Consider the following 45,072-nt stretch of genomic DNA (forward strand, 5'->3'; position numbering starts at 1 on the left):
AAATATACAACCCTTTTTTTCTTACAACCAAAACTTTTTTGCTCTTTTTTTTCCCCTTTTTAATATCACACAACTACAAACCCTTATTTACAGTACTTTACAACCTAAACTATAAAAAGAAATTCTTAATGACTCATTTTTACACTCTAAAAATCTTTCGTTTATATTATACATTAATATATATTGTATGTCATTATTTTAGATACTATCTTTGCCCCTTCAATTATTGATAACGATTATGATAGATATTACGTTGCCAGATGGCACCATAAAAACCTTTTCAGAAGGTACGACTCCAATGGAGGTCGCTAAAGATATCAGTGAGGGATTTGCTAGAAATGTGATTTCAGCAAATTTCAATGGTAAAACTATAGAAACAACTACACCATTGACAGAAAATGGATCACTCATTTTATATACATGGAACAACGAAGAAGGAAAAAAAGCGTTTTGGCATTCTTCTTCACACGTCCTAGCACAGGCCCTTGAAGAATTATATCCAGGTGTTAAATTATCAATTGGACCAGCCATAGAGAACGGCTTTTATTATGATGTTGATTTCAATGATCATACGATTTCCGAAAAGGATTTTAAAACCATTGAAAACAAAATGATTGAGATTGCCAGAGGAAAGCATGACTTCAATATGAGATCTGTTTCTAAGGCAGACGCACTTGCTTTGTATAAGGAACAAGATAACGAATATAAGGTTGAACTTATTGAAAATTTAGAAGATGGAAGCATCACATTTTGTGATCATTCTACCTTTACTGATTTGTGTAGGGGTGGCCATATTCCGAATACTGGAATCATAAAGGCCGTTAAAATTCTATCAGTCGCTGGTGCTTACTGGAGAGGTGATGAAAACAACAAACAATTAACGCGTGTTTATGGCATCTCATTTCCGAAACAAAAGGAATTAACTGAGTATCTTGAGCTTTTGGAAGAGGCTAAAAAGAGAGATCATAGAAAACTTGGTAAAGAATTGGAATTCTTTACTTTTTCACAGAAAGTTGGGCAAGGATTACCTCTGTGGCTTCCTAAGGGAGCTGCATTGCGTGAGCGCTTGGAGAATTTCTTAAAATCTGCACAGAAAAAAGCAGGATATGAAATGGTCGTAACGCCTCATATTGGTCAGAAAGAACTTTATGTTACTTCTGGTCATTATGCAAAATATGGCGAAGATAGTTTTCAACCTATCACAACACCAAAAGAAGACGAAGAGTTTTTGTTAAAACCTATGAATTGTCCACACCATTGCGAAATATATAACGCTAAACCTTTCTCATATAAAGAACTACCTAAGCGTTATGCTGAATTTGGAACTGTGTATAGGTATGAGCAAAGCGGAGAGTTACATGGCTTAACTCGTGTAAGAGGTTTCACCCAAGATGATGCTCACATTTTTTGTACACCGGATCAATTAGATGAAGAATTTAAAAATGTGATCGATTTGGTGCTTTACGTTTTTGGATCTTTAGGCTTCGAAAACTTTAAGGTTCAAGTATCCTTGAGAGATCCAGAACATCCTGAAAAATACATTGGTAGTGACGAAAATTGGAAAAAAGCTGAAGACGCTATCTTAAATGCCGCCATAGACAAAGGATTAGATTATGTGGTAGAAACTGGAGAAGCTGCCTTTTATGGCCCAAAATTGGATTTTATGGTAAAAGATGCCTTAGGCAGGAATTGGCAATTAGGTACCATTCAAGTGGATTATAACCTACCCGAACGCTTTGATCTTACTTACAAAGGCAGTGATAATGAGCTTCACCGACCAGTGATGATTCATAGAGCTCCTTTTGGAAGTATGGAACGTTTTGTAGCCGTATTATTAGAACACACTGGAGGAAATTTCCCTATCTGGCTCGTGCCAGAGCAAGCGATTGTACTATCATTAAGTGAGAAATATGAAAAATACGCCGAAAAAGTTTTAAATTTGCTAGAAAATCACGAAATTCGCGCCCTCGCTGATAATAGAAATGAGACCATTGGTAAAAAGATCCGTGAAGCGGAAATGAACAAGATACCATTCATGCTAATTATTGGAGAGAACGAAGAGCAAGAAAATAAAATTTCTGTGCGTCAACATGGTGGTCAAGATTTAGGCATGATTAGTGTAGAAGACTTTGCGAATATTGTTGAAACAGAAATAAACAAAACATTAAAAACATTTAAGTAAGAAATAAGTTTAACTAAAATTATATAAGCCATAGCAATACGTAGAAGACAAAACTCGAGAAGAGTTGTAAAAGAGGATCAACACAGAATTAACTCAAAAATTAGAGCCGAAAAGGTAAGACTTGTTGGTGATAATGTAGAAGTTGGTATTTATTCAATTAAGGATGCACTCTCCATTGCAGATGAGCAAGGATTGGATCTTGTTGAAATTTCACCAAAAGCTGATCCACCTGTATGCAAGGTTATGGATTATAAGAAGTTTCTTTATGAACAAAAGAAGCGTGAAAAGGCACTTAAAGCGAAGGCTTCTAAGGTGACTATTAAAGAGATTCGTTTCGGTCCTCAAACAGATGACCATGACTACGAATTTAAAAAGAAACACGCTGAAAAATTCTTAAAGGATGGTGCCAAACTTAAAGCCTTTGTGTTTTTTAAAGGACGTTCCATAATTTTCAAGGAACAAGGTCAAATCTTATTATTGAGATTAGCCCAAGACTTGGAAGAATTAGGAAAGGTTGAGCAAATGCCGAGACTGGAAGGAAAGCGAATGACCATGTTCATCGCACCTAAAAAAGCAAAATAAGCTGAATCGTTCAGCGTAAAAATAATAAGCGAAACGTAAATAAAACTAGGAGAAAATGCCTAAAATGAAAACAAAATCAAGTGCTAAGAAACGTTTTAAACTAACTGGCACTGGTAAGATTAAAAGAAAGCATGCTTTTAAGAGTCATATATTGACAAAAAAATCTAAAAAGCGTAAGCTAGCTTTAACTCATGACACTTTGGTACACAAAGCAGATGAGGACAATATTAAATTGATGTTACGTTTAAAGTAACCTCATTTTAATCGGTTAAAACAATTTATAAACCCTGGAGTTAGGCAAAATTATTTAGCAAGTGTCGATAAGACCGCCTACTACAAAAAACAAATTTAAGAAATGCCAAGATCAGTAAATTCAGTAGCGAAAAGAGCCAGAAGAAAAAAGGTTCTTAAGCAAGCAAAAGGTTACTTCGGAAGACGTAAAAACGTTTGGACAGTAGCGAAAAATGCGGTTGACAAAGCGATGCAATATTCGTATAGAGACCGTAGAAACAAAAAAAGAACATTCCGTTCACTTTGGATTATGCGTATAAACGCTGGTGCAAGACAACATGGAATGAGCTATTCAAAGTTTATGGGTAAATTAAAAGCTAACAATATCGAATTGAACCGTAAGGTACTTGCAGATTTAGCTATGAATAACCCAGCAGCTTTTGAAGCCATAGTAAACAAAGTAAAGTAAGGCATTTGCCTAAACAATAACAACAATTCGCTTATAAACCGACTCAGAAATGAGTCGGTTTTTTATTTTATGCCATCTTCTTACTTAAATCTGTCGGTATAGAAAGAATAAGAGTGTCATTTTTTATACCTAACTTAGGTGTCATCAAAACTCATTTAATGACACGTATTCACTTAATCGCAACCCTATTTCTACTCATTGTCTTTATTACCTTTAGTCAAGATAAAAAAAGTAAATGGGAGACTTTACGATAGAGAAATTATGAATGAAATTGGTAACCATCCCAAAGAACATTCTAAATTTTACTGGGAAAACTCAAAATATAACCAAGCCTTTCGTTGGCATGAAGAGACCCAAAGTTTTAGTCGTGCCAACTGTGGTTGTCATGTTGGAGCCCATTAGACCTATGATTTAGTAATTGCTAATATTTTAAGTGAATCTTGTTTGCCTTTTAGCAATAAATCGCCAATTGTTTGGAATTGGAATTTAGGTTTGACTTCGATGTCATTAAACAGTTCCTCTGAGATTAATAAAGACTCATCGTATTTATTACACTCATCTTGAATGCGAGCGGTAGTATTGATAACATCACCATGAAATGCTAGTTCCTTTTTGATAGTACCAACTTGTGTAATGATTAATTTTCCACCGTGAACACCTGCCTTAAAAAAAGGAATTAAGTCATAATTCTTGAGGTAATATTTAGAGCGTTTGTTTAGAAGTTTGGCATAAGCAAAGTAAAGTTCCAGGCAGTTATTATTTTTAATCCCTTTTTGATATTTCCAGCTAATAACCGCCTCATCACCTACGTATTGATAAATTTCACCATCGTAACGATTCACAATTTTGTTAAGGTCGAAGAAACAATCTTGTAATAACTGACTATATTTATAATGTCCGATATCTTCAGCAATAGCGGTTGAAGATTTTAAATCGATAAACATAAAAATCCGTTTTTCTTCAGTAGGCTTTCGGTATTTACCGATAAGCATATTAAACAAAATACCTTTTCCAAATTTTTCATTGGCCAGCTTCAGAAATAAGAAAATAAATGAACACATAAAGAAATATCCTGTTGCCAGCCAAAACAGTGGACTATCTTTCCACCATCGTCTTTCATTAGGTAAATCAATATCCATATCATGTTCAATCAGTCTCAAAATAAGGGTAAATGAAAAGATCAACACTACGATATATATTGAAATCTTCAGGATAATAGCGATGCCTAAATAAATATTTTTAGTAATGAGTTTATCAAAAACAAACTCTATAAAGGCATAAAATAAGCCAACAATCACGCCAAGAATGACCCCAAAGTGCATCCACTCTGTTACTGGAACCACATTTTTTGCTTGCACAAAAGTTTCTCCTTGCTCACTTCCGTGTGCCACGAATCGAATTAATATAAAAACAGAAAAAGCCACAATCCAAAATAGAATTGCGAAAATCAGCTGCTTAAAAAATTGTTTAATACTATACATTCATTTTTATTTGGAGCTATCTATAATTTCGTCTACCGCAAATTTGAATTCTTCCCAGCTGATTTGCTCATCGCCGTCTTTATCATAGCCTTCTATTAGTTTCGATGATACCATACCGCGAATGAATCCACTAATCTCGGCTTGTTTCAGAAGGGCTACAATTTCTGTTTTGGACAAAGTGAGATTCTCATCTTTATCAAAAAACTTGAAAGCAGCCTCAGGTGATTCAAAATGGTTGGTGATTAATATTTCTATTTTCTTGAGTATTTTCTCTTTGGTAGACATTTTAGATGATAGGATTAGTTCTCTAAATGTATAAAAAATGCCATTCAAATGGTGATTGGAATGGCATTATATTTAACGGATTTGAACTACTAGACAACAATTGACCCATGATATATGCCTCAAATGGTCTTTAGCTTAAACCTATCCATCGGATAAGATTGTACAGAATTATGTTTTCTGTTTCTTCTTCTTAGCAGCAGGAAAAAGGACATTGTTCAGAATCAATCGATATCCTGGTGATGTTGGATGCAAGTCCAATTCTGTTTTAGGATCGCCTACTTTATGGGTATAATCTTCAGGATCATGACCACCATAAAAGGTAAAAAATCCTTTTCCTTTAATACCGTGAATATATTTGGCTTCACCGTTAGTCTTGTTTTCACCCATCACTAAAACATTGGATTTTATTTCCTCCCTTGTGAACGAGGTGGTTTGTCCCATAAATCCTTTTACCAAAGCGGTATGATTTTGACATAGCATGGAAGGAATGGGATCCCATTTTGCTGAAAATTCCATAAGTGAAAAGTAATCGGTCATTTTTGGAATTCGTCGTTTTCGCGTCATATCTATGGACGAAAACTCATAGACATTAGGACTGGTTTCCAATAAAAAATCTTTAAACGCAAAAGTTCTTGAATAATCGATTTTGTTTTGATAGCCTGGATCACTACCGTCGCCATCGAACATAGGTTCGCAAATATCTACACCGTCTGCAGATAAAGCGATATCAAAACTATCTGTAGCACTACACATGGCAAACATAAAACCACCTCCAATAACATAATCCCTGATTTTTTGTGCTACCGCAAGTTTTTCCTCAGACACCTTATTATAACCAAGGCGTGCGGCTAATTCTTCTGCTTCTTTTTTTTCTTGAATATACCAAGAAGCTGAGCGATATGCTCTATAAAACTTTCCGTATTGTCCTGTAAAATCTTCATGATGCAAATGCAACCAATCATAAAGTAGTAATGCATCATTCAGTACCTCTTCATCATATACCGTTTCGTAGGGAATCTCGGCGTAAGTAAGAACCATGGTTACCGCATCGTCCCATGGTTGCAATCCTTTAGGCGTATAAACGGCTATTTTTGGTGCTTTTTCTAGAACAACCGCCTCCATGTTTTGGGACGGACTCGCAATCATATTGAGAATTTCCTCAGTCTTACTATCTGAAATCACTTCAAAACTCACCCCTCTAATTTGACATTCTCGCCTAATTTCTTCAGAATCTGGTAATAAAAAAGAACCTCCCTTATAATTTAGCAGCCATTTAACTTTTAGTTGCTTTTCAAGGGTCCAATAAGTCACTCCGTAAGCTTTGAGGTGATTATCCTGTCCTTCCGCATCCATCGGAATCAAAATATAGGAGGCATAAGATGGTAATGCTATGAGTAATAAAAACAATATAAGTAGTGGCTTTTTCATTCTAATTCAGTCATTTTTTACAATTGAAATATACTCAAAAATTATTCCTAAGCTAAAGGGTTTAATATAGTTTTATGTTTTTTTAAGTAAAATCTATTGTATTAAGTTAACGCCAATTCTTTCAAACGATTGTAATAAGGCTGACATTCCTTTAATAAGGGTTTTAGATGTTCAGGAAATGCTTCCGTCTTGGGTTGATACGTCTCGAAACCCGATGAATTATGCACACTCTGATACCAATATTTTGCCCAGACTCCGTCTTCTTCACGTTTAGATGGCTGCCATGTTAACATTCGTTTATCAAAAGTAATCCCTGTCTGCTCACATAATTGAGTTAAGACGCGTTCTGGGTTTAGCAGTACATTTTTAGCATCCAATACCACATAAGCTATCTTATGTTGTTCGAAATACTCTAACAAATCAATATGCATTTTATAACCCACGTCATACATGTTGGGATGACTTATGACTTTATCAAATGAAGGCAACATGTCTCTCGGGTCTCTTGTAAGAATAATATTGGTCATGTGTTTCATGAAACTTCTATCCAAATCTAGAAGATGATGGGTCATGTTTTTAAAAAATAAGACGGGTTTATCAGCTGTATTCATCATCAGCTCTACCACCTTTGAACCATCATTTTCCATAGTATTCAAAATAGTTTCTGCACCTGGATGATATGCTTTTGCCTCAGAATTTCTGAGATAATAGGCATACAAAGGTTCATCAAAAACCTTGGTGTCTAACCTTTGCGCAAAACTGTACATCAAAGCCGTAGAAATATTTCTAGGTCCAGACCAGAGTGCGATTCGATTGATGTTATTGTGTGGCATCTTGGATAGCTTCAGTAATTAAGTTTTGATATAGTTGGCTCAAGGTCTTAGTCATTTCTCCAAAAGTTCCAGATCCAATCGTTCTACCATCAATCTTCGTGACAGGCGTTAATCCGCCAAAAGTCCCAGTCACAAATGCTTCATCTGCGCCATACACATCAAATAGCGAAAAGTTCTTTTGATGACAAACAATTTGGTGCTTTTGACAAGCTTCAATGACTTTCGCCCTCGTGATTCCATTCATACAGTATTGACCTGTAGAAGTCCAAACTTCGCCATCTTTGACCATAAAGAAATTAGTAGCATTACAAGTAGACACAAACCCATTCACATCTAACATAAGTGCTTCATCGGCACCTGCTTCTATGGCTTGTATTAAGGCTTGAACTTCATGAAGTTTACTATGGCAATTAAGCTTAGGGTCCAAATAATCTGGAGACCCTCTTCGGATGCTGCTAGTAAATAAGGTAATTCCTTTATGCTTGCTTTCTTCGGAAGCTTTCTTATACTCAGGGATGATGACCAGATTCGGTCCTGAAATGGTCAATCTCGGATCTTGAGATGGTGTTTTCTTAATACCACGTGTGATCATAATTCTCACATGAACATGATCGTTCATTTGATTTTCCTTTAAGACGTTCCATATGGTCTGAGTGAGTTCTTTTTTTGAGAATGGTAATTGCATGCCGACAGTCGCAGCGGCAGTCCACATACGATTGAGATGTTCGTCCAAAAATACAAGAACACCTTTGTGCAAACGCAAGGCTTCCCAAATACCATCACCTACCAAATAACCGCTATCAAAAACAGAAATCTTCGCATCTTCACGATGATGGAAGCTGCCATTGATAAATATCTTTACGTGATTATTTCTATCATCAGCTTCCGCATTATGCGTTCCATGAACCATACCATATGTTTTAAATTTACATCGGTAAGATACTTAAAAAAGTGTAGGTTTAATAGCTTATTTGAGTGGTTTGACCTTCCGTTCAGGACCAGAGAGTAAGGACGCTAAAACTCTAGTATTCGGAAATTGTTCCAAGATAATTTTCACAAAAACCGTAATAGGTATCGCCATAATCAATCCTGGAATTCCCCAAATAAAACCCCAAAGCATCAACATGATGAGTACTGTAATGACATTGATGGAGAACGATTTTCCCATAAAAATAGGCTCCAATATAGCACCAAATAAAACTTGAACACCCGTAATGGATATGATAAAGAAGAGCAAAGTACTCGTTGGATCCAACTCTACAAACGCAAAAATTGACAGTAAGATGACGGAAATAAACGATCCTACCATTTGAACAAAATTGATCAGAAAGGCAAAAAGACCCCAGAAAATAGGGAAACTAACATCAAAAAAGACGCAAGCTAAACCCGTAAAAATTCCTGTAAGTAGACTGACTAGGAACTTTACTTTTATAAAAGTTATCAAGTCTTTTTCAATCTTCATAAATGCCTTTATAGACGTATGCTTCTGCTTCAAAATGGTATTGTTCAACACCTTATGCATATTGATTGATTCGGAAAGCCAAAGAATCGTAAAAAAGGTAATCATTAGGATATTCGTTAAAAACTTTCTTACAAAATCAAAGGTCGTCCCAATATTATCCCGCTCTAAAAATTGTCCGAGAAAATTTCCATCAGTATTGTACTCCACGCCAAACTTATTTTGCATATACAACATCAGGTCGTTAATCTTTACTTCAGCCTTTCCAAAGAATCCAGATTGGTTGGATAATATTTGCTTACTTGATAATTGTACCAATTCTATACCTATCAAAACACCCATAACTATCAGGGCAATAACAATTATAATACTAATTAATCTCGGCACATTTCGACGTCCTAACCAACGCATAAGCGGTAGAAACAACAATGCAATAAACATGGAAGAAATCAATGGAATAAAAATAAACGACAAAATCTTTAGTAGATAAAATACTAAAGGTACAACCATAAAAAGCAGTAGGATATTTGTGGTACGTCGTTGTTCTAACATGAGGCAATCGTTGTTTTAGCTGAAACGCAAATTTAAGTTATTAAGTTGTCTTAATATCTTAAAAAATCTTAAAATGGTACATCATTATCATCTTCTTCAGATGGACCGAAAGCATCATTAGCCGAAGGGAAGTTCTCCGGTTTAAACGTATCATCGTTGGCTGCAGCGTTCATTTTTGAATGGAATTCACCGAACGGTGTGTCAAAATCGTCAAGATTATCGAACTTACCAAGGTGTCCGATAAATTTCAATCGGATATTTTCCAAACCACCATTTCTGTGCTTTGCAACGATAAATTCACCCTGTCCTTCTGTTGGTGAACGCTCTTCGTCATCCCATTCTTCAATTTTATAATATTCTGGACGATAGATAAAACTCACGATATCCGCATCTTGCTCAATCGCACCCGATTCACGTAAATCAGATAACAGAGGACGTTTGCTTCCTCCACGAGTCTCTACGGCACGTGATAACTGTGATAATGCGATAACCGGAACATTTAATTCTTTGGCTAATGCTTTTAGATTTCGAGAAATCATCGAAATTTCCTGTTCACGATTTCCGCCTTTTTGACTGCCTCCTGCGGTCATCAATTGCAGATAATCAATCATGATCATTTTGATACCGTATTGAGATGCCAATCGACGTGCCTTTGCACGCAAATCAAAAATTGATAAGGATGGTGTATCATCAATAAATAGTGGTGCCTTTTCTAAAGTTTTAACCTTGACATTTAATTGCTCCCATTCATGCTTTTCTAATTTACCAGTTCTTAATTTCTCTGAAGACAGCCCTGTTTCCGAAGAAATCAAACGGGTAATTAACTGTACTGAAGACATCTCTAGCGAGAAAAACGCCACTGGAATATTAGTGTTGACGGCAATATTTCTTGCCATAGTAAGTGTCAAAGCCGTTTTACCCATACCTGGACGTGCAGCAACAATGATCAAATCACTTGGTTGCCAACCTGAAGTTAATCTATCAAGTTTGGTAAATCCAGTTGGTATACCACTTAAACCTTCCTTATTAGAAATCTCTTCAATTTTCTTTTTAGCTTGGATCACCAAACTCTGAGCTGTTTCGGTAGACTTCTTGACGTTACCTTGTGTGACTTCGTAGAGCTTCGCTTCTGCATTGTCTAATAAATCAAAAACATCCTTGGTTTCATCGTACGCTTCTTCAATAATTTCATTAGAAATTTTGATGAGACTACGCTGAATGTATTTTTGAAGAATGATTCGCGCGTGAAATTCTATATGCGCTGATGATGACACTCTCTGGGTCAATGAAATAAGGTAAAAATCACCACCAACCAAATCCAATTTGGCGTCCTTTTTCAGTTGACTAGAAACGGTTAATAAATCGACGGGTTCACTATTTTCAAATAATTTGAAAATAGCTTCGAAGATATGTTTATGTGCTTCCTTGTAAAATGCATCCGGACTTAAGATATCGATGACTTCATCAACACCTTTTTTATCAATCATCATTGCTCCAAGCACAACTTCCTCTAAATCAATAGCTTGAGGTGGTATTTTACCTTTCTCTAAGCTAATAATCGTACTTTTATCGACCTTATAGCCTTGCATTTGGTTTGGTTGTTTCATAACTGCGAATGTAACTAAATTGTCAACTAAAATTGAATTTTACAAATTTTCAATCTTAACAAGTCATCAACAATTTAACTGTTAATAACTTGATTATATTGTTAATAGCAATAAAAAAAACCGAAACAGATTGTTTCAGTTTTTTAAATGCGCTGAATCATAAGGATTAGCCTTTAAAAACACCCATGCCTAAATATTTATCCATGCGTTGAGCCACCAAATCTGTTGGTGATAAGTTTTTAAGTTCCTCATAATTCTTTTCGATAGCCTTTTTTACAGATAAGAAAGTCGCCTCTCTATCATTATGAGCACCACCGAGTGGTTCTTTGATAATATCATCTACCAATTTCAATTTTTTCATGTCTGGCGCTGTCAGCTTTAATGCTTCTGCAGCTTGTTCCTTATATTCCCAACTTCGCCATAAAATAGAAGAGCAAGATTCTGGTGAAATAACAGAGTACCACGTATTTTCTAACATGAGTACTTTATCTCCAACACCAATTCCTAAAGCACCACCAGAAGCACCTTCACCTATAATTACCGTAATTATAGGCACTTTTAAACGTGTCATTTCTAGAATATTTCTAGCAATGGCTTCTCCTTGTCCGCGCTCTTCCGCTTCAAGGCCAGGATATGCACCAGGAGTATCAATTAAAGTAACCACCGGAATTCCAAACTTTTCAGCAGATTTCATCAAGCGCAATGCTTTTCTGTAGCCTTCAGGGTTTGACATCCCAAAATTACGATATTGTCTGGTTTTAGTATTATAGCCTTTTTGCTGACCAATAAACATATAAGATTGATCGCCAATCTTTCCAAGACCACCAATCATCGCTTTATCGTCCTTTACATTACGATCGCCATGCAATTCCAAGAAGGAATCACCGCAAAGCGCTTTAATATGATCTAAGGTATAAGGTCTATCTGGATGTCTGGACAGTTGTACGCGTTGCCAAGGTGTCAAATTCTTATAAATTTCCTTTTTGGTTTCAACGAGTTTCTTTTCTATTTTCTTACAAGTCTGAGTCACATCTACTTCACTCTCCTCTCCTATCAATTGGCATTTTTCGAGTTGCTCTTGTAATTCTTTAATGGGTAATTCAAAATCTAAATATTCCATTGAAATATTGATTTAATTCTTAATTAGTGGTTAGTTAGTCAGTGCAAATATAAAAACTTTAATTGGGTTTATTTGTTAAGATCTTTCGCTTTTTAATGGGCTTTTTAGTTTTTAGGAACCCATCAGCTATAACGGTCGCTAATATCAAAAATGCGCCATAATAAAATTGTGAACTCATCAATTCTGTATCAGGAAATAGCAACACTGCCATGGCTATCCCATAAATAGGTTCCAAATTATAAGTAAGCATAACCGTGTATGGACTCACATACTTCATAACCTTGACCGATCCAATGAAGGCATAAGCGGTGCAGACAGATGCCAAAATAAAGAGATAGATCCAATCCATAGTTTTCAATTCGAAAAAACTCACTGAAAACCCGTCATTGAAAATGATAATAAAAACCGACAAAAATAAGACACCACTAACGAATTCATAAAATGAAATCGTTGTTGCTGAGTGTTGTTGGATAAACTTTCCATTAATGACTGCAAACAATGCTGAACACAAAGCCGACACAAGACCTAATAAGATACCGTTCAAATAGTTTATTTCACTTTGTGTAATTAAAAACACCCCAATGATTACCAGTATTCCGAAGAAAATTTCGAACCAAATGATTTTTCGCTTATATATTATAGGTTCTATGAATGATGCGAAAAAGGCACCCGTAGAAAACATAGCTAAGGTAATTGAGACGTTGGATTGGTTAATGGCTTCAAAGAAGGTAATCCAGTGTAAGGCGATAATAATACCAGCACCAAAAAATTGTAGCTTCGATTTCAAAGAAACGTTGATATTCAATTTAACAACTTTAATATAACCATACATAAGCACACCTGCTATAAGCATTCTGTACCATACCAAGGCCGTTGAACCGATGGATATTAGTTCACCCAAAATAGCAGTGAATCCTGCAATAAATACCAGAACATGTAAATGGAGATAATTTTTAAGTTTAGCGTTTGGCATTGAATAGCAGATATACCGCTAAGATACCAAAAACAACATTAGGAAACCATACAGCGACAAGGGGACTAAAACTAGATTGTTCTGCCATGACACCAAACACTTTATCGAAGAAAACAAAAACCATCGCAATCGTAATTCCGAATGCTAGATTAACACCCATACCACCACGTCTTTTGATAGAAGATACAGCCACTGCAATAATGGTCAAAATGAACACAGAAACAGGTAAGCTCCACTTTTTATATTTCACTACGAGATACCTTCCAATATTTGAAGATCCTCTCATTCGTTCCTTCTCAATAAAATGAATCAACTCCTTGTATTGTAAGGTTTCCGCAATATACTCTACGGGTGTCAAATCTTCAGCATCAAATGGAAGAATGGTGTCTTTTCTTCTGGTCGTTTCAAGAATATCGCCTTGCTTTCCAAAGGTACGTTTTGTGTAGGTCATTAAACGGTACATGGAATCGTTATATTTTATGGAATTAGCGGTAATTTTATATTTCAGTTCATTATCCTCAAAATGTTCTAAGCTGAAATTCACACCTCTTTTACTCACTGGGTTAAAATTACTCACATAGATATAATCATGATCATTGATTTGCCTGTAAATATTATCCGTTTTAACGACTTCAGAATTATTCTTCAAGTATTTATATTTAAATTGATTGAAGCCTTTGCTTGCCTTGGGTGCTAAGTATAATCCCATTATTAAAGCGAAAACCGCAACAATGGTAGCGCCTATCATATAAGGCCTTAAGAATCTCCAAAATGAGACACCCGAACTTAAAAATGCGACTATTTCTGTATTGTTGGCTAATTTTGATGTAAACCAAATGACTGATAAGAACAAAAAAATAGGAAACAGAAGATTGGCAAAATAGATGGTAAAATCCAAATAATATTGTGCTACTGCTGGGAATGGAACTTCACGCTCTAGTATTTTTCCAATTTTCTCTGCGAGGTTCACCGTGATTCCAATTGGAATAAACAGTAGTAACATCATCAAGAATGTGAAGAGATAACGTTTTAATATGTACCAATCTAGTATCTTCAAAATTACAAGCGATTATCCATTTGTTTGACCATCTTTTCTTTCCATGCTCTGAAATCTCCAGCTAAGATATGCTTTCTTGCCTCTCTTACCAACCACATATAAAAACCGAGATTATGAATGGTGGCAATTTGTTTACCCAATAATTCATTAACAGTAAACAGGTGTCGTAAATAGGCTTTGCTGTATTCAGTATCAACAAACGTTATTCCCATCTCATCTATGGGCGAGAAATCGTCGGCCCATTTTAAATTCTTAATGTTAATGGTGCCATGTGCTGTAAACAGCATGCCGTTTCTAGCATTTCTCGTTGGCATCACACAATCGAACATATCCACTCCTAAAGCGATGTTTTCAAGAATGTTTATCGGTGTTCCTACACCCATAAGATATCGCGGTTTGTCCCAAGGAAGAATGTCGCAAACCACATCGGTCATAGCATACATCTCCTCAGCAGGTTCTCCAACTGAGAGTCCGCCAATGGCATTTCCTTGTGCACCAGCATTGGCAATATATTCAGCCGATTGTTGTCTTAAATCTTTATACGTACTTCCTTGTACAATTGGAAAAAAGACTTGCTCATAATCATATTTGAAAGGTGTCTTATCTAAGTGTGTCAAACAGCGTTCCAACCAACGATGTGTCATGTGCATAGAACGTTTGGCATAATTATAATCACAAGGATAAGGTGTGCATTCATCAAATGCCATAATGATGTCTGCACCAATACTGCGCTGGATATCCATTACATTTTCAGGTGTAAAGACATGGTAACTACCGTCAATATGTGATTTAAATTTGACACCTTCCTCTTTGATTTTTCTATTGGCAGATAATGAGTACACTTGATAACCTCCAGAATCCGTAAGAATATTGCGATCCCAATTCATAAATTTGTGCAAGCCACCTGCTTTTTCTAGTATAGGCGTTTGAGGTCTGAGGTATAAATGATAGGTGTTACCTAGAATAATATCAGGATTAATATCATTTTTAAGTTCTCGCTGATGTACGCCTTTTACCGAGGCTACAGTTCCTACAGGCATAAATATAGGTGTCTCAATAGGGCCATGATCTGTTGTTATCACACCAGCTCTTGCCTTACTTTGAGTATCGTTTGCTTTTAATTCAAAATTCATAAAAAAAGGTCATCAGTGGGCAAAGATAATTATATCACTTTATTAAGGTCTTAAACATTTAATAAATTTATCCTACGGAAAACTTAAAACCACGGTCTGATAATTTGAATATGAATTAAATTGTTAGCAACTGATTAAAATCGTTAATAAGTGATTCGTTTCAATTTTTGATTAGGCTTATGAAACCACTATTTTTGACCCTGAATTTACTCACTTTAATCATATGCCTAACACTCAACAATTACAAGATTTAACAACACAAGTTCGTAGAGATATTCTACGTATGGTACATAAAGTTAACTCGGGACATCCTGGTGGTTCCTTGGGATGCGCAGAATTTTTTGTAGCACTTTATCAAGAGCTACTTGATAGAAAGGATACTTTTGATATGGACGGTATCGGAGAAGATTTATTTTTCCTCTCTAACGGCCATATTTCTCCAGTATTTTATAGCGTACTTGCCAGATCCGGATATTTTCCAGTGGAAGAATTAAATACATTCCGATTAATCAACTCTCGCTTACAAGGGCACCCAACAACTCATGAAGGTTTACCTGGTGTGCGCATTGCTTCTGGTTCTTTAGGTCAAGGTATGAGTGTTGCTTTGGGTGCAGCTCAAAGTAAAAAACTCAATAAAGACCAGCACTTAATTTATAGTTTACATGGTGATGGTGAGCTACAGGAAGGGCAAAATTGGGAAGCGATTATGTACGCTTCTGCAAATAATGTAGACAATATTATTGCAACCGTCGATCTTAACGGACAACAAATTGATGGTGCCACAGATGACGTTCTTCCTATGGGTAGTTTAAAAGCGAAGTTTGAAGCTTTTGGATGGACTGTGGTGTCCATCGAAAAAGGCAATGATATTGAAGCTATCCTAGACGGTATGACAACTGCCAAATCTCTTACGGGTAAAGGAAAACCTGTATGTGTCCTTTTGAAAACGGTTATGGGTAATGGTGTAGACTTTATGATGCATACACATGCCTGGCACGGTAAGGCTCCTAATGATGAACAATTGGCGGAAGGATTATCTCAAAACCCAGAAACCTTAGGCGACTATTAATATGAAAAATCTTGTTACTTTAAGTATCCTATTACTTTGCGTTGCTGGATTCTCTCAGGAACAATCTATTTCCATAGATTACACGGTAGATTATCTCATTCCTAATCGACGACAGCAAGCAATGGATACGGTTTCTGTTGGCTATCAAAAAGACGGAAAATATATTTGGACCAATAGTAATGCGTTAGCTCAAGATCTCGGTAAAAGTATTTTTCGAAGAAATCCTGAATTATTAGAAAATGCAGATTTGGCGATTATTTATGACACGGAAAATGCCTTGCTCATGATGTGTTTCCTTTCAGGAGAAAATGAAATATTTTTCAAATTTGAAATCTCCAACTTTTTACCTCCTATACCACAAGATGGAGATATGGATTCTTATGAGCTCATTTCAGAAAACACAGGAGAGGTCATAGAAGTTCTCGATTATAAATCTACAGTTTATGACATCTTTCCATCGAACAAAGAAACAGACATTATGACTGTTGCTTTTAATAATGACTTGAAAGTAAAAAATAAACAACTCTTCAAAAAAATCTTTCAGATGATACTGTCATCGCAAATGGGTAGCGAAGTAGTAGATGTGGATATCCCTGAAGGTCTCATCATGAAAGTCACCAACAAAGGGAAAACGATGTTAGAAGCCTATCATGTGGAGACATCGACTAAAACAATAAATATTAATTACAGTTTCAAAATCACAGAATGAAAACATATACTAACACAGGAAATAAAGATACGCGCTCTGGTTTTGGAGCTGGATTAACAGAACTAGGACAAACCAATGATAACGTCGTTGCGCTTTGTGCCGATTTAATTGGATCTCTTAAAATGGACGATTTTAAAGCGAATCATCCAGATCGCTTTTTTCAAGTGGGAATTGCCGAAGCCAATATGATTGGATTAGCAGCAGGATTGACTATTGGAGGAAAGATTCCATTCACGGGAACGTTTGCCAATTTTTCTACGGGTCGTGTGTATGATCAAATAAGACAAAGTGTTGCGTATTCTGGTAAAAACGTAAAAATTTGTGCGTCGCATGCAGGACTCACTTTGGGAGAAGATGGTGCCACACACCAAATCCTAGAAGACATTGGTTTAATGAAAATGTTACCAGGAATGACGGTTATTAATACCTGTGATTATAACCAGACAAAAGCTGCAACTTTAGCCATTGCTGATTATGACGGACCTGTGTACTTACGTTTTGGCAGACCAAAAGTTCCTAATTTTACACCGGAAGATCAGACTTTTGAAATAGGAAAAGCTGTTCAATTTACTGAAGGTAACGACGTCACTATCGTTGCTACAGGCCATTTAGTTTGGGAAGCACTTGAAGCCTCTAAAGTTCTAAACGAAAAAGGCATTTCAGCAGAGGTTATAGATATCCATACCATTAAGCCACTCGATGATAAAGCTATTTTAGAATCTGTCGCGAAAACTGGTTGTATTGTGACAGCTGAAGAACACAATTACTTGGGTGGTCTTGGTGAAAGTGTGGCTCGTTTATTATCACAACATCAGCCAACACCTCAAGAATTTGTGGCCACTCAGGATACATTTGGTGAATCTGGTACGCCTGCGCAACTTATGGAAAAATATGGTTTAAATGCTGAAGCCATTGTAAAAGCCACTGAACGCGTCTTAAAGCGAAAATAATAGACGCTTAATTTTCTCATCTTTCATGCTTCCCTTTTTCAGTCAATTTTTTACTGGATTGAGCACTTGTTGCGGGAAATAATTTTCGTTTGGCAACGTTTTTGATACTATAACATTTAAATCGAAAAACGAAAATTATGAGAAAATTAATTATTAGCACATTATTATTGACCTTAGTTTGCCTGACCGCAAGTGCCCAAGACGGTAGTTCTTTCGGTATTAAAGGTGGTTTAAACTACAATGCCAATGGTGATTATTTTGAATCTATTGGTGACAACGCGCAAAATCCAGATCGTAACATAGGTTACCATCTTGGTGTCTTCGGAAAAATAGGAAACGATCTTTATTTTAGACCAGAATTAGTGTATACAAGCACGAAAAGTGACTATGACAGTGACGACTTCAGCATGAAAAAAATTGATGCGCCTTTACTCGTTGGTGTGAAAGTCATTGGCCCTGTGAGTGTTTTCGGTGGACCATCACTTCAGTATATTTTAGATACAGAATTTGATGGCATTAATATCGACAATGTTGAAGATGATTTTTCTGTGGGATTGAACTTCGGAATAGGTTTGAACCTCAATAAAATAGGTATCGACTTACGTTACGAACGTGGATTTAGCGATAACGAAGCGACCTTCATTGGAAACAATCTTGGTGAAGGCGTGGTGAGTAGAATAGACACTAGACCTGATCAGTTAATTTTGAGTTTATCTATTGCCCTATAATCTCACAATTATAAAATAAAAAAAGACGCTCAAGAGCGTCTTTTTTTATTTGTATGAGTATCACTAATTAGCTTTCTTCATTTGATTCTGTAGCATTTTCATCTAGATAATTCGGAATACCATCACCATTGCTATCATCATTTGTAGGATCACCATCATTATTTAAATCTTCGTTGATAGTTGGAACGCCATCACCATCATCATCTTGATCAAAAAAGTTTGGTAAATCATCTTCATCGGTATCATCATCATTAACATTCATATTGCTATTGAGATCCTCCAAATGTGAATAGATACCATCTAAATCATGATCGTTTGGTTGCGCCCTGTATAATTCAAACTTAAAAATTAAATTGGAGTATACTGAAATACCAAAAGGAGGCGATGCATAATATGCTAGTCCCGAAGGTAAGAACATCATCCCAAGTCCGTAATCACTGTATTGTACCGTACCATCTGGATTAATTTGAAAGGATGCTGCGGTGTTAAATTTGGGTAAAACCTGACGCCATCCTTCAATTAACGATAATAGATCAAAGGCATTATCTGGATTGATGGCACTATCAAATACCTCTTCATCCATCGTATTACCAGAGTAGATCACTTCAACTAAATCCGTAAAATTCGGACTGTAATCGCTACCACCTTGATTAATATTTAAAATATAATATTCATATTCCACCTCTTGAAAAGTAGTCGTATAGGTTGTAACCGCATCGATTAAAAGCGTGTTTTCATCAGGGTTCGGCAATTCTAAATAATTTCCGTTCGCGTCTTGTGGCAATTCAGAAATAATAATGTCACCCATGGAGTAATCTGTTCCCGAATCACTGAAGTCCCCTGAATTATAATAATGCGTTTCAAGATATCCAATCAAAGAATCACGATCAACCAATTGCTGTTCCGTTCGATCTCTTTCAGGAACAGGTACAAATTCTGGCTCATCAGGCTTACAGGCAAGAGCTGTAATCACTAAAAGACCAAATATAATGAGTCTGTTTTTTAAATTCATAGTGTGTAAATTTTCTAGCATTCAAAAGTAACTTTTGAATCGTTCAATATTGCTTATTTTTACTGCGCAAGATACAATAATATAATATTTTTGTGCAATACTATTAACGTCAATTTCACAGTTTTCATATGCGAGTCGATAAATACCTTTGGTGTATCAGATATTGTAAAACAAGAAGCATTGCAACGACAGCTTGTAAAAAAGGCCACGTAAAAGTAAATGGTCAAATTGTTAAGCCAAGTCGAGAGGTTTATCCCTTAGATAAGATTGAGTTTCGTAAGGATCAAGTTAATTATCTTATAACAGTGAATGATCTACCTGAAAGTCGTGTGGGTGCAAAATTGGTGGACTTATACAGAACAGACACAACTCCAAAAGAAGCTTTTGAAGCCAAAGAATTACTGAAATATTCAAAGGATTATTATCGAAAAAAAGGAACCGGACGCCCTACCAAAAAAGACCGAAGAGATATTGATGATTTTTACGAAACACCTGAGGAAGATATCTAGTCAAACGTATCCATTTTAATAAAACTCTTTTTTATCTTTGAACAAACCCGTAACAGCATGAGCGTTTCCAAAAACTTAATACTCAATCACCAAGAAATCCAACATAAAATAAGGCGAATTGCCTATCAAATTTATGAAAGTAATGTTTATGAGGAAGATCTCATCTTGGCTGGCATTGAATCTAATGGATACGTGCTTGCAAAAAAGCTAAAACAGAATCTAGAAAAGATTTCTGATTTAAAACCTGTGCTCTGTAAAGTAGTTATCGACAAAAAGAATCCGTTAAGTCCTATTACGACCTCGTTGAAAAAAGAAGCATATACGAACAAATCTATCGTATTAGTTGATGATGTCCTAAATTCTGGGAGCACGTTAATCTACGGTGTCAAACATTTTTTAGATGTCCCATTAAAGCAATTTAAGACCGCTGTTTTGGTGAATAGAAATCACAAAAAGTATCCTGTTAAAGCCGATTTTAAAGGAATTTCCTTATCCACTTCACTCAATGAACACGTAGAAATTGTCTTAACAGGAAAGGAACATCAAGCATTTTTAAAGTAGTTTTAAAACGATGTCTTCAGTGATTTCTTGCAGGTTTTTATGATCTGTAAGTACCGTTATATCCGACCTTTCGTAAAATGGCGCTCTTTCAAAAAGGTGCTTACCTATGAATTCATAGAGCTGCTCTTTCGTCTCTAAATGTGCAATCAAGGGTCGCTTAGCACGTTCATCAAATAATCGATCGGTCAAAGTTTTGATGGATGCTTTTAAATAAACGGTAGTCGCTTGATGGGATGCAAGGATACGATCCATAGTGTCTCCATAGCAAGGTGTACCACCTCCTAAAGACACGACCGTTCTATCCATTTTCAAAGTATCTTGCAAGTATGTCTGCTCTGCCTTTCTGAAATATATTTCACCTTTATGTTTAAACAATGACGATACTGTTGCGTGCTCTTTTGTTTCTATGTAGGTATCAAAATCCACATAATCATAATTCAAAACCTCTGAAATTATTTTACCGATTACCGATTTTCCAGACCCCATATATCCAACTAAAAATAGCGTCATTTTTTTCTTATAAATTGATTATTAAAAACATAAGATATGCAATCACAAAAAAACGAAAAATTATCTAAAAATTGGTTTGGAATATTAATTAATCGTTTTATATTTGCACCCTCGTTAGAGACACTTAATGACTTGGTAGCTCAGTTGGTAGAGCATCTCCCTTTTAAGGAGAGGGTCCTGGGTTCGAGCCCCAGCCAAGTCACACTAAAAATTGTTAAGCCATTCGCTTAACTTTTTTTTTATCTTTACTGAAATTAGGCGCACGTGGCGGAATTGGTAGACGCGCTGGCTTGAGGGGCCAGTATCCGTTTAGGATGTGGAAGTTCGAATCTTCTCGTGCGCACTTTTTTTACTTCAAGAACACTTCTACTCCTTGCCTTTAGTATTAAAAAAACCTTAAAATAGCGTTTCCATACAAAAAAAGTTTATTTTTGTTTAACCTTTCTAAGCTAAAAATGAACAATATTAAAAGTACCTTTAGTATTAAAGACCTTGAAAACTTAACCGGAATCAAGGCACATACAATCAGAATTTGGGAAAAAAGATACAGCTTACTCGAGCCTGAACGTACGGGTACAAACATTCGATGTTATAGTCTTCACAACCTTCAAAAGCTACTGAATATTAGTTACCTGAACAGCAACGGATATAAAATCTCCAAAATTGCTGCCATGAAAGAAGATATGATTAATCAATTGGTGAAAGAAGTAGCACAAAATGACGCTACCAATAATCACGCAATTGACACTTTTAAACTCTCGATGCTTAATTTTGATCAAAAATTATTCTACGACACCTACGCGAGTTTAATTACCGAAAAATCATTTACTGATATCTTTTATCAAGATTTCATTCCGCTGTTATCTGAGATTGGATTGCTTTGGCAAACAGACACGATTACGCCTGCACATGAGCATTTTTTAACCTCTTTAATTCGACATAAAATACTTATAAATATTGAAGACATTCAATCTAAAAATCAGATAAATACGAACGAGGTATTTGTACTATTCTTACCTGAGAATGAGGTTCATGAGTTAGGGCTAATGCTCATTCATTATGAATTGGTGGCTAAGGGACACCAAGTGATATTTTTGGGGCAAAGTGTTCCGTTAAGTAGCTTAAAAGATTTACTGAGCTACTATGATAACATCACCTTTGTCTCCTATTTTACAGTTAGACCCGTCAAGGACGAATTAATGTCATATCTAGAACGATTCTCAGAGCTTATTTTAGTCAACAAATCCATTAATTTTTGGGTATTGGGTAAAATGTTAGAAGAAATTAACTTAAATTCAATTCCTAAACAAATCTATCCCTTCAACTCTATTAAAGATTTAGTTAAAAAACTCTAAATTTTGAAAGTTCAAGTTATATTTGTTTAACTTTTTTTTAAATTTGTTAAACAATGAAAAAACACATCTCGATTATTGGTTCAGGCTTTTCTGCTCTTGCCGCTTCTTGCTATTTAGCACGTGATGGATTTGACGTAACCATTTTCGAAAAGAACAGGACGATTGGTGGTCGTGCAAGACAACTTAAAAAAGAGGGTTTTACATTTGATATTGGTCCGACATGGTATTGGATGCCAGATGTTTTTGAACGTTTCTTTGCAGATTTCAATAAAACACCTGACCATTATTACCAATTAGAAAAACTCAATCCCGCGTACAGCGTATATTTCGGCAAGGAAGATGCCATCACCATTGAAGATACTCTAGAGAAAATATGTGTCGCTTTTGAAAAGGAAGAAAAAGGAAGCTCAAAGAAGCTGTTAAAGTTTATTGCAAATGCTCAGGACAACTACGAAGTAGCCATCAAGGATTTAGTTTACAGACCTGGCGTCTCTCCTTTCGAATTGGTGACACCTGTGACCATGAAAAAACTAGGTCAGTTTTTTAGTACCATCAAAAAAGATGTGAGAAAGGAGTTTAAAAATGATAGACTCGCCATGATTCTGGAGTTTCCAGTTTTATTTTTGGGAGCGAAACCAGATAACACACCTTCTTTTTACAGTTTTATGAATTATGCCGATTTTGGTATTGGAACGTTTCACCCTAAAGGTGGTATGTATCAAGTTATTTTGGCTATGGAAGCACTTGCTAAAAGTCTAGGTGTCTCCATTAAAACTGACATGAACATTGATAATATCATCGTAGATAATGGAAAAGCTACAGCGATTACTGCAAACGGACAGACTTTTAAAAGTGATATTGTACTGAGTGGCGCAGATTATCATCATACCGAAACACTTTTAGATTCAAAATATGTGCAATACAGCGAACGGTATTGGAACTCAAAAACCTTTGCTCCATCATCACTGTTATTTTATGTAGGCTTTGATAAGAAATTAGAGCGCGTCAATCATCATACCTTATTTTTTGATGTCGACTTCAATGCGCACGCTAAAGACATATATGACGATCCTAAATGGCCCGATAATCCATTGTTTTACGCAAGTTTCCCTTCTATTACTGATGACAAAGTGGCGCCAAAAGGTCAAGAAGCAGGAATATTTCTTATTCCTTTAGCGCCTGGTTTAGAAGATACTGAGGAACTCAGATCCACCTATTTCAATAAAATTTTAACAAGATTTGAAAATTTGACTTCTCAAAGCGTCAAAAATAATATTATATTTAAGGAATCCTTTTGTGTTAAGGATTTCATCGAAGATTATAATTCGTATAAAGGAAATGCCTATGGAATGGCAAACACGTTGCTCCAAACTGCTTTTTTAAGACCTAATTTAAAGAGCAAGAAAGTTAGCAATCTCTATTTCACAGGCCAATTAACGGTTCCAGGACCAGGAGTTCCACCATCATTGATTTCAGGAAAATTGGTGGCAGAACTTATAAAAAAACATCACGCTAATTAATATGAAATCTATTTTTGACACCGTTTCTAGAAAATGTAGTAAGGCAGTTACCAAGTCTTACAGCACTTCCTTTTCCTTAGCCACAAAAATGTTGTCTGACAATATTCGTCAGGATATATACAATATTTACGGGTTTGTAAGATTTGCCGATGAAATTGTCGATAGTTTTCATGACTACGACAAGCCATTTTTATTCAATAAATTCTCTGATGATCTGGAATTGGCGCTAGAACATAAAATTAGTTTAAACCCAATTCTTAATTCTTTTCAGGAAACCTATTACAAATACAATATTGATAGGGCTTTGGTAGATGCCTTTATGGCCAGTATGCGCATGGATTTGCACAAGAAAAACTACCTCACAGAAGATGAGTATAAAGCCTATATCTATGGCTCGGCAGATGTGGTCGGACTCATGTGCCTCAAAGTTTTTGTAAAAGGCGATCAGGAAAAATATGATACCCTAAAAGATTCGGCTATGAGCCTAGGATCTGCATTTCAAAAGGTCAATTTTCTGCGAGATTTAAAAGCCGATTTTGAAGATTTAAGCCGTACCTATTTTCCAAATACCGATCTCAACCATTTGGACGAAGCTTCAAAACAGGCCATCATTTCGGATATCGAAAATGACTTTGCCAATGGCTTAGTCGGTATTAAAAAACTGCCAATTGAGGCAAAATTTGGTGTCTTTATGGCTTACAGGTACTATCATCAATTGCTGAAAAAACTAAAGAAAACACCTGCTTTGGAAATAAAATCGACGAGAATCCGAGTACCGAACTACAAAAAGTTCGAACTGCTCACGAGAAGCTATGTCAAATATCAATTAAATTTATTATAACCCTATGCATACTTTATATTGGATCCTTATTTTTTTAGGTGTGTTTTGCACCATGGAATTCATGGCGTGGTTTACGCACAAGTATATCATGCACGGGTTTTTATGGAGTCTGCACAAAGACCACCATCATAAAGATCATGATAGCTGGTTTGAACGCAACGACGCCTTTTTTATATTTTACGCCGTTGTGAGTATGGTGTGTTTTTATCTGTGGAGCTATGAAGACATCTGGTACGGATTACCCATTGGTTTAGGAATTATGGCCTATGGTGCCGCATATTTTCTAGTTCATGATATATTTATTCATCAGCGCTTTAAAATATTTAGAAATGCTAATAACTGGTATGCTAGAGGGGTAAGACGTGCACACAAAATTCACCACAAACATCTTGGAAAGGAAGATGGCGAGTGCTTCGGAATGCTTTTCGTACCATTCAAATACTTTAAGAAATAGCATTCAAACGCGGATATGTCTACAAGATCCCATTTCGATTATATCATCATAGGAAATGGCCTAGCGGGTTTACAACTAGCCCTAAAGTTAACATCTGATACCTACTTTGACAATAAACGCATCGCATTAATTGATCCTTCCGAAAAATCCGAAAATGATAAAACATGGAGTTTCTGGGAAACCGTTCCGTCTCCTTGGGAATCCATAGTCCATAAAACTTGGAATGAAGCCTCCATCCTTACCAATAAAAAGCGTATTGATCTCAATTTAAAACCCTATAAATACAAAACGATTCGTGCTATTGATTTCTATGAAATGGCCAAATCGCAATTAGCCAAAAAGACAAACGTTCAATTTTTAATTGAAAAGGTTATTTCAGTTTCGGAAGGTATCCCTTTAAAGGTAACAACTGAAAAGCACACCTATACAGCGACTCATGTATTTGATAGTCGTATTCCTGAAATCTTTCATACAGGAAAAACCAAGAGCATTACCCTTATTCAGCACTTTAAAGGTTGGGTCATTCAAACAAATTCTCCTGTTTTTGACGACAATAAAGTGGTGATGATGGATTTCCGACTAAAAGAAAATGACAAGACAAATTTTATGTATGTGCTACCATTTTCAACTACTGAAGCCTTAGTTGAATTCACTTATTTCACGGAACATCTTGTCGAGAAAAGCACCTATGAGTCCTATCTTAAACGCTATATTAGTGACTATTTAAACATAGACGACTATACCATAAAAGAAACTGAAAGTGGTCAAATACCGATGACGAATTTTAAGTTTGAAGTGTTCAATACGCCGCAAATCACAAAAATTGGAACCTCAGGTGGTTGGGTGAAGGGTTCCACAGGGTATTCTTTTAAGCATACTGAAAAGAAAGTGGCAACAATCATCGAAAATTTAAAACAGCATCGCATACCTTCCTCTGGTTTTTTCCAAAGAAAATATAAGTTTTACGACAAGGTGTTTTTAAAAGTTTTAAAGGACAACAACCACAAAGGTGAATGGCTGTTTGAACGATTTTACGGTAAAAACTCCGTCGACACAATGTTTCGGTTTTTAGACGAGGAATCGAGCTTAACAGAAGAATTGAAAATTATGAACTCATTATGGTCATGGACGTTTATCAAGGCCTTCTTTAAAACGCTGTAATCAAATTATCGATTGTTTCAATTACCGCGTCACTCGACCAATTTGCTACGCCTGATTTATCGATGACAATAGCGCCATTTTTATCCAACACGAAAGTTCTAGGAATGGACGATACGTTAAATGCTTCAGGATATGTACTCACCGGTTGATAGACGGGAAATGTGTAGTTTTTTGAAACTAGAAACTTTTGTAATACCTCAACGTCTTCATTTGACACAAACATAAAAACCACCTCATCATTGAATTCATAGCGTTGATAAAGTGCTTCCATACTTGACATCTCTGCAATGCACGGTGGACACCAAGTCGCCCAAAAGTTTAGAACGACTACTTTTCCTTTTACAGACTGAAAGTCGAAGGTCTCCCCTTCTATCGTTTGCAATTTCCAATGATAATCTGATAGAACTACTTGTTTGGAGGTATCGATGAGCTTAGGTTTAATGATTAAAGCCATCCCTTTATTAAGGACAACCTGAATAGGTTTCCTTGTCTGTGGGATAATCAAAAGAACCAACAGAATGATAAAAATCGCATTGGTAATTTTAGCTGCCTTTGTTTTTGCCATATATTCATAAAATAAGAACCGCATTACCTATGTCGGTAACGCGGCTCTAATCTAACAACAAAACTCTAAATATTTGTTAGTATCATTAATTTCTTGTGACCATTCCTGTTGGCAAAGAAGCCAAGTTTTGCCCAAAATTATGAGTGGCAGGTGCTGTTTCATCACCTGCTATTCCTACTAAAGGTTTTATAGCAAATGGTGCTGGTGAATTATCAGGAACTGGTTCTACTGAAATCACGACCATACGTCCTCTAATATCTAACGGAAAGGTCTCTCCTGCAGGTGCATTCATAAAGAAATCCTCTCCAGGCACTGGAGGTCCTGACTGAGCTGTCCCACTAAAAGGTGCAGCATTATCTGCTGAATCAAATGCTGAAAAAGTCCCTGTCGTTAATGGCCCTGTATCTCCTACAACCCATCCTTCGTAAGTCCAACCTTCAGGCAAACTAGGAAGTACAAAGTTTGGAGTTGGTGGCATTCCTGGTGTTCCAAACCAGACGCCGTTTTCATCATTCATGTTGTTCATTCCCATTTCGTCTGTTGGTGTTCTCAGGAAAAACTGACCTGATGCCGCATTGAAATTACCAATAAGTTCCGTGTTCACTGCTGCTTGATTTCCGGAGAAATCACCTCTTAAGAGTTTTGTGTCTGCAGGCGCAGGATCTGGATCAATGGCTGGTTCAATAGATAAAACGAAGGCCGTAGCACTATTTAATTGTGCTGCGTTTACCGAAAACGTTTGTGGAAAGGTGACACTGCTAAAGGTTCCTGTAGAGACAGGAGCGCCATTTACAATAATCCATCCTTCATAGACATAATCATTTCCTAAAGCTTCCAAACCACTTAAGTTTAGTGTCAAATCAGCGTTTGTAGGACCACTACTATCGTCGTCACTACTACAAGACATGGCAAGCGTACTGAATGCCAAGACTGCTAAATACATTTTTTTAATCATCACTTTATAATTTTAAATTTATACTTCAAAATTATAGATAGACCTAGTGATAAAATGTTAGCTAGCTAACACTAAGCAAAAAAATATATAAAAAATAGACGTATTACGCTGAAGGTTTTAAAATTCGGATTTCCTTTCTGTTGAAGTCGATATAATTTTCTTCTTTTAATTCATTAAGTAGAATATTCAAGGTAGGTCTTGAGGTCCCGATTAAGGATGCAATATCTTTTTGGGTATAGGGATGCTTGATAATATGGCCTCCCGTCTTAGGACAGTCATAACCATAGTCTGTACACAATTCATCTAAAAACTCCAACAATCGTGTTTTTGTATCCTTAAACAATAACAACTGTAATCGACGTTCTAACTTTTTAAATTTAAAACCGATAAACTTGTAGACTTTAAAACTGAACGTTTGATTGTCACGCATTAAATCGTGCATTGTTGAAACACCAATAGGACAGATAGAAGTTTGATTATCGATAGACTGAGCAAATTCGTCACGCTTGTTTTGACCTAAAATGGCTTTTTCACCAAACAATTCTCCTTTAGAAAGTATCGCTTTTACGATTTCTGTGCCATCTTCAGTGTAATACCCAATTTTCACTTTACCTTTCTCTATAAGGTATATTTTATTGGCAGCATCCTCTTCAAAATAGATGTAATCTTTTTTCTTGTAGGCATCAAATTCGTGTGTGCTTTTATAGGCCTTAAATTTATGAGGACAAAGCACCTTAAAAAGATTGACATCGTCAAAGAACCACAATGATTTCATTTTAGATGTTTTATTGTTAGATACCTATTCGTCGTGGTTCCTTCTGGAGACTTACAGATTCAGCAAAAAAAAAGCCCTTGACAACTCAAGGGCTTTTGTAAAACGCTTATGACTAAGCGGCATTTTCCTTTTTAATCAAATTCAGTGCAGAACCTTCTTTATACCAATTAATTTGTGCTTGGTTATAAGTATGATTCACTTTTATAGTGTCTTTGCTGCCATCAGCATGAACGACTTCGATATGAAGTGGTTTGTCTGGTGCAAATTCATTTAAATCCAAAAAGTTGAAGGTATCATTTTCTTGAATCAAATCGTAATCATTTTCATTATCGAAAGTCAACCCAAGCATTCCTTGCTTTTTAAGGTTGGTCTCATGGATTCTTGCAAAAGACTTTACAATAACAGCCGCAACACCTAAATGACGAGGTTGCATAGCGGCATGCTCTCTAGAAGATCCTTCACCGTAATTATGGTCACCAACAACTACAGAGCTAATACCTGCTGCTTTATAAGCTCTAGCGGTATCAGGAACTCCACCGTACTCACCGGTTAATTGGTTCTTCACGAAGTTTGTTTTTTTGTTAAAAGCATTCACAGCGCCAATAAGGGTGTTATTCGCAATATTGTCTAAATGTCCACGGAAACGTAACCAAGGTCCAGCCATACTGATATGATCTGTGGTACATTTTCCAAATGCTTTAATTAACAATTTCGCTCCAGTAATGCTATCGCCTAATGGCTGGAATGGTGTTAATAATTGTAAACGTTCAGAATCATCAGCGACCTTCACCTCTACATCACTACCATCTTCCTTTGGTGCCAAATAGCCATTATCATCTACTGCAAATCCTTTAGGAGGCAATTCCCATCCTGTAGGTTCATCCAACATCACTTCTTCCCCATTTTCATTGATCAATTTGTCGGTCATAGGATTAAAATCTAAACGACCAGCAATGGCAATCGCCGCTGTTATTTCTGGAGAAGCTACAAAGGCATGCGTGTTAGGGTTACCATCGGCACGCTTAGCAAAGTTTCTATTAAAAGAGTGTACAATACTATTCTTTGGTGCATTCTTTGGATCTTCATAACGTGCCCATTGTCCAATACAAGGACCACAAGCATTTGTAAAGATTTTCGCATCTAATTTCTCAAAAATCTCTAAAATACCGTCACGTTCTGTTGTATATCTTACCATTTCCGAACCTGGATTAATTCCAAATTCAGCTTTCGTTTTTAAGTTTTTATCTAAGGCTTGTTGCGCCACTGAAGATGCTCTTGAGAGGTCTTCGTAAGAGGAATTGGTACAAGATCCAATCAATCCCCATTCAACTTTAAGTGGCCAATCGTTAGCTTTAGCTTTATCAGTCATTGATGAACCAACTGCCGTTGATAAATCTGGCGTAAATGGACCGTTTAATAATGGATTTAACTCTGATAAGTCGATATCAATTACTTGATCAAAATATTGTTCCGGGTTGGCGTATACTTCAGGATCTGCTGTGAGGTATGACTTAATTTGATTGGCTGCTTCCGCGACATCTTCTCTGTCGGTAGCTTTAAGGTAGCGCTCCATAGATTCGTCGTAACCAAAGGTTGACGTTGTGGCGCCTATTTCAGCTCCCATATTACAGATCGTTCCTTTTCCTGTACAAGACATGGCCTTAGCTCCAGGACCAAAGTATTCCACTATGGCACCTGTACCACCTTTTACGGTTAAAATATCTGCCACTTTTAAGATCACATCTTTAGGAGCTGTCCATCCGGATAACTTTCCTGTTAGTCTTACACCTATTAACTTCGGAAATTTCAACTCCCAAGCCATACCAGCCATGACATCAACAGCGTCTGCACCTCCAACTCCTATGGCAACCATTCCTAATCCACCAGCATTAACCGTATGTGAATCGGTTCCGATCATCATGCCGCCTGGGAAGGCATAGTTCTCAAGCACTACTTGGTGAATGATTCCTGCTCCTGGCTTCCAAAACCCTATACCATATTTATTTGATACCGACTCTAAAAAATTAAACACCTCATTACTCGTATTGATGGCATGTTGAAGATCTGTGGTAGCTCCTACTTTCGCCTGAATCAAGTGATCGCAATGCACTGTTGTAGGAACAGCAACCTTATCTTTTCCAGCTTGCATAAACTGCAACAAAGCCATTTGAGCTGTCGCATCTTGACATGCTACTCTATCTGGTGCAAAATCTACATAATCCTTACCTCTCACAAACGCTTTTGTTGGGTTTCCATCCCAAAGGTGTGAGTATAATATTTTTTCTGAAAGTGTTAATGGTTTACCAACAATATCTCTCGCAGCATCAACGCGCTCGGACATGTTTGCATAAACCTTTTTTATCATGTCTATATCAAAAGCCATAAATTGTATTTAAGGGTTAACTATCGTTTAAAAGTCTTGCAAAATTACAAATTTTAAAGCAGATTTTAAAATATGTAACAAAATGCTAAAAACATTGAATATAAATCAATAAAACACATAAAACATGTGTTTAAAATAAAATATTCATAAATAAAATACAGTAAAATTATTAATTTAACAAATAAACACTATTTAAAATGATTCTTAATTTTAGAAGCATCCCTTAGGTTGGTCATTGGTTTTTCAAAAAATTGATACAATCCATAGGACGCTATAATTGTTAAGCCTACATATCCCAAAAGATAAAGTATGATTTGAAGGGAAGATAATCCTTCAGTAGGCATGATATGTTTCATCAATTGTAATATGACAGAATAATGCAATAAATACATAGAATAGGATATCAAACTAATCAATGTAATTGGATACATGATGACTTTAGGTGCCGATTGAATTTGTGACAAATAAGGCAACACTAAGGCGATAGCCAAACTATTTATTGGCAAATACATAACGTTCCAGAAAAACGGATAATCTTCAATAAATAATTGGAGTGCTGGCACACCAATATTTAAAGCGAGAAACATAACACCTCCGAGTATTAATGACAGATACTTCACTTTGCTCCAAAATTTTTGATAGGTCATCGCAACATAGGACGCTAAAACACCATAATAAATAGCGTCTATTCTATAGATTGTGACTGCTTTCAAATTGACATTCCAAAACATCATATTGGTGTTTGGATGATGCGCGTTGTACAATATCTTTGTAATTGTAAACAATATAATTATGAAACAGGTGATTATCAAAAAGAGTTTGCTGCGTTTGATCTTCCAATTAAAAATGAGTACAATGTACAATAATAACGGTCCTATGATATAAGCGAATTCCTCAATGGGCAAGCTCCAAGACTCACCAAAAAACAAGGGCATTTCCCAAGCTAGATTCTGAATAAAAACGCCATATTTCCAAATACTATCAGGTAAAGCAATTCCTAAAATAATGGCAAGTACGATATTAAAAAGGAGTATCAGATAATAATTTGGTAGGGTTCGAAACCAACGTCTTATCCAAAAATAAAGCACGGAATTAAAACTAAAGTCGGTAGTTGTAAATTGTTTAAAAATGAGGCGTCCTATAAGAAATCCGCTCAGCACAAAAAATATCTCCACACCTAAAAGTCCAGCAACACTAAGAAGTTCAGAAAATATGGTTTTAGTGGGTGGAAAAATCCATATAGCATGAGAAGCCACGACTAATAGAATAGCAACAGCTCTCATAATATCTAAACCAAAAATGCGTTTTTCGTAATTTATACCCATAGTTAATAGTGGGAAATTGGTCTTTACCTTATTTTTTTTATACTTAGGGTTTCATTACATTTGAGTAGACTCATAATAGGATGCGACGAAAACTTAAATTTATACTATTTTTTTTGGTTTTGATTCTAGCTGGTGGATTTATTTATTTCAACACCCTAAAAACCCGTCATCAGGAACTTATCAAATCTAAAGTTTATTATGCACTCAACCTTGTCGATTCTGAATGGAAGAAAGACTTGAGCAATGATCGGGTGGTATTCACTACACCTACTTTTGTCATTTCTAACATTTACAAATCCATGGAAGGTCCGAAGTCTGATCAATTCATTGTTATTGATGATTCTAAAGAAGAACTCCTATGGCTTACTTCTTTTAAAACGAATGCTGTATCTGCCGATGAGTCACGTAAAATGTCTAATGATTTTGTTTGCCACACGAATTTTGAATATCGCGACGCCGAGCATTACAATCGGTGGAATATGTCAGAGCGCATTAATTCGCAATATCCTAGAATAACATCGATTAGCAATGGTGTTGAAGATTTTAAGTTACCTGAAGGCTTTGGGTTTCCAGTGTTTTCAAATGAACGATTATTTATCAATGCGCAAGCACTCAACCATAACATTACGGATTCCTCGTTTCACATCAAGCATAAAATTGAAATCGGCTATACGAAACATCGTGATAAAGCATTGACGCCTTTACAGCCCAAAACAGTTTTTATGATGTTTCCTTTTGATCCAGAAAATCCCTACCAAGGTCCAACAGAGCAACTACCAAATGCTTGTATTCCTGTAGAGACTAAAAATCATACCTATATAGACACCAAGGGCAATCCCTTATCTGGACATTGGATTATTAAACCAGGGAAACATCAATACAGTTACGACACGTCTGCGCAATTAAACATAAAAGACAGTATTAGATTGCACCAAATCACCTCACACCTTCATCCTTTTGCTGAACGTTTTCAATTGAAAGATAAAACCACTAATGACATCATTTATGATTGTAAAAGTGAGAATTTTTCAAATAAAATTGGCCTAAAACAAACACCGTCATTTTCAAGTCAAAAAGGGGTTTGGATGTACGAAGATCACACCTATGAAATGCTTTTAGAAATAGATAACACGACGGATACCGATCAAGAAATGATGGCTAGTATGGCTATTTTTTATTACGATCCTGATATGGAACTAAAGATTCGTGAAAGTCAACTTTAAACTTCTTCATAACATATGTACCTGTATAGCGCTCAGTATATTTACGAGTTGCGCTAACAAGTCTGCTGAACTTCCTATATTAAGTTACAATTACAAGGACGGAAAGAAAGTAATTTATAAAATTGATGATTTTGAGTTCATCAATCAAAACGGTCATCTTATTACTGCCGATTCTACCAAGGGCATCGTTCATACGATGAATTTCTTTTTCACCACCTGCCCTTCTATATGTCCGCCAATGCGCCTTATTCAATCTGATTTGGCAGACACGTTTTCAGACGAAAAACACTTTAAGCAATATGGCATTACCATGGACTTAAAACGCGACACGTTGCAACAATTGAAATACTATGCTGCTACACATGATATACATTCGAAGCATTGGCAATTACTAAGAGCACATTCCGAAGCGCAGTTACAAGCTATGGCAAATGCCTTAAAAACCAATTTTAAACCAAATGAGGACGATTCAGATTTCTATCATTCTAGTTATGTAGCGCTCATAGACAAACAACAACATATCAGAGGATTTTATAATTTACTGGTACCACAAGAAGTGACCTTATTGAAATCGGATATTCAAACACTCTTAAAAAGATAAAACGACCATCGAATGACAGTCGTTTTAAAATTCGTTGTGTTGTTAACAGTTCCTATTGAAACACGGTATAATTTAAATTGGTAAACGTTCCAGTATAGGTCACGTAAGTTTCTTCTTGGCTATTAAAATTTCTCAATAACAAATCAAATGTTCCAGACACGGTTTGATTGGACGGGTTGTTAGCTGTAATGGTGATACCACCGATGTCATCATTATCATTTAATTCTGAAACAAATACCTCTTGTCCCAATAAAAAGGTCACAAGGGCTTCATCGCAATACGTCGATCCTTCGATAGTTTCACATTGGGTATTGGGACCTATATCAATGTTCGTATCATAGGTTTTCTCAACAACCCCATTGGCAGGAGGATTCTGAAAATCCCAATTCGATATAGACAAGATAAAGGTGCCTCCATCGATATCACAACGCAAATCCATACGTCTTCCTTCAACAGTACCATCCGATAAAATAATCAGTGTATGATTGAAGTTTTCCCCTTCAAAGGTCACGCCATCCTTAATAACAGTAAAAGACTCGGCTCCGCCAGATGATCCGCCATTTCCATCATCGCTACTACACGAGAACATCGTAAGCACTAAAAGTGCTATGGCTAAAAATTTAATTTTCATAAAAAAGTGTTACATGGTTAAGCGTCTAAAGTACGAATAGTTTTTAGAACTTAGAACAAACTCTTTATGATCTGCTCATCACTCACACCTTCGGCTTCTGCTTTGTAGTTTTTAATAATTCTATGTCTTAGAATTCCTGATGCAACGGCTTGAATATTCTCTATATCTGGAGAGAATTTACCATGAATAGCTGCATGTGTTTTTGCTGCCAACACCAAGTTTTGTGAGGCTCTTGGACCTGCTCCCCAATCTACAAATTCTGAAACCAAATCGGATGCAGAACTGGCATTAGGACGCGTTTTACTTACCATACTTACCGCGTACTCAATCACATTATCTGCCACAGGAATACGGCGAATAACATTCTGAAAATCGATAATTTCTTGAGCGGTAAAAAGGGCATTAACAGTTGCTTGCACATCTGTTGTTGTTGCTTTTACCACCTGAACCTCTTCCTTAAAGGATGGATATTCTAAATTAATCGCAAACATAAAACGGTCTAATTGCGCTTCTGGCAAAGGATAGGTTCCTTCTTGCTCAATAGGGTTTTGGGTAGCTAACACGAAGTAAGGCAAATTTAATTTGTAGTGATGTCCTGATACCGTTACGGCACGTTCTTGCATCGCTTCTAATAAAGCTGCCTGCGTTTTTGGCGGTGTACGGTTGATCTCATCTGCCAAAATGATATTAGCAAAAATAGGTCCCTTGATAAATTTGAATTGTCTATTTTCATCCAAGATTTCACTTCCTAATATATCACTAGGCATTAAATCTGGCGTAAATTGAATACGTTTAAAATCGAGTCCGAGTGCTTGTGCAATAGTATTCACCATTAAGGTCTTCGCCAAACCAGGGACACCAATAAGTAATGAATGGCCTCCAGAGAAAATAGAAATCAGAATTTGATTTACGACCTCATCTTGACCAACAATAACTTTGGCAATTTCGGTTTTTAGGGTATGATATTTTTTTACAAACTGTTCTATTGCAGCAACGTCAGACATACTATTCTTTTTCTGTTTTTAACCAGTTACTATTAAATTCACAACCCTTATAATCGTCATTAATTTTAACGTAAGTGTCGTAAATTTTTTCTTCTTGCCATTTTTCAATCACTTTATATTGCTTGTCTTGAAGCGCAAGGTTTTTGATCTTTAAATAATCACGAGCAAAATCGGCTTCATGTTCATCTATACGATCTGTAACGGTTAATATTTTAAATTTAATTGGGTTAACACGGTCTTGTTCTTCTAGAACCAAACTAATTTCTCCATCCTTTAAATCTTGTATTTGTCCGTAAAGTTCTGGATCCATTTTAGTTAACTCCATACTTGATTCTTGTGTGTAAGGATTGATTAATTGACCGCCTTCATACTTAGTTTCTTCCTCATCACTAAACTCGCGAGCTGCATCTGCAAAGGTCATATCGCCTGCTAAGATTTGCTCTCTTACTTTCGTTATTTTTTCTCTTGCAGCTTTTATAGCTTCTTCCGTAACATCTGGTCTTAAAAGAATATGACGTACATCATACTCTTGTCCTCTAATTTTTTCTAAAAGAATGATATGATATCCGAAATCTGTTTCAAACGGTTCTGAAATCTCCCCTTCCTGAAGCGAAAATGCCACATCGCGAAACTCTTTAACCATCTGCGGACGCTTTCTGTTTAAGGTATACATACCACCTTTAGAACGCGATCCTGTATCATCCGAGTAAAAGACTGCTTTGGTCGTAAAACTCGCGCCATTTTCTATGACATCTGCTTTGTATTCTTTTAATCTATCGATGACTTCTTGCTTCGATTCTTCGCTAATTTCCGGAATGACTACAATTTGCGCTACTTTCAGTTCGGTTCCGAATATAGGACGTTCATCTTTAGGAATACTATTGAAATAATCCCGAACTTCCTCTGGAGTCACCTCAACGTCTTCTATAATTTTACGTTGCATGTCTGAAGCCAATTTCACATTCTTATTGATTTCAAACATTTCATCTCTTAAACTCTGCTCACTGTCTTTGTTATAATACTCTAACAATTCTGCCATGGAACCACCTTTTTGTTCCAAAAAGGCATCAATTTGCTGTTCGATATTGGAACGTATTTCCAATTCATTTACGGTAATACTATCCTGAATAGCATGATGTGCATATAGCTTATCTTCCAATAATTTTCCAAATAACTTACATCTGGTGATGTCCTTAATAGAGACACCTCTCGCTTGCAGTTGAATGTATTCTTTATCGATATCAGAATCTAAGATCACAAAGTCTCCTACCACAGCAGCCACACCATCCACTTTTTTTCTAGCAGACATATTGGTGGAGTCCATTTCTTTTTTCGTGGTATCCACAACATCTTGGATGATTTCCTGTGCTCCTGAATAAGTCATGCCAAAAAGTCCTAGAAGAACTGTAGCGACAACGGATTTAGTTATAGATTTCAAATTGTTTGTTTTTAATTGCATCTTTGGTAATATCTTTTTCAAGCTGCTTTATCAGCTCCAATTTTCTTTTGTTAATTACAATTTGTTGTATCGTAGGTTTTACGTACTCTAAAGGCGCCAAATCGTTTTGCGACAAGACGTCTTTAATTTGCATCAAATATAGGTCTAATGAATCTTTGAGCTGTACAAAATTAGATTTTTTTAACAGTTCTTTTTTGTTTTCAGAATTCAAAACGGAGATCCGTTCAGTAATTTGAGAAGCCTTCACCCAAATAGAATCATTCAGGGAGTAGCTTTTGAATTGCACCGAAATGGAATCTAAATACACTTTATCTTCAGCATCAAATCGTCTAAAGCGCTCTTTAATTTCCGCTTCATTAATGGCATTCTGAGGAATGGTGATGTAACGAAACTTTACTAATTCTTCATTCAACTTAAAGGTTTCCTGATTGGCTTCATAAACCTCTAAAGCTTCTGCTTGATTGATCGATGTATCTATGCTTTTCTTGACAAGTGCCTCCAAATAAGCTTTGGTATACAGATCATTTTTATACTGACTTACAAGTTTGTTAAAATCGGCTTGCTTTTCTTCTGGCAAATTTCGTTCTGCACCAGCTAGCAATAATTGTTGTGTGGCCCAACGTTGAATAAAGCTACTCACAATTTGCGTACTATCATCGGCTGGTGTACCTTCTTGAACCAGTTCTTCAATATCTTCTTGATACAGATAATTCTCTCCTACGCGAGCTACTGGAACGCGATCGTCTGTTTGTTTAAAGAAATCACAAGACACCAAGGTAAGTAAGACGATTATGTAGAGGGATAGTCGTTTCAAATTATTGCTTTAGTAATTGTTTTTTGACACGTTTTAAAACAGATGAATTAATGTCAACATCAAAACGCTCATTTAAGGAATTAACCCAATTTTCTTCAATATAATTTTGGTAATCACTGACCACCTTTCCTTTAGATTCGTCCAATGTTTTTTGACCTTCTGGCATTACACTGTGGACTTTAAAAACATGATAAGCATCATTATGATTATAAATTTTTGAAATGCCTTCTTCAAATTCAAAATTCTCAGGCAATATAGCATCACCTTTTTCAAATACACCTTTTGTAGGTAGTACATTCATTTCATCACCAACGTTAAGATTGGTCAAAATATCTTCGATGGAGCTATCCTTTTTCAATTGCGTTTGTACTTTTTCAATATCACTTTTTGAAGCAGATGATAAGACCACTGCATCAACACGATCTTTCCAAAGGTAATTGTCTCTATGGTTTTCGAAGTATTTCTGCAGACCGATTGAATCATTTGAAGCTGCATTCCACACCTCTTTTTCCATTAAATCAAATAATAGGAGTCCGTCGCGATATTCCTTTAGTACAAAGGCAAATTCCTCATTCTCAAATTCGAGGTGATCCTCGTGGTATTTTAATACTTGTGCCTCATAAAATGACTGATACTCTTTTTGTATTAAGGTCTTTACATCCACGCGTTTGTTTCGGTACAAGCGTTGCACCTGCATCAAATGCGATATAAAATCTTTATTAGTCACTTGGGTATCTTCAATTCTTATTAAAACATCATCACCTTTAAAATCTTTGGGCGCATTCCAGGCTTGTCTGAAATAATTTTCATTGAGGATAGATTCGATATAGGCTAAGCTTTCTTCATGTTCCTCAACATCATATTTTTTAGCGAGTTTTTTTACTAAAGCCGAATTGATCAAATTTGATCTCGTATCACGCTTTACCTTGTTTTCTAACTCCATCTTTACCTCTTCAAACGGTAAGATGCCTTTTTTATTTATCAGTTTTATCACATGCCAACCGTAATCCGTTTTGAAAGGTTCTGACACGTCACCTGGATTTTCTAAGGAAAATGCCACATCCTCAAATTCCTTAGAACTTAATTGTCCGCCTGTAAACGGTGTTAAAACACCACCTTTATTAGAGGAACTTTTATCATCGGAAAACTGCTTTGCCAATGATTCAAATTTCTCTCCTTGTTCTATTTTTTTATAAATCTGACGAATTCTAGTTTCAGGATTTAAGGTCGAATCCTTTTGTTTGTTAGAAATCATTATATGTGCAACAGTCACTTCTCCTAAAGACTGACGCTTATCGAATACTTTAACGATATGGTAACCAAAACGTGTTCTAAACGGCATAGACACTTCGCCTACAGGTGTATTAAATGCTGCTGTTTCAAAAGGGTACACCATTTTGAATCCTCCAAAATAGCCTAAATCTTCTGCGAATATGGTTTTACCATCATGCACCGATTTTTGAACGGTTTCATAGCCTTCTTTGATGACACGATCTCGCAAGGCCATCAATTGTTTGTAAACAGCCATGGTATCGGTTTCAGTCTCATCCAAACGCACCAAAATATGAGATGCTTTCACATCATTGGTTGTGCGCTCGTAAGCCTCTTTCACTAAGGCATCTGTGACTTGGCTATCAGACATATAATTTTTGGTAAGCTGACGCTTGTAATTGTTGAATTCTCGCAAGTAGCTATCATCTTTATCAAGACCTAAGCGTCGTGCTTCCTTTACTTTGAGTTGGTAATTGATAAACAATTTCAAATAGGTGTCAATATCCTTTTGACTTTCATCTTTTACCAAATCCAAATTTTTATTGTAAACCCTTACAAATTCTGATGCCATCACTGGATCGTCATCTACCGTGAATAAGACATCAGTATCCTTGATCTGTGCCTGTGCGCACAAGGTCACGCAAACTAAAACTGTACTTAATAATAATCTCATATATCAATCTTTAAAAAGGCAATTCCTATTTCAGCAAAAATAATACAATATATACATAAAACAAGTCGCATTTAACAAACGTCTTTGCGCCTATCTTAGTATGAAGTGCCCTTCAAAAAATGAATGTTGAAAGTCTGCATCTAACCACTTATCTAATTTAATGGTTGTTGAACTTTCATTGCATTATTATTTCCAAATTTCACGTATCTTTATTTTGAATAATCCCTCTGTATTCGACAATGCAATATACTACTGAAATAAAGGTGAATGTCCCTTTGGAAGAATTTATCCGCAAAATGGATAATGTTGAGAACATGAAGCACTGGCAACGTGGTTTGGTTTCTGCAGAACATATTTCTGGCGATCCAGGTCAGTTAGGCGCTAAGATGCAACTCAATTACAAATTTGGTCGTCGACGTATGCAACTAATTGAGACCATTACCAAACGTAATTTACCGAACGAGTTCCATGCGAATTACACGACAAAGAGCATGCACAATATTCAAAAGAACTTTTTTGAAAAAACCAATGATGGTTTTACGAAATGGACTTCCAAAAATGAATTTTTACCCTTAAATTTGGTCATGAGAATTTTATTGTATCTTATGCCAAGTGCCTTTAAAAAACAATCGATGAAGTATATGCAAGATTTTAAGAATTTTGCCGAACACGGAACTTCTGTATGCGAAAATTGAAACTTATTTGGGATTTTCGTGGTCCAGACGCTTTAAAAATCGCGGAGCATCATGAAAAACACCTCAAGGAATACATCGCTATTCAACAAACAACATTAGACATTACGGGTTTTGAAATGCTCAACGACCTGCATAGTATTGCTTTTATGGTGGTCATGGAAGACGAGATGAAGCCTATTAGAGATGCGCTGAAACCGCATCGTGGCGAATTATATAACGATTAGAAATTATGACAAAACACACCCTATTATTGACCTTGATAGTCTTGACATTCAGCTGTAAAAAAGATGCTGAAAAGCCTTTAGAAAGTACCGAGAAAGCATCGACTAAATATGTGGAAGACACACACTCTTACGCCCAACCAAATAAAGCTGTCGTGACTCACCTCAATCTGAATATAGGTGTCGATTTTGACAATCAGGTGATTGAAGGGCAGGCGACCTACGATATTGAAAGTCGGGCCTCATCAAAACTTATTTTAGACACTAAATATTTAGAAATTCATGAGGTTGAAGCTGATGGTAAGCCTACCTATTTTGAATTAGGCGACTTTGACGAACAGCTGGGAAGTCCGTTGATTATAGAAATTTCCGAAGACACCAAACAAGTCACCGTTCATTACAGTACGACGGAAAAAACCGAAGCGCTGCAATGGCTGAATCCGCAACAAACAGCAGACAAGGAACACCCATTTTTGTTCACACAAGGTCAAGCTATTTTAACACGTACATGGATCCCCATTCAAGATAGTCCGCAAATTCGGATTACTTATGATGCGAAAGTGAAAGTTCCGTCCGGTCTTATGGCTGTTATGAGTGCTGAAAACCCTAAGGAAATTGTCGCTAATGGTAAGTATGAATTCAAGATGCAACAACCGATCTCTCCTTATTTAATGGCTTTAGCTGTTGGTGATTTAGCATACGAAGCTGTGAGCGACCGTACAGGTGTTTACGCAGAAAAATCGATGATAGACAAAGCACATGCTGAGTTTTCTGATATGGAAAAGATGGTAGTGGCTGCCGAAAATTTATATGGTGATTACGATTGGGAGCAGTTTGATGTGATTGTGCTTCCTCCTAGTTTTCCGTTTGGAGGTATGGAAAATCCAAGACTTACATTTGCCACACCAACAGTTATTGCTGGAGATAAAAGTTTAACATCCTTGATTGCTCATGAATTGGCACATTCTTGGTCAGGAAATTTGGTAACGAATGCCACTTGGAACGACTTTTGGCTCAATGAAGGTTTCACGGTTTACTTTGAAATTAGAATCATGGAAGCGCTTTATGGTGTGGAACGTGCTAATATGATTGCTTTAATAGGACGACAAGATTTAACCGAAGAAATTGAGGCGTTTAGTGAAACTCCTGAAATGACCAAACTGAAATTGGATTTAAGCGATAAAAATCCGGACGACGGCATGAATAGTATCGCCTATGATAAAGGGTATCTATTTTTACGCACATTAGAAGAAAAAGTAGGTCGCGACAAGTTTGATGCCTTTCTGAAACAGTATTTTAAGAGCCATGCTTTTTCAACGATTACGACGGAGGCATTCGTGGATTATTTGAATACGCACCTGTTGGAACCGAATGAAGTGGATTTTAATGTCAATGAATGGATTTATGAACCTGGCATTCCAGAGAATCAAGCAGTGATCACGTCGGATAAATTTGAAAATGCCGAACGGACCTTGCAAAGATTCATCAGCGAAAAATCTATTGACACCTCACTAACGACCAATTGGACCACTCAAGAATGGGTTCATTTTATCAGAAACTTTCCAGAGGGCATGACTGCCGAGGACATGAAGCGATTGGATGATGCTTTTGACTTTACACATTCAAAAAACTCACATATTGCTATGGTATGGTATGAGCAGGCCATTAATCTTAACTATCACGACAATGGTGTTGATCGGGAAATCGAGGATTTCTTAATTCGCGTAGGCAGACGTTGGTATGTTTCCACGCTTTACAAGGCCTTCAAACGCCATGATAAAGTAGACGAAGCCTTAGCGATTTACAAAAAAGCACGTCCTAATTACCATTCAGTAACTGCCAATACTATTGATGATTTGCTAGGTTTTAAATCCTAGGATATTTCCGAAGTCATAACACATCCCATTTCAATAAAAACATTCAACAGGCATTCATTTGTTTTTATGTAGAATATAGTCTATATTTAAGGTTGCTATCTTGGACTTCAATCTTATGAAAAAACCAGACATCGTCCTATCCATTAAAACGCATAGACAAGCTAAACAATTACTGATTGTTTTTGACTATCGTAAAGCGCTTATTGAATTAATTAAAACAGTTCCGAATCGCAAATGGAGTGCCACTTTAGAATGTTGGTATGTTAGGTATTCACCTGAAGCTATTGCGCAGATTAAAGAGATCTTTCAGGGTTATACCATAGACACAGAACGCCTCAAACAAGCTACGGAATTAGAAGCCACTAAACGTCTGGGATCGTTAACCGAAGTGCAGCGTCAAACGCTCCATGGTTTTACTAAGTATTTAAAAGGCAAACGTTACAGTGCCAGCACTATTGAGACTTATTCATTTTTAGTAAGTGATTACATCGCCTACTATAACCAAAAGGCCTTTGCAGAATTAACCAATAAAACCATTGAGTTATATATTGAAGACGTTTATATAAAGCGTCGTTATTCTATTAGTAAGCAACGGCAATTTATTAGTGCTTTGAAGGTTTTCAAAATGTTTCATCCAGAGGTTGCTTTTGATGCTTTGGAACTCGTACGACCAAAAAAGAGTCGTTATTTGCCTACGGTTTTGTCTAAGGAAGAGGTGATTCATTTGATACAGGCCACGAAAAACCTCAAGCACAGAGCGATTATTGCGATGATATATTCTTGCGGACTTCGGATTAGCGAATTATTGAGTTTAGAGATTAAAGACATTGATATTGACCGACGGCAAGTGTTTATTCGAAATTCTAAAGGTCGTAAGGATCGTTATGTGATTATTGCTGAGAGTTTCTTACCATTGTTGTATAATTATTTGCACACTTATGTTCCCAATCGTTTGTTTGTAGAAGGCCATGAAGCGAGGCGTTATAGCCCAGAGAGCGTTCGTCATTTTTTACGACGTTCTTGTAAATTAGCAGGTATTACGAAGCGTGTGACACCACATACTTTACGACACAGTTATGCCACGCACTTATTGGAGAACGGCATTGATTTACGTTATATTCAGGAGTTATTAGGGCATGCGCGACCGGAGACTACTATGATTTACACGCATGTCGCGAAGAAGGATTTGTTGAATATTAAGAGTCCGTTGGACATTGCAGTAAAGCAGTATGTTGGTACGGATAATCAGAAGCAAAAACTTGGCATATCCCAACTGTAGCGTTTAAAATATGTTATATTTGTTTGGATATAACTAGTTAGCAACAATAGTGCATTTCCCGAAAATCAGGCTTCCCAGGAGACTTTCTGAATAAATCGCAGCCTATTGGATTTCTTTAAAAATACGTTCCGGAACAAAACGACCGTGACCAAACTAGGTTGCAACCTAAATGAGACTGTCAAGGTTTTGTGTTTGGTGAATCAGCGGATTCTTGGGCTTGTCAGCCAAATTGTTTTCTGTGCATTCTGATTCGGTTGCAATGCGGAATATTCCGCAGCTTTGTGATTTGCCTGTGACCTCTTCTGCCCTACAGTAGCTAACAACGTGTATAATCCATGCTCTACTCTAGCTTCGGTTTTAATTCTTATATTTAAACTTTTGAATCGTAACGACGGAAAATACCGATCGTTTCCAGTCGCACGATATCATACACAATTACGTTACCTGCAAGCTGAAGAAACATCGAGAATGGAATTAGAAAGAGTAAGATATATTATAAATTATTTTGGAAGATTTTTTACGCCAAATGAATATAAAGCTTATCGCCAT

The 45,072-nt window shown here is 36.4% G+C and carries 44 protein-coding genes and 2 tRNA genes; 23 read left to right on the forward strand and 23 right to left on the reverse strand.

All coding sequences use genetic code 11. The features are described from left to right. The first annotated feature begins 238 nt into the window (after nt 1-238). The 4 genes from thrS (at nt 239) to rplT (ending at nt 3,464) form a co-directional block, all read left to right on the forward strand. Nucleotides 239-2,182, forward strand: a complete 1,944-nt coding sequence (gene thrS, locus ACU8DI_RS14365) for a threonine--tRNA ligase (RefSeq protein ID WP_447113486.1) — start codon at nt 239-241, stop codon at nt 2,180-2,182. Nucleotides 2,183-2,212: 30 nt separating this feature from the next. Further along, a complete protein-coding gene (gene infC / locus ACU8DI_RS14370) occupies nt 2,213-2,764 on the forward strand; it encodes a translation initiation factor IF-3 (RefSeq protein ID WP_447113529.1) in 552 nt (183 codons plus the stop codon). Nucleotides 2,765-2,819: 55 nt separating this feature from the next. Further along, nucleotides 2,820-3,017 (forward strand): 50S ribosomal protein L35, encoded by a 198-nt coding sequence (rpmI, locus tag ACU8DI_RS14375; RefSeq protein ID WP_447113487.1) that lies wholly within the window; start codon nt 2,820-2,822, stop codon nt 3,015-3,017. Nucleotides 3,018-3,119: 102 nt separating this feature from the next. Beyond that, on the forward strand, nt 3,120-3,464 hold the full coding sequence (gene rplT / locus ACU8DI_RS14380; RefSeq protein WP_447113488.1) for a 50S ribosomal protein L20: 345 nt from the start codon (nt 3,120-3,122) through the stop codon (nt 3,462-3,464). A 404-nt stretch (nt 3,465-3,868) separates the two neighbouring features. On the opposite strand, the gene ACU8DI_RS14385 is transcribed toward rplT, so the two are convergent. The 11 genes from ACU8DI_RS14385 to tgt all read right to left on the reverse strand — a co-directional run bounded on the left by ACU8DI_RS14385 (nt 3,869) and on the right by tgt (nt 15,392). Beyond that, nucleotides 3,869-4,945, reverse strand: a complete 1,077-nt coding sequence (locus ACU8DI_RS14385) for an adenylate/guanylate cyclase domain-containing protein (RefSeq protein WP_447113489.1) — start codon at nt 4,943-4,945, stop codon at nt 3,869-3,871. Between the two features lie 6 nt (nt 4,946-4,951). After that, a complete protein-coding gene (locus tag ACU8DI_RS14390; RefSeq protein ID WP_447113490.1) occupies nt 4,952-5,230 on the reverse strand; it encodes an EF-hand domain-containing protein in 279 nt (92 codons plus the stop codon). A gap of 168 nt (nt 5,231-5,398) precedes the next feature. Continuing rightward, nucleotides 5,399-6,658: an asparagine synthetase B gene (locus ACU8DI_RS14395; protein ID WP_447113491.1), complete on the reverse strand. Its 1,260-nt coding sequence runs from the start codon at nt 6,656-6,658 to the stop codon at nt 5,399-5,401. 101 nt (nt 6,659-6,759) lie between these two features. Continuing rightward, nucleotides 6,760-7,491, reverse strand: a complete 732-nt coding sequence (locus ACU8DI_RS14400; RefSeq protein ID WP_447113492.1) for a sulfotransferase-like domain-containing protein — start codon at nt 7,489-7,491, stop codon at nt 6,760-6,762. Next, on the reverse strand, nt 7,478-8,401 hold the full coding sequence (locus tag ACU8DI_RS14405; protein WP_447113493.1) for an aminotransferase class IV: 924 nt from the start codon (nt 8,399-8,401) through the stop codon (nt 7,478-7,480). The genes ACU8DI_RS14400 and ACU8DI_RS14405 overlap by 14 nt, the downstream gene beginning before the upstream one ends. 57 nt (nt 8,402-8,458) lie before the next feature. Beyond that, the gene (locus ACU8DI_RS14410) at nt 8,459-9,502 is read right to left on the reverse strand and encodes an AI-2E family transporter (RefSeq protein ID WP_447113494.1); all 1,044 of its coding nucleotides are present in this window, start codon (nt 9,500-9,502) and stop codon (nt 8,459-8,461) included. 68 nt (nt 9,503-9,570) lie between these two features. Further along, nucleotides 9,571-11,109 (reverse strand): replicative DNA helicase, encoded by a 1,539-nt coding sequence (gene dnaB / locus ACU8DI_RS14415; protein WP_447113495.1) that lies wholly within the window; start codon nt 11,107-11,109, stop codon nt 9,571-9,573. A gap of 166 nt (nt 11,110-11,275) precedes the next feature. Continuing rightward, nucleotides 11,276-12,229: an acetyl-CoA carboxylase carboxyltransferase subunit alpha gene (locus ACU8DI_RS14420; protein ID WP_447113496.1), complete on the reverse strand. Its 954-nt coding sequence runs from the start codon at nt 12,227-12,229 to the stop codon at nt 11,276-11,278. Between the two features lie 58 nt (nt 12,230-12,287). After that, a complete protein-coding gene (locus ACU8DI_RS14425; RefSeq protein ID WP_447113497.1) occupies nt 12,288-13,202 on the reverse strand; it encodes a DMT family transporter in 915 nt (304 codons plus the stop codon). Beyond that, nucleotides 13,189-14,259: an LptF/LptG family permease gene (locus tag ACU8DI_RS14430; protein ID WP_447113498.1), complete on the reverse strand. Its 1,071-nt coding sequence runs from the start codon at nt 14,257-14,259 to the stop codon at nt 13,189-13,191. The genes ACU8DI_RS14425 and ACU8DI_RS14430 overlap by 14 nt, the downstream gene beginning before the upstream one ends. 2 nt (nt 14,260-14,261) lie before the next feature. Then, a complete protein-coding gene (gene tgt / locus ACU8DI_RS14435; protein ID WP_447113499.1) occupies nt 14,262-15,392 on the reverse strand; it encodes a tRNA guanosine(34) transglycosylase Tgt in 1,131 nt (376 codons plus the stop codon). A gap of 223 nt (nt 15,393-15,615) precedes the next feature. Between tgt and ACU8DI_RS14440 the strand changes: the two genes are divergently transcribed. The 4 genes from ACU8DI_RS14440 to ACU8DI_RS14455 all read left to right on the forward strand — a co-directional run bounded on the left by ACU8DI_RS14440 (nt 15,616) and on the right by ACU8DI_RS14455 (nt 18,848). Then, nucleotides 15,616-16,461 carry a transketolase gene (locus ACU8DI_RS14440; RefSeq protein WP_447113500.1) on the forward strand — a complete coding sequence of 282 codons (846 nt, stop codon included), beginning with the start codon at nt 15,616-15,618 and terminating at the stop codon, nt 16,459-16,461. 1 nt (nt 16,462) lies between these two features. Next, nucleotides 16,463-17,170: a hypothetical protein gene (locus ACU8DI_RS14445; protein WP_447113501.1), complete on the forward strand. Its 708-nt coding sequence runs from the start codon at nt 16,463-16,465 to the stop codon at nt 17,168-17,170. Beyond that, the gene (locus ACU8DI_RS14450) at nt 17,167-18,120 is read left to right on the forward strand and encodes a transketolase family protein (protein ID WP_447113502.1); all 954 of its coding nucleotides are present in this window, start codon (nt 17,167-17,169) and stop codon (nt 18,118-18,120) included. Before ACU8DI_RS14445 ends, ACU8DI_RS14450 begins: the two co-directional genes overlap by 4 nt. A gap of 137 nt (nt 18,121-18,257) precedes the next feature. Further along, the gene (locus tag ACU8DI_RS14455) at nt 18,258-18,848 is read left to right on the forward strand and encodes an outer membrane beta-barrel protein (RefSeq protein ID WP_447113503.1); all 591 of its coding nucleotides are present in this window, start codon (nt 18,258-18,260) and stop codon (nt 18,846-18,848) included. Nucleotides 18,849-18,915: 67 nt separating this feature from the next. Here the strand turns inward: ACU8DI_RS14455 and ACU8DI_RS14460 are convergent, their stop codons facing one another. Further along, nucleotides 18,916-19,860: an FKBP-type peptidyl-prolyl cis-trans isomerase gene (locus tag ACU8DI_RS14460; protein ID WP_447113504.1), complete on the reverse strand. Its 945-nt coding sequence runs from the start codon at nt 19,858-19,860 to the stop codon at nt 18,916-18,918. A 128-nt stretch (nt 19,861-19,988) separates the two neighbouring features. Between ACU8DI_RS14460 and ACU8DI_RS14465 the strand changes: the two genes are divergently transcribed. Both ACU8DI_RS14465 and ACU8DI_RS14470 read left to right on the forward strand, forming a co-directional pair. Continuing rightward, entirely contained in the window at nt 19,989-20,369 is a 381-nt protein-coding gene (locus ACU8DI_RS14465) for an RNA-binding S4 domain-containing protein (protein ID WP_447113505.1), read from the forward strand. A 57-nt stretch (nt 20,370-20,426) separates the two neighbouring features. Beyond that, entirely contained in the window at nt 20,427-20,930 is a 504-nt protein-coding gene (locus ACU8DI_RS14470; RefSeq protein ID WP_447113506.1) for a phosphoribosyltransferase family protein, read from the forward strand. Here the strand turns inward: ACU8DI_RS14470 and ACU8DI_RS14475 are convergent. Beyond that, complete coding sequence (locus ACU8DI_RS14475; RefSeq protein WP_447113507.1) at nt 20,922-21,440, reverse strand: shikimate kinase; 519 nt, start codon at nt 21,438-21,440, stop codon at nt 20,922-20,924. The genes ACU8DI_RS14470 and ACU8DI_RS14475 overlap by 9 nt on opposite strands. Nucleotides 21,441-21,569: 129 nt before the next feature. Here ACU8DI_RS14475 and ACU8DI_RS14480 point away from each other — a divergent pair. The 7 genes from ACU8DI_RS14480 (at nt 21,570) to ACU8DI_RS14510 (ending at nt 26,771) form a co-directional block, all read left to right on the forward strand. Further along, nucleotides 21,570-21,642 (forward strand) — tRNA-Lys (locus ACU8DI_RS14480). A 56-nt stretch (nt 21,643-21,698) separates the two neighbouring features. Further along, nucleotides 21,699-21,783, forward strand: a tRNA-Leu gene (locus ACU8DI_RS14485). Between the two features lie 112 nt (nt 21,784-21,895). Further along, entirely contained in the window at nt 21,896-22,795 is a 900-nt protein-coding gene (locus ACU8DI_RS14490; RefSeq protein ID WP_447113508.1) for a MerR family transcriptional regulator, read from the forward strand. Nucleotides 22,796-22,848: 53 nt separating this feature from the next. Continuing rightward, a complete protein-coding gene (locus tag ACU8DI_RS14495; RefSeq protein ID WP_447113509.1) occupies nt 22,849-24,315 on the forward strand; it encodes a phytoene desaturase family protein in 1,467 nt (488 codons plus the stop codon). Nucleotide 24,316: 1 nt separating this feature from the next. Then, nucleotides 24,317-25,156: a phytoene/squalene synthase family protein gene (locus ACU8DI_RS14500; protein ID WP_447113510.1), complete on the forward strand. Its 840-nt coding sequence runs from the start codon at nt 24,317-24,319 to the stop codon at nt 25,154-25,156. A gap of 4 nt (nt 25,157-25,160) precedes the next feature. Next, a complete protein-coding gene (locus ACU8DI_RS14505) occupies nt 25,161-25,610 on the forward strand; it encodes a beta-carotene hydroxylase (RefSeq protein ID WP_447113511.1) in 450 nt (149 codons plus the stop codon). A 15-nt stretch (nt 25,611-25,625) separates the two neighbouring features. After that, nucleotides 25,626-26,771 (forward strand): lycopene cyclase family protein, encoded by a 1,146-nt coding sequence (locus ACU8DI_RS14510; protein WP_447113512.1) that lies wholly within the window; start codon nt 25,626-25,628, stop codon nt 26,769-26,771. On the opposite strand, the gene ACU8DI_RS14515 is transcribed toward ACU8DI_RS14510, so the two are convergent. The 5 genes from ACU8DI_RS14515 to ACU8DI_RS14535 all read right to left on the reverse strand — a co-directional run bounded on the left by ACU8DI_RS14515 (nt 26,758) and on the right by ACU8DI_RS14535 (nt 32,774). Next, a complete protein-coding gene (locus ACU8DI_RS14515; RefSeq protein ID WP_447113513.1) occupies nt 26,758-27,336 on the reverse strand; it encodes a TlpA family protein disulfide reductase in 579 nt (192 codons plus the stop codon). The two genes, ACU8DI_RS14510 and ACU8DI_RS14515, sit on opposite strands and share 14 nt — an antisense overlap. 85 nt (nt 27,337-27,421) lie before the next feature. Continuing rightward, the gene (locus ACU8DI_RS14520; RefSeq protein ID WP_447113514.1) at nt 27,422-28,291 is read right to left on the reverse strand and encodes an anti-sigma factor; all 870 of its coding nucleotides are present in this window, start codon (nt 28,289-28,291) and stop codon (nt 27,422-27,424) included. A 103-nt stretch (nt 28,292-28,394) separates the two neighbouring features. After that, nucleotides 28,395-29,066 (reverse strand): Crp/Fnr family transcriptional regulator, encoded by a 672-nt coding sequence (locus ACU8DI_RS14525; protein WP_447113515.1) that lies wholly within the window; start codon nt 29,064-29,066, stop codon nt 28,395-28,397. 112 nt (nt 29,067-29,178) lie between these two features. Then, nucleotides 29,179-31,449 carry an aconitate hydratase gene (locus ACU8DI_RS14530; RefSeq protein ID WP_447113516.1) on the reverse strand — a complete coding sequence of 757 codons (2,271 nt, stop codon included), beginning with the start codon at nt 31,447-31,449 and terminating at the stop codon, nt 29,179-29,181. Nucleotides 31,450-31,637: 188 nt separating this feature from the next. Next, a complete protein-coding gene (locus tag ACU8DI_RS14535) occupies nt 31,638-32,774 on the reverse strand; it encodes an acyltransferase family protein (protein ID WP_447113517.1) in 1,137 nt (378 codons plus the stop codon). A gap of 80 nt (nt 32,775-32,854) precedes the next feature. Between ACU8DI_RS14535 and ACU8DI_RS14540 the strand changes: the two genes are divergently transcribed. Together ACU8DI_RS14540 and ACU8DI_RS14545 are read left to right on the forward strand one after the other, a co-directional pair. Beyond that, entirely contained in the window at nt 32,855-33,997 is a 1,143-nt protein-coding gene (locus ACU8DI_RS14540) for a hypothetical protein (RefSeq protein WP_447113518.1), read from the forward strand. Next, entirely contained in the window at nt 33,981-34,598 is a 618-nt protein-coding gene (locus tag ACU8DI_RS14545; RefSeq protein ID WP_447113519.1) for an SCO family protein, read from the forward strand. The genes ACU8DI_RS14540 and ACU8DI_RS14545 overlap by 17 nt, the downstream gene beginning before the upstream one ends. A gap of 52 nt (nt 34,599-34,650) precedes the next feature. On the opposite strand, the gene ACU8DI_RS14550 is transcribed toward ACU8DI_RS14545, so the two are convergent. From ACU8DI_RS14550 to ACU8DI_RS14570, 5 genes are read right to left on the reverse strand one after another with little or no spacing between them, the layout of a single operon-like run. Then, a complete protein-coding gene (locus ACU8DI_RS14550; RefSeq protein WP_447113520.1) occupies nt 34,651-35,229 on the reverse strand; it encodes a hypothetical protein in 579 nt (192 codons plus the stop codon). 50 nt (nt 35,230-35,279) lie between these two features. Then, nucleotides 35,280-36,233, reverse strand: coding sequence for an AAA family ATPase (locus ACU8DI_RS14555; protein ID WP_447113521.1), 954 nt, complete (start codon nt 36,231-36,233; stop codon nt 35,280-35,282). A gap of 1 nt (nt 36,234) precedes the next feature. Beyond that, on the reverse strand, nt 36,235-37,671 hold the full coding sequence (locus tag ACU8DI_RS14560; RefSeq protein ID WP_447113522.1) for a peptidylprolyl isomerase: 1,437 nt from the start codon (nt 37,669-37,671) through the stop codon (nt 36,235-36,237). Continuing rightward, on the reverse strand, nt 37,655-38,506 hold the full coding sequence (locus ACU8DI_RS14565) for a peptidyl-prolyl cis-trans isomerase (protein ID WP_447113523.1): 852 nt from the start codon (nt 38,504-38,506) through the stop codon (nt 37,655-37,657). The genes ACU8DI_RS14560 and ACU8DI_RS14565 overlap by 17 nt, the downstream gene beginning before the upstream one ends. A gap of 1 nt (nt 38,507) precedes the next feature. Then, nucleotides 38,508-40,451: a peptidylprolyl isomerase gene (locus tag ACU8DI_RS14570; RefSeq protein ID WP_447113524.1), complete on the reverse strand. Its 1,944-nt coding sequence runs from the start codon at nt 40,449-40,451 to the stop codon at nt 38,508-38,510. A gap of 239 nt (nt 40,452-40,690) precedes the next feature. Between ACU8DI_RS14570 and ACU8DI_RS14575 the strand changes: the two genes are divergently transcribed. From ACU8DI_RS14575 to xerA, 4 genes are all read left to right on the forward strand, one after another. Then, nucleotides 40,691-41,146, forward strand: a complete 456-nt coding sequence (locus ACU8DI_RS14575) for an SRPBCC family protein (protein ID WP_447113525.1) — start codon at nt 40,691-40,693, stop codon at nt 41,144-41,146. Next, nucleotides 41,134-41,370 carry a hypothetical protein gene (locus tag ACU8DI_RS14580; protein ID WP_447113526.1) on the forward strand — a complete coding sequence of 79 codons (237 nt, stop codon included), beginning with the start codon at nt 41,134-41,136 and terminating at the stop codon, nt 41,368-41,370. The genes ACU8DI_RS14575 and ACU8DI_RS14580 overlap by 13 nt, the downstream gene beginning before the upstream one ends. Before the next feature lie 5 nt (nt 41,371-41,375). After that, entirely contained in the window at nt 41,376-43,244 is a 1,869-nt protein-coding gene (locus ACU8DI_RS14585) for a M1 family metallopeptidase (protein ID WP_447113527.1), read from the forward strand. Nucleotides 43,245-43,359: 115 nt separating this feature from the next. Then, on the forward strand, nt 43,360-44,523 hold the full coding sequence (gene xerA / locus ACU8DI_RS14590) for a site-specific tyrosine recombinase/integron integrase (protein ID WP_447113528.1): 1,164 nt from the start codon (nt 43,360-43,362) through the stop codon (nt 44,521-44,523). Nucleotides 44,524-45,072: the final 549 nt, after the last annotated feature.

This window comes from Psychroserpens sp. BH13MA-6 (assembly GCF_052983595.1).

Coding starts and splice junctions, on each gene's coding strand:
- rplT (WP_447113488.1), top strand. CDS start 3,120: ATGCCAAGATCAGTAAATTCAGTAGCGAAAAGAGCCAGAAGAAAAAAG.
- ACU8DI_RS14510 (WP_447113512.1), top strand. CDS start 25,626: ATGTCTACAAGATCCCATTTCGATTATATCATCATAGGAAATGGCCTA.
- ACU8DI_RS14540 (WP_447113518.1), top strand. CDS start 32,855: ATGCGACGAAAACTTAAATTTATACTATTTTTTTTGGTTTTGATTCTA.
- ACU8DI_RS14520 (WP_447113514.1), bottom strand. CDS start 28,291: ATGATTAAAAAAATGTATTTAGCAGTCTTGGCATTCAGTACGCTTGCC.
- ACU8DI_RS14455 (WP_447113503.1), top strand. CDS start 18,258: ATGAGAAAATTAATTATTAGCACATTATTATTGACCTTAGTTTGCCTG.
- ACU8DI_RS14580 (WP_447113526.1), top strand. CDS start 41,134: ATGCGAAAATTGAAACTTATTTGGGATTTTCGTGGTCCAGACGCTTTA.
- dnaB (WP_447113495.1), bottom strand. CDS start 11,109: ATGAAACAACCAAACCAAATGCAAGGCTATAAGGTCGATAAAAGTACG.
- ACU8DI_RS14470 (WP_447113506.1), top strand. CDS start 20,427: ATGAGCGTTTCCAAAAACTTAATACTCAATCACCAAGAAATCCAACAT.
- ACU8DI_RS14445 (WP_447113501.1), top strand. CDS start 16,463: ATGAAAAATCTTGTTACTTTAAGTATCCTATTACTTTGCGTTGCTGGA.
- ACU8DI_RS14515 (WP_447113513.1), bottom strand. CDS start 27,336: ATGGCAAAAACAAAGGCAGCTAAAATTACCAATGCGATTTTTATCATT.
- ACU8DI_RS14585 (WP_447113527.1), top strand. CDS start 41,376: ATGACAAAACACACCCTATTATTGACCTTGATAGTCTTGACATTCAGC.
- ACU8DI_RS14500 (WP_447113510.1), top strand. CDS start 24,317: ATGAAATCTATTTTTGACACCGTTTCTAGAAAATGTAGTAAGGCAGTT.
- ACU8DI_RS14460 (WP_447113504.1), bottom strand. CDS start 19,860: ATGAATTTAAAAAACAGACTCATTATATTTGGTCTTTTAGTGATTACA.
- ACU8DI_RS14425 (WP_447113497.1), bottom strand. CDS start 13,202: ATGCCAAACGCTAAACTTAAAAATTATCTCCATTTACATGTTCTGGTA.
- ACU8DI_RS14410 (WP_447113494.1), bottom strand. CDS start 9,502: ATGTTAGAACAACGACGTACCACAAATATCCTACTGCTTTTTATGGTT.
- ACU8DI_RS14450 (WP_447113502.1), top strand. CDS start 17,167: ATGAAAACATATACTAACACAGGAAATAAAGATACGCGCTCTGGTTTT.
- ACU8DI_RS14550 (WP_447113520.1), bottom strand. CDS start 35,229: ATGAAAATTAAATTTTTAGCCATAGCACTTTTAGTGCTTACGATGTTC.
- ACU8DI_RS14530 (WP_447113516.1), bottom strand. CDS start 31,449: ATGGCTTTTGATATAGACATGATAAAAAAGGTTTATGCAAACATGTCC.
- ACU8DI_RS14535 (WP_447113517.1), bottom strand. CDS start 32,774: ATGGGTATAAATTACGAAAAACGCATTTTTGGTTTAGATATTATGAGA.
- ACU8DI_RS14395 (WP_447113491.1), bottom strand. CDS start 6,658: ATGAAAAAGCCACTACTTATATTGTTTTTATTACTCATAGCATTACCA.
- ACU8DI_RS14405 (WP_447113493.1), bottom strand. CDS start 8,401: ATGGTTCATGGAACGCATAATGCGGAAGCTGATGATAGAAATAATCAC.
- ACU8DI_RS14420 (WP_447113496.1), bottom strand. CDS start 12,229: ATGGAATATTTAGATTTTGAATTACCCATTAAAGAATTACAAGAGCAA.
- ACU8DI_RS14475 (WP_447113507.1), bottom strand. CDS start 21,440: ATGACGCTATTTTTAGTTGGATATATGGGGTCTGGAAAATCGGTAATC.
- thrS (WP_447113486.1), top strand. CDS start 239: ATGATAGATATTACGTTGCCAGATGGCACCATAAAAACCTTTTCAGAA.
- rpmI (WP_447113487.1), top strand. CDS start 2,820: ATGCCTAAAATGAAAACAAAATCAAGTGCTAAGAAACGTTTTAAACTA.
- ACU8DI_RS14385 (WP_447113489.1), bottom strand. CDS start 4,945: ATGTATAGTATTAAACAATTTTTTAAGCAGCTGATTTTCGCAATTCTA.
- ACU8DI_RS14570 (WP_447113524.1), bottom strand. CDS start 40,451: ATGAGATTATTATTAAGTACAGTTTTAGTTTGCGTGACCTTGTGCGCA.
- ACU8DI_RS14490 (WP_447113508.1), top strand. CDS start 21,896: ATGAACAATATTAAAAGTACCTTTAGTATTAAAGACCTTGAAAACTTA.
- ACU8DI_RS14495 (WP_447113509.1), top strand. CDS start 22,849: ATGAAAAAACACATCTCGATTATTGGTTCAGGCTTTTCTGCTCTTGCC.
- tgt (WP_447113499.1), bottom strand. CDS start 15,392: ATGAATTTTGAATTAAAAGCAAACGATACTCAAAGTAAGGCAAGAGCT.
- ACU8DI_RS14465 (WP_447113505.1), top strand. CDS start 19,989: ATGCGAGTCGATAAATACCTTTGGTGTATCAGATATTGTAAAACAAGA.
- ACU8DI_RS14390 (WP_447113490.1), bottom strand. CDS start 5,230: ATGTCTACCAAAGAGAAAATACTCAAGAAAATAGAAATATTAATCACC.
- ACU8DI_RS14525 (WP_447113515.1), bottom strand. CDS start 29,066: ATGAAATCATTGTGGTTCTTTGACGATGTCAATCTTTTTAAGGTGCTT.
- xerA (WP_447113528.1), top strand. CDS start 43,360: ATGAAAAAACCAGACATCGTCCTATCCATTAAAACGCATAGACAAGCT.
- ACU8DI_RS14505 (WP_447113511.1), top strand. CDS start 25,161: ATGCATACTTTATATTGGATCCTTATTTTTTTAGGTGTGTTTTGCACC.
- ACU8DI_RS14400 (WP_447113492.1), bottom strand. CDS start 7,491: ATGCCACACAATAACATCAATCGAATCGCACTCTGGTCTGGACCTAGA.
- ACU8DI_RS14555 (WP_447113521.1), bottom strand. CDS start 36,233: ATGTCTGACGTTGCTGCAATAGAACAGTTTGTAAAAAAATATCATACC.
- ACU8DI_RS14575 (WP_447113525.1), top strand. CDS start 40,691: ATGCAATATACTACTGAAATAAAGGTGAATGTCCCTTTGGAAGAATTT.
- ACU8DI_RS14440 (WP_447113500.1), top strand. CDS start 15,616: ATGCCTAACACTCAACAATTACAAGATTTAACAACACAAGTTCGTAGA.